Annotated in this window: 55 protein-coding genes, 3 tRNA genes and 1 pseudogene (2 of these 59 only partly in view); 12 read left to right on the plus strand and 47 right to left on the minus strand. The window is 70.3% G+C overall.

Annotated features, from left to right (window positions below):
* The 4 genes from KF840_22435 to KF840_22450 all read right to left on the minus strand — a co-directional run.
* A protein-coding gene (locus tag KF840_22435) for a bifunctional DNA primase/polymerase (GenBank protein ID MBX3027666.1) crosses the window boundary here: on the minus strand, nt 1–426 show its beginning. Its footprint begins 486 nt before the window's first position; only the first 426 of its 912 coding nucleotides appear in the window; its start codon is at nt 424–426; its stop codon lies off the left edge, out of view.
* Nucleotides 423–2,063: a DEAD/DEAH box helicase gene (locus tag KF840_22440; protein MBX3027667.1), complete on the minus strand. Its 1,641-nt coding sequence runs from the start codon at nt 2,061–2,063 to the stop codon at nt 423–425. The genes KF840_22435 and KF840_22440 overlap by 4 nt, the downstream gene beginning before the upstream one ends.
* A 245-nt stretch (nt 2,064–2,308) precedes the next feature.
* Nucleotides 2,309–3,136: a hypothetical protein gene (locus tag KF840_22445; protein MBX3027668.1), complete on the minus strand. Its 828-nt coding sequence runs from the start codon at nt 3,134–3,136 to the stop codon at nt 2,309–2,311.
* Between the two features lie 388 nt (nt 3,137–3,524).
* Nucleotides 3,525–3,938, minus strand: coding sequence for a hypothetical protein (locus KF840_22450; GenBank protein ID MBX3027669.1), 414 nt, complete (start codon nt 3,936–3,938; stop codon nt 3,525–3,527).
* A 294-nt stretch (nt 3,939–4,232) separates the two neighbouring features.
* Between KF840_22450 and KF840_22455 the strand changes: the two genes are divergently transcribed.
* Nucleotides 4,233–4,574, plus strand: coding sequence for a phage holin family protein (locus tag KF840_22455; protein MBX3027670.1), 342 nt, complete (start codon nt 4,233–4,235; stop codon nt 4,572–4,574).
* A 19-nt stretch (nt 4,575–4,593) separates the two neighbouring features.
* Here the strand turns inward: KF840_22455 and KF840_22460 are convergent, their stop codons facing one another.
* The 10 genes from KF840_22460 to KF840_22505 all read right to left on the minus strand — a co-directional run bounded on the left by KF840_22460 (nt 4,594) and on the right by KF840_22505 (nt 14,508).
* Complete coding sequence (locus tag KF840_22460; GenBank protein MBX3027671.1) at nt 4,594–5,439, minus strand: sigma-54-dependent Fis family transcriptional regulator; 846 nt, start codon at nt 5,437–5,439, stop codon at nt 4,594–4,596.
* Nucleotides 5,440–5,469: 30 nt separating this feature from the next.
* Nucleotides 5,470–6,327, minus strand: coding sequence for an ABC transporter substrate-binding protein (locus tag KF840_22465; GenBank protein MBX3027672.1), 858 nt, complete (start codon nt 6,325–6,327; stop codon nt 5,470–5,472).
* Between the two features lie 3 nt (nt 6,328–6,330).
* On the minus strand, nt 6,331–6,480 hold the full coding sequence (locus tag KF840_22470) for a hypothetical protein (protein ID MBX3027673.1): 150 nt from the start codon (nt 6,478–6,480) through the stop codon (nt 6,331–6,333).
* A gap of 74 nt (nt 6,481–6,554) precedes the next feature.
* Complete coding sequence (locus KF840_22475; GenBank protein MBX3027674.1) at nt 6,555–7,724, minus strand: NAD(P)/FAD-dependent oxidoreductase; 1,170 nt, start codon at nt 7,722–7,724, stop codon at nt 6,555–6,557.
* A gap of 22 nt (nt 7,725–7,746) precedes the next feature.
* Complete coding sequence (locus KF840_22480) at nt 7,747–8,151, minus strand: cobalamin B12-binding domain-containing protein (protein ID MBX3027675.1); 405 nt, start codon at nt 8,149–8,151, stop codon at nt 7,747–7,749.
* 2 nt (nt 8,152–8,153) lie between these two features.
* Nucleotides 8,154–9,782, minus strand: a complete 1,629-nt coding sequence (locus KF840_22485) for a methylmalonyl-CoA mutase family protein (GenBank protein MBX3027676.1) — start codon at nt 9,780–9,782, stop codon at nt 8,154–8,156.
* Between the two features lie 4 nt (nt 9,783–9,786).
* Nucleotides 9,787–10,026 carry a DUF2007 domain-containing protein gene (locus tag KF840_22490; protein MBX3027677.1) on the minus strand — a complete coding sequence of 80 codons (240 nt, stop codon included), beginning with the start codon at nt 10,024–10,026 and terminating at the stop codon, nt 9,787–9,789.
* 166 nt (nt 10,027–10,192) lie between these two features.
* Nucleotides 10,193–11,149, minus strand: coding sequence for a class II fructose-bisphosphatase (glpX, locus tag KF840_22495; GenBank protein MBX3027678.1), 957 nt, complete (start codon nt 11,147–11,149; stop codon nt 10,193–10,195).
* 192 nt (nt 11,150–11,341) lie between these two features.
* A complete protein-coding gene (locus KF840_22500; protein ID MBX3027679.1) occupies nt 11,342–12,658 on the minus strand; it encodes a homoserine dehydrogenase in 1,317 nt (438 codons plus the stop codon).
* A gap of 80 nt (nt 12,659–12,738) precedes the next feature.
* Nucleotides 12,739–14,508, minus strand: a complete 1,770-nt coding sequence (locus KF840_22505) for a SulP family inorganic anion transporter (GenBank protein ID MBX3027680.1) — start codon at nt 14,506–14,508, stop codon at nt 12,739–12,741.
* Between the two features lie 46 nt (nt 14,509–14,554).
* Between KF840_22505 and KF840_22510 the strand changes: the two genes are divergently transcribed.
* Nucleotides 14,555–15,433 (plus strand): alpha/beta hydrolase, encoded by an 879-nt coding sequence (locus KF840_22510; protein MBX3027681.1) that lies wholly within the window; start codon nt 14,555–14,557, stop codon nt 15,431–15,433.
* A 31-nt stretch (nt 15,434–15,464) separates the two neighbouring features.
* On the opposite strand, the gene recG is transcribed toward KF840_22510, so the two are convergent.
* Genes recG through pyrR form a run of 6 tightly spaced genes read right to left on the minus strand, consistent with a single transcriptional unit; the run spans nt 15,465 to nt 25,130 of the window.
* Nucleotides 15,465–17,942, minus strand: a complete 2,478-nt coding sequence (recG, locus tag KF840_22515; GenBank protein ID MBX3027682.1) for an ATP-dependent DNA helicase RecG — start codon at nt 17,940–17,942, stop codon at nt 15,465–15,467.
* 16 nt (nt 17,943–17,958) lie between these two features.
* A complete protein-coding gene (carB, locus tag KF840_22520) occupies nt 17,959–21,156 on the minus strand; it encodes a carbamoyl-phosphate synthase large subunit (GenBank protein MBX3027683.1) in 3,198 nt (1,065 codons plus the stop codon).
* A 4-nt stretch (nt 21,157–21,160) separates the two neighbouring features.
* Complete coding sequence (gene carA, locus KF840_22525; protein ID MBX3027684.1) at nt 21,161–22,279, minus strand: glutamine-hydrolyzing carbamoyl-phosphate synthase small subunit; 1,119 nt, start codon at nt 22,277–22,279, stop codon at nt 21,161–21,163.
* Nucleotides 22,276–23,595 carry a dihydroorotase gene (locus KF840_22530; GenBank protein ID MBX3027685.1) on the minus strand — a complete coding sequence of 440 codons (1,320 nt, stop codon included), beginning with the start codon at nt 23,593–23,595 and terminating at the stop codon, nt 22,276–22,278. The genes carA and KF840_22530 overlap by 4 nt, the downstream gene beginning before the upstream one ends.
* Nucleotides 23,596–24,579 (minus strand): aspartate carbamoyltransferase catalytic subunit, encoded by a 984-nt coding sequence (locus KF840_22535; protein MBX3027686.1) that lies wholly within the window; start codon nt 24,577–24,579, stop codon nt 23,596–23,598.
* 2 nt (nt 24,580–24,581) lie between these two features.
* A complete protein-coding gene (gene pyrR / locus KF840_22540) occupies nt 24,582–25,130 on the minus strand; it encodes a bifunctional pyr operon transcriptional regulator/uracil phosphoribosyltransferase PyrR (protein ID MBX3027687.1) in 549 nt (182 codons plus the stop codon).
* Between the two features lie 383 nt (nt 25,131–25,513).
* Between pyrR and KF840_22545 the strand changes: the two genes are divergently transcribed.
* Nucleotides 25,514–27,436, plus strand: a complete 1,923-nt coding sequence (locus KF840_22545; protein MBX3027688.1) for a HAMP domain-containing histidine kinase — start codon at nt 25,514–25,516, stop codon at nt 27,434–27,436.
* Nucleotides 27,437–27,468: 32 nt separating this feature from the next.
* On the opposite strand, the gene KF840_22550 is transcribed toward KF840_22545, so the two are convergent.
* From KF840_22550 to KF840_22575, 6 genes are all read right to left on the minus strand, one after another.
* Nucleotides 27,469–27,993 (minus strand): dual specificity protein phosphatase family protein, encoded by a 525-nt coding sequence (locus tag KF840_22550; protein MBX3027689.1) that lies wholly within the window; start codon nt 27,991–27,993, stop codon nt 27,469–27,471.
* Nucleotides 27,993–29,474, minus strand: coding sequence for a transglutaminase domain-containing protein (locus tag KF840_22555; GenBank protein ID MBX3027690.1), 1,482 nt, complete (start codon nt 29,472–29,474; stop codon nt 27,993–27,995). Before KF840_22555 ends, KF840_22550 begins: the two co-directional genes overlap by 1 nt.
* A gap of 259 nt (nt 29,475–29,733) precedes the next feature.
* On the minus strand, nt 29,734–29,982 hold the full coding sequence (locus KF840_22560; protein MBX3027691.1) for a hypothetical protein: 249 nt from the start codon (nt 29,980–29,982) through the stop codon (nt 29,734–29,736).
* A gap of 11 nt (nt 29,983–29,993) precedes the next feature.
* Nucleotides 29,994–30,635, minus strand: coding sequence for a tRNA (cytidine(34)-2'-O)-methyltransferase (locus KF840_22565; GenBank protein MBX3027692.1), 642 nt, complete (start codon nt 30,633–30,635; stop codon nt 29,994–29,996).
* A 311-nt stretch (nt 30,636–30,946) separates the two neighbouring features.
* Complete coding sequence (dtd, locus tag KF840_22570; protein MBX3027693.1) at nt 30,947–31,393, minus strand: D-tyrosyl-tRNA(Tyr) deacylase; 447 nt, start codon at nt 31,391–31,393, stop codon at nt 30,947–30,949.
* Between the two features lie 51 nt (nt 31,394–31,444).
* Nucleotides 31,445–31,639, minus strand: coding sequence for a hypothetical protein (locus tag KF840_22575; GenBank protein MBX3027694.1), 195 nt, complete (start codon nt 31,637–31,639; stop codon nt 31,445–31,447).
* A 262-nt stretch (nt 31,640–31,901) separates the two neighbouring features.
* Between KF840_22575 and KF840_22580 the strand changes: the two genes are divergently transcribed.
* From KF840_22580 to KF840_22595, 4 genes are all read left to right on the plus strand, one after another.
* Entirely contained in the window at nt 31,902–32,555 is a 654-nt protein-coding gene (locus KF840_22580) for a TetR/AcrR family transcriptional regulator (protein ID MBX3027695.1), read from the plus strand.
* Complete coding sequence (locus tag KF840_22585; protein ID MBX3027696.1) at nt 32,552–33,556, plus strand: 3-phosphoglycerate dehydrogenase; 1,005 nt, start codon at nt 32,552–32,554, stop codon at nt 33,554–33,556. The genes KF840_22580 and KF840_22585 overlap by 4 nt, the downstream gene beginning before the upstream one ends.
* Before the next feature lie 7 nt (nt 33,557–33,563).
* Nucleotides 33,564–35,060, plus strand: coding sequence for an FGGY-family carbohydrate kinase (locus KF840_22590; protein MBX3027697.1), 1,497 nt, complete (start codon nt 33,564–33,566; stop codon nt 35,058–35,060).
* Nucleotides 35,061–35,126: 66 nt separating this feature from the next.
* Nucleotides 35,127–35,726, plus strand: a complete 600-nt coding sequence (locus KF840_22595; GenBank protein MBX3027698.1) for a dienelactone hydrolase family protein — start codon at nt 35,127–35,129, stop codon at nt 35,724–35,726.
* Nucleotides 35,727–35,771: 45 nt separating this feature from the next.
* On the opposite strand, the gene KF840_22600 is transcribed toward KF840_22595, so the two are convergent.
* Together KF840_22600 and KF840_22605 are read right to left on the minus strand one after the other, a co-directional pair.
* Complete coding sequence (locus KF840_22600; protein ID MBX3027699.1) at nt 35,772–37,154, minus strand: hypothetical protein; 1,383 nt, start codon at nt 37,152–37,154, stop codon at nt 35,772–35,774.
* Nucleotides 37,155–38,251: 1,097 nt separating this feature from the next.
* Nucleotides 38,252–38,878, minus strand: a pseudogene (locus tag KF840_22605) (hypothetical protein).
* 8 nt (nt 38,879–38,886) lie between these two features.
* Between KF840_22605 and KF840_22610 the strand changes: the two are divergent.
* A tRNA-Asn gene (locus tag KF840_22610) sits at nt 38,887–38,959 on the plus strand.
* Between the two features lie 104 nt (nt 38,960–39,063).
* Here KF840_22610 and KF840_22615 read toward each other — a convergent pair.
* The 7 genes from KF840_22615 to KF840_22645 form a co-directional block, all read right to left on the minus strand.
* A tRNA-Cys gene (locus KF840_22615) sits at nt 39,064–39,136 on the minus strand.
* Between the two features lie 83 nt (nt 39,137–39,219).
* Complete coding sequence (locus KF840_22620; GenBank protein MBX3027700.1) at nt 39,220–39,453, minus strand: hypothetical protein; 234 nt, start codon at nt 39,451–39,453, stop codon at nt 39,220–39,222.
* Between the two features lie 190 nt (nt 39,454–39,643).
* Nucleotides 39,644–40,051, minus strand: coding sequence for a hypothetical protein (locus KF840_22625; protein ID MBX3027701.1), 408 nt, complete (start codon nt 40,049–40,051; stop codon nt 39,644–39,646).
* A gap of 152 nt (nt 40,052–40,203) precedes the next feature.
* Nucleotides 40,204–40,277 (minus strand) — tRNA-Met (locus KF840_22630).
* A gap of 47 nt (nt 40,278–40,324) precedes the next feature.
* Nucleotides 40,325–41,017, minus strand: coding sequence for a serine/threonine protein phosphatase (locus KF840_22635; GenBank protein ID MBX3027702.1), 693 nt, complete (start codon nt 41,015–41,017; stop codon nt 40,325–40,327).
* Nucleotides 41,014–41,973 carry a methylmalonyl Co-A mutase-associated GTPase MeaB gene (gene meaB, locus KF840_22640; protein MBX3027703.1) on the minus strand — a complete coding sequence of 320 codons (960 nt, stop codon included), beginning with the start codon at nt 41,971–41,973 and terminating at the stop codon, nt 41,014–41,016. The genes KF840_22635 and meaB overlap by 4 nt, the downstream gene beginning before the upstream one ends.
* 168 nt (nt 41,974–42,141) lie before the next feature.
* Nucleotides 42,142–43,383 (minus strand): ISNCY family transposase, encoded by a 1,242-nt coding sequence (locus KF840_22645; GenBank protein ID MBX3027704.1) that lies wholly within the window; start codon nt 43,381–43,383, stop codon nt 42,142–42,144.
* A 166-nt stretch (nt 43,384–43,549) separates the two neighbouring features.
* Here KF840_22645 and KF840_22650 point away from each other — a divergent pair, with 166 nt between their 5' ends.
* A complete protein-coding gene (locus KF840_22650; GenBank protein MBX3027705.1) occupies nt 43,550–43,930 on the plus strand; it encodes a hypothetical protein in 381 nt (126 codons plus the stop codon).
* Nucleotides 43,931–43,937: 7 nt separating this feature from the next.
* On the opposite strand, the gene KF840_22655 is transcribed toward KF840_22650, so the two are convergent.
* From KF840_22655 to KF840_22670, 4 genes are read right to left on the minus strand one after another with little or no spacing between them, the layout of a single operon-like run.
* Nucleotides 43,938–44,228, minus strand: a complete 291-nt coding sequence (locus KF840_22655) for a hypothetical protein (protein ID MBX3027706.1) — start codon at nt 44,226–44,228, stop codon at nt 43,938–43,940.
* A 5-nt stretch (nt 44,229–44,233) separates the two neighbouring features.
* Nucleotides 44,234–45,820: a molybdopterin-dependent oxidoreductase gene (locus KF840_22660; protein MBX3027707.1), complete on the minus strand. Its 1,587-nt coding sequence runs from the start codon at nt 45,818–45,820 to the stop codon at nt 44,234–44,236.
* Nucleotides 45,821–45,829: 9 nt separating this feature from the next.
* Entirely contained in the window at nt 45,830–47,134 is a 1,305-nt protein-coding gene (nuoF, locus tag KF840_22665) for an NADH-quinone oxidoreductase subunit NuoF (protein ID MBX3027708.1), read from the minus strand.
* A gap of 35 nt (nt 47,135–47,169) precedes the next feature.
* Nucleotides 47,170–47,694, minus strand: a complete 525-nt coding sequence (locus KF840_22670; protein MBX3027709.1) for an NADH-quinone oxidoreductase subunit B — start codon at nt 47,692–47,694, stop codon at nt 47,170–47,172.
* A gap of 82 nt (nt 47,695–47,776) precedes the next feature.
* Here KF840_22670 and KF840_22675 point away from each other — a divergent pair, with 82 nt between their 5' ends.
* On the plus strand, nt 47,777–48,100 hold the full coding sequence (locus KF840_22675; protein ID MBX3027710.1) for a cupin domain-containing protein: 324 nt from the start codon (nt 47,777–47,779) through the stop codon (nt 48,098–48,100).
* Nucleotides 48,101–48,220: 120 nt separating this feature from the next.
* On the plus strand, nt 48,221–48,787 hold the full coding sequence (efp, locus tag KF840_22680) for an elongation factor P (GenBank protein MBX3027711.1): 567 nt from the start codon (nt 48,221–48,223) through the stop codon (nt 48,785–48,787).
* Between the two features lie 6 nt (nt 48,788–48,793).
* Here efp and KF840_22685 read toward each other — a convergent pair whose 3' ends face one another.
* The 3 genes from KF840_22685 to KF840_22695 form a co-directional block, all read right to left on the minus strand.
* Nucleotides 48,794–49,189, minus strand: a complete 396-nt coding sequence (locus tag KF840_22685; protein MBX3027712.1) for a prepilin-type N-terminal cleavage/methylation domain-containing protein — start codon at nt 49,187–49,189, stop codon at nt 48,794–48,796.
* Nucleotides 49,190–49,361: 172 nt separating this feature from the next.
* Nucleotides 49,362–49,952, minus strand: a complete 591-nt coding sequence (gene pgsA / locus KF840_22690) for a CDP-diacylglycerol--glycerol-3-phosphate 3-phosphatidyltransferase (GenBank protein ID MBX3027713.1) — start codon at nt 49,950–49,952, stop codon at nt 49,362–49,364.
* A 39-nt stretch (nt 49,953–49,991) separates the two neighbouring features.
* Nucleotides 49,992–50,699, minus strand: coding sequence for a lytic transglycosylase domain-containing protein (locus tag KF840_22695; GenBank protein MBX3027714.1), 708 nt, complete (start codon nt 50,697–50,699; stop codon nt 49,992–49,994).
* Here KF840_22695 and nadB point away from each other — a divergent pair.
* Entirely contained in the window at nt 50,698–52,350 is a 1,653-nt protein-coding gene (nadB, locus tag KF840_22700) for an L-aspartate oxidase (GenBank protein ID MBX3027715.1), read from the plus strand. The genes KF840_22695 and nadB overlap by 2 nt on opposite strands.
* A 59-nt stretch (nt 52,351–52,409) precedes the next feature.
* On the opposite strand, the gene KF840_22705 is transcribed toward nadB, so the two are convergent.
* From KF840_22705 to KF840_22725, 5 genes are all read right to left on the minus strand, one after another.
* Nucleotides 52,410–53,660 carry a serine hydroxymethyltransferase gene (locus KF840_22705; GenBank protein ID MBX3027716.1) on the minus strand — a complete coding sequence of 417 codons (1,251 nt, stop codon included), beginning with the start codon at nt 53,658–53,660 and terminating at the stop codon, nt 52,410–52,412.
* Nucleotides 53,661–53,663: 3 nt separating this feature from the next.
* Entirely contained in the window at nt 53,664–53,906 is a 243-nt protein-coding gene (gene acpP / locus KF840_22710; protein ID MBX3027717.1) for an acyl carrier protein, read from the minus strand.
* A 19-nt stretch (nt 53,907–53,925) separates the two neighbouring features.
* On the minus strand, nt 53,926–54,675 hold the full coding sequence (fabG, locus tag KF840_22715) for a 3-oxoacyl-[acyl-carrier-protein] reductase (protein MBX3027718.1): 750 nt from the start codon (nt 54,673–54,675) through the stop codon (nt 53,926–53,928).
* Between the two features lie 19 nt (nt 54,676–54,694).
* Nucleotides 54,695–54,874, minus strand: a complete 180-nt coding sequence (gene rpmF / locus KF840_22720; protein ID MBX3027719.1) for a 50S ribosomal protein L32 — start codon at nt 54,872–54,874, stop codon at nt 54,695–54,697.
* 68 nt (nt 54,875–54,942) lie between these two features.
* Nucleotides 54,943–55,327: the 3' portion of a DUF177 domain-containing protein gene (locus KF840_22725; GenBank protein MBX3027720.1), read on the minus strand. The gene runs 149 nt beyond the window's last position; 385 of the gene's 534 nt are visible here — the last part of the coding sequence; the start codon falls outside the window, past its right edge; its stop codon occupies nt 54,943–54,945.

Below are 55,327 nucleotides of genomic sequence, written 5' to 3' on the forward strand. Positions count from 1 at the left end.
GCCGGGCGCCTGGAAGTATCGGTGCTCGCCGTGGTGCGGGGTCGTGACCGTTGGCGCATCCGGTAGCGGGCCGTAGCGCTGTTCCAGGTCGTGGAGTGTGTCGCAGCCGTCGACGCCGTGTTTGCGGTCGGCGTCGAGGATCAGCAGGCGATCGGTGGTGAGGAGCGCGCAGTCGGCATCGGGAAACCGCTGCCACCAGCGGTCTAGTTGGTCGAGGTCATCGCTCGCCCGCTGGTGGCCAACACCAGTCGGCCCGATGCAGGTCCAGCGTGTGCCCGGCCGCATCGGCACCACGCGCGTGTGCCAGTGCGCGATGTACCACTGTGCGGCGCGCAGGCCGCGCGGCGTCTGTTGTGGCGGCGTCATGAGCGGCGGTGTACGTGGCGCCGCGCCCACATACGGCGTATCCGTCCCCGGCGTCATCATCCGGCCACCGTTCGTGCTGCTGTCGACTGCCAGCCGCGGCCGGCGACGATGCGGCGCACCTGTCGGCGGGTGAGCGCATCGGCCGCGGCGCCCTTGCTCATGCCCGGCACGTAGCCCGCACGTAGCGCCGCGCGTTGCCCATCGCTGGCAGGTTGGCTGCGCCAGCGCGCATCCGCCCGGGCGATGCGCCAGCGTGCCGGGTCGGCGCGCAGCAGCTCCTCCGCGACGCCCTGTGCCAGCTCGAGCGACGGCACGGCGCGATGCACGGTTTCGACGGTCCGCGTCTCTCGTGATTGCCACAGCACGTCGACCGTCCCGTCCGCCTCGGTCGACAGGATCACCACGCCATCGCCCATCGACACGGCGTAACTGCCATCGACCGTCAGCCAGGCGATGCGACTGTCGCGCGGCGCGAAGAGCGCCACCTCGCGCGCGGTCAGTGCCGCGGCCCGTCCCTGCTCCGCTGCCTCCCGTGCTGCGGCCTGGGCCGCGTCTGCGGCGAGCACGCCATCGGCCAGCGCCGCCGCCGGCGTCTCGAACAGTACGGCGGCCGTCATCAGGTCATGGGTGCCTGTCGCGCCGACGCAATCGAGTACCAGGCAGTCCGCCTTTGCCGGGTGCTTCCGCGCGCCGCGCCCGAGCATCTGCTGATAGAGCACGGGGCTGCGCGTCGGACGGGCGATGCAGACGCAATCCACGCGCGGAAGGTCGACGCCTTCCGTGGCGACGCCGACGTTGACCAGCACGGGCAGCTCGCCGGCGCGCACCGCCGCGAACAGTGCGGCCCGCTCGTCGGTAGGGGTGGCGCCCGTAACCAGCGCGGCGTGCAGTCCGCGCCCCCGGCACGCATCGACGGTTGCCTCGGCCACCGCGATCGTCGGCGCGAACACCAGCGAGACGCGGCCCGATGCGTGCTCGGCCAGTGCGGTGGCGATGTGTACCGGCGCGTCGGCGCCGCTCAGCGCCTCGCCGAGCGCCCCTTGCGCGTAGTCGCCATCGACGCGCGGTAGGCTGGCGAGGTCGACCGCCAGCGCAATCTGCAGCCCGCGGAAGTCGCACAGGTAGCCCTGGCGGATCAGCTCGATCAGCGAGGTCTGATACACGATCTCCTGATACGTCGGCGCCAGGCCGCGCCCGTCGGCGCGTGTCAGCGTGGCGGACACGCCGAGGAGCTGCGGCGCGTCGGCCCCATCGTCGAGCGCCCCGACGCCGGCGAGCACCGTCTGGTAGCTCTGCGCGGCGCTGTGGTGCGCTTCGTCCACCACGACGAGCGAAAAACGGCCGGCGGCGCCGATCTGCTCGAGCCGGCGCGGCTGCCGCAGCGTCGGGACGCTGCCGACGATCACGGCGGCGTCAGGCGTGTTGTGGTCGGCGCGGACGATGCCGATGGCGCGGGCATCGCCGAGCACATAGCCGATCGTCGCGGCGGCCTGGTCGATCAGCTCCTCGCGGTGCGCGAGCACCAGCGCCCGGTCGCCGCGTCGGACATGCTCGGCGACCAAATGACCAAACGTGACCGTCTTGCCGCCGCCGGTCGGGATTTGGATTGCCGCACGGCGGATACCGCGGAGCGCCGCGGCGCCGATCGCCGCGAGCGCATCCCGTTGGTAGGGGCGCAGCGCGATTCCCGCGCTCATGTGGCGTCGTTCCGTCGCTGATGTCGCGGCGGCTCGAGGAGCTGATGCGCCTCGACAAAGAACTGTTCGAGGTCCTTCCGTAGGGCGCGCTCCGCCCGCTCGCGGGCGACGGAGCGCGACCAGGCGCGCAGGAGCGCGCGGAGGGCCGGGTTGCGGGACCGACGGAGCGCCGATGGCAGTGCGGGTGTCGTCATGCGCCGCATGGTAGGCGGCGCAGATGACTGATACGGCGTATTCGTCGCGCGCTACTTCTGCGCGACCTTCAGGGCCTTCCGCACGGACGCAAATTGCAGGATCACGCGCCGCGCACCGCCGCGCGCGGCCTCCGTGTATTCCACGGTGATGGTCCGCGCCTCGCGGTCCACGTCGACTTCGGTAGCGAGCGGTAGGAGGTTGCCGTCCATCAGGGCCAACGCATCCTCGACGGTGTCCGGGTCGCCGAGCACCTTTAGGAACCCCTTCCATGTCTGCGGTTGGGTCGCCGCCCACACGCGACGAAAGAGCACTGTGTGTGGCTGCTTGGGTTTCCCTTTGCCCGCACGGCCGGCGGCGCTATTTTGAGTCCGTATTTTCGTGCGGTCTGCCACCACTTTCCGCCGCGCCTCCGCGTCGCCGACGATGTAGAGCGCTTGCTCGCCGAGCCACCGGTCGATGATTGCGCGCTCCGATTGGTCGTCGGCCGTCATGGTGAGCAGCCCGTGCATCATGTCGCCGGACCAGTCGGGGTGCCCGCCCGTGGCGTGCAGGCGTTTCCAGGCCGCTCTATACGTGCGGTCGAGTTCCTTCTGTCGCTCGCGCACGTCGGTATCGCTCTCGCCGGGACGCCGGGCGCGCTCAATGGCCGCCTCAGCCGCGATTACCGCGCAGAGTGCTACCGCCGTAACCCGCCGTCGCTGCGCCGTCGCTCTATACGTCTCGGCGTCTCGCTGGCGCGGTGTGCCGTCGCGGTTCCAGGTCGACTCCGCCATCAGGCGCCGTCGCACCTCGTCGAGGATGACGGCGCGGAACGGATCCTGTCGCGATTCCTTCGCCGGCGGCGTTGCCCCCGGCTTCCGCGTCGTGCGTGTCGCCATCATCCACCACCCGTTCGTGGGACCCGATCTACTGTTGCACCGCCGCCGGCGGGGCGCTCGGGTCTGCGCCGTTCGGTGGCCGACCTAGCCGGCGGCGGTATGGCTATGGCTACGCTACCAACTCGATTCCCGGCGAAGAAAGAGGCGCACGGCGTGTTTCCATCGTGTTTCCATCACGGTGCGTCCACACCGCACGGTGCGTCAGCCGGTCCGCGAAAACGCTGAGGCTTCCGACGTATCGGACGCACGGCGCGGCGAGCCTCATGACTTGACCGCATTCCTAATCCTGGGGCCGTGCGTTCGAATCGCGCCGGGGGCATTCACCTTCCAGTTGCGCACCAATCGCTGGTGCCCGATCCGCGGCCCCGGGGCGTTCCGCGGCAGTGGCTCAGACGGCGAGGGCGGCGGCGGCGCGCTCGTAGTCTTCGGGTTTGACGTAGATGACGTAGCCGAAGGTGCCGCGGCCGTCGGCGACGCCGCTGCAGGCGTAGACGTTGACGTTCGCCTCGAAGATCCGGGCGTGGATCCTGGCGAGCGCGCCGAGCTCGTCGTCGCCCTGTACCAGCAGCGCCGGGTGCGGGCCGTCCAGGACCAGTCCAGCTTTGCGCGCCGCATCCTCCATGCGCAGCGGATCATCCGGGAAGAGCGTGAGCTGGGCCCGTAACGGCCCCACCGGCATGGCGGTGAAGGCGACCAGATTGAGCCCGAGATCGGCGAGCTGCGACAGCAGCTTGTACGCTTCGCCCGGCCGATCCTGCACCGTCGTGGTGAAGTACTCGACTCGCCGGATGTTGAAGGCCATGACCACCTCCCTCCTCGGCGCCTCGCCTCCGCCGCCTGCGCCTGTCGGGTCGGTAGCAGCGCCTCGCGGTCGCGAGAAGCCCCGTGGCCCGCTGCCCCCCGCGCGATGGAGACCGCAGTGGTCGCTGCCGCCGCCGCGAGAGACGGGACGGAATTCCCGGGTCTACTCCCGCCCGCCCCCGCCCCATCGACATAGCGGAAATCAGCGTGTTAGAGGGCGCTGCGCCAAGCGTGAGCGCGGCGACCGGGACGGCCGATCAGTCGAACCGCGAGTCCGATTCAGGGAGGAGTCGGGATGCTCTATCTGCTGCTCAACTGGGTGCTGAGCGCGTTGTGCCTGCTGATCGTTACCAAGGTCGTGCCGGGATTCGAGATCGCGAGCTTCGGCACGGCGCTGGTGGCGGCGCTGGTGATCGGCTTGTTCAACGCCACCATCGGGCTGGTGTTGAAGATCGTCACTCTCCCGCTCACCATCGTCACGCTCGGGCTGTTCCTGTTCATCGTCAATGCCTTCGTGCTCTGGCTGGCGGCGCAGGTGGTGAAGGGCTTCGCCATCACCAGTTTCGGATCGGCGCTGCTGGCAGCGATCGTCCTGGCGCTCGTGCACCTGCTGCTGCGCCGCCTCGCGTTCGCCTGACGGGCAGCGCGCCCGCCAGTCAGAGACTCTGGCGGAAGTGCAGCGCGTCGGCGCGCGGGAGGGAATCGGCGCGCCGGCGGGTTCCGGGGCTCTCGCGCGTGTCGCCGCGGATACCGGGAGGCAGGTCGCTGGCGCGGATCACGCTCCCGCTGCAGAGCACGACGACGCGCTCGACGACGCTTTCCAACTCGCGCACGTTGCCGGGCCAGTCGTACTGCCACAGCTCGACGAGCGCCTCGGTTTCGATCGCCGGGGCCCGCACGTCGTTGCGCGCCGCGTAGATGCGCAGGAAGTGCTGCACGAGCACGGGGATGTCCGCCCGCCGTTGACGCAGCGCCGGCAGCACCACCTCCACGGGCTGCAGCAGGTCGAGCAGGTCAGCGCACAGGCGGCGGTCGCGTCGGTGCTGCGCGAGCTCGCGGTCCAGACAGGCGAGTATCTGCGGCCGCTCGCGGCGATCGATCGCCGCGAGCTCGGCATGGAGACGTCGCTGGAGCTCGCGGTCGAGCTGGGGCAGATCGTCGAGCAGGAGGCTGCCGCCACTGGCCCGTCGCCAGCCGCCCTCGCGTTCGAACAATGCCTGCTCCAGCCGCTGCGGCGAATTCTCGGCGCAGTCGATACGCACGAAGCGCTCGGCCGGTCGCGCCGCGGCGGCGTGCAGATAGCGTGCGAACAGTTCCTTGCCGCTGCCACGCTCGCCGACGATCGCCACCGCGTCGCCGCTCTCGGCCAGCCGAGCGGCGGCGCGGCTGAGCGCCCGGACGATCGGATGGCTTCCTAGGATTCGCGTCGACTGCATGGGCACCGTCAGGGGAGCAAGCGATGTGCCCGCTCCAATTCGGGCCCGGGCGCCGTCCGGCGGCAAGGGGGCTCGTGTCGCTTGCTCGCAGTCCGATCAGCCTCTTGCAGGGACGCAAGCGAGATCGTCGGGCAGTGGCGTGTCGTCGCCCTGCAGTAGTCGGAAAAACAACGCCAGGGCCGGGGCGGTCCTGGCACCGTACCAGGACAGTGCTTTGCCATCGATCAAGTGGACCGCCCCGGCCCGCCAGGCGGTGGTGTCGCGCAGGGCGGCGAGATCGGGAAGATGCCTGGTCGCAAAGGGGTATGGTTCGTCGGGCAGCAGGATGACCTGCGGATCGGCGGCGGCGATCGCCGCCAAGTCGACCGTGGGATAGCGAGCCGGCAGGCGGGCGCAGACGTTGTCGCCCCCCGCCCTCGCCAGGACGTCGTGGCAATAGGTGTCGGCGTTGAACGACATCCACGGCGTGCGCCAGATCGGACAGAAGACCCGGGGCCGGCGCCTGAGGAGCGGCCGGAGCACCGCGGCGGCGCGCCTGATCCGCTCGTCCAGGGCCGCGGCCGCGGCGTCCGCGGCGATGGCGGCGCCGAGGCGGAGGATCCCCTCCCCTGCTGCCTCGACGCTGGTGGGGAAGCTCACGAACACCGGCAGGCCGTGGTCGACCAGGCGCGCGAAATGGGCGCGGTCGTTCTCCTCGCTGTTCATCACCACCAGATCCGGCTGCAGCGCCAGCAGGGCCTCGCAGTCGGCGGTCTTGGTGCCGCCCAGCCGCGCCAGGCGCGCGACGACGTCCGGCGGCTCGGTGCAGAAGCGGGTTGCCCCGACCAACCGCGCGCCGGCGCCGAGGTCGCACAACAGCTCGGTGACGCTCGGAACCAGGCTGACGATCCGGCGCGGCGGAGCCGGGAGCGTCAGCTCGCGGCCCAGATCATCGGCGACGCTGCGCCAGGCCATCGGTCAGCCGGATTCACCTGCCGCGCCACCAGCGTGACCGACCGGGGTTGGAAAGCGGAACGGCACCGGTTCGGGCGACCGCGCGACGCGCACCAGACCGGCGATGGCCGCGGCGGCGATGGCGCCGGCGAGCAGGAGGCCGACCGCGATCACCCTGCCGCCGAGTCGCCGCCGGCGGGGCGAAGGGGCGCGGCGCGCTTGGCGTCGTCGCGCGGGGCGGCGCGCCATCAGGCGCCCACGCGGTTGGTGAGGAGCGCGCCCACGGCCTGCCAGCCGCTGCGACGGTCCCATCCGTCGACGCCGTTGTACCAGCGCAGTCCGAGGGCGCGTACGCGCCGACTGCGCTCGGCGACGGCGAAGGCGAGGCGCCAGGTCGGGCCATAGAAGAGCCGCGTCGCCAGATGCAGGCGGCGCAGCTTGGCGGCGAGCCACGACGTCTCGAACGCGCGCTGGTACGCGGCGGCCGAGGCATCGCGCCGCCGCACCGCGCCGATGATCGCGGCGGCGGCCAGGTCGCCGTACTCCATGGCCAGGGAGATGCCCTCGCCCATCAGTGGATCCACGCCGGCGGCGTCGCCGACCAGCCAGGCACCGTCGCTGGCGATGCGCGCCCCGGGCTCGTACCAGTGGATCGGGAAGGCGACGCGGCGCGGCGCGCCGGCGCCGAGCTCACGCAGGTACTCGGTGAACGCCGCGTCGAGCGCCGCGCCAGTCGGGGTGACCGCGTAGGCGCCGATGTTGGCGTGCGGCACGCCGTCGATCAGGCAGGGAAACGCCCAGAGATAGCCGCGTACGCCGCGGCGCAGGAGGCGGAAATCGAAGTCGTAGCGGGCGCGCGTCGCGCCGTCCCAGCGGGTGTCTTCGACCGGGACGTCCGCCATCAGCGCCCGCGCGATGCGGGTGCGGGCGTCGTCCACCAGGCGCCGGCGCACCACGCTGCCGGCGCCGTCGGCGCCGATCACCAATGGCGTGTGCCAGGTGCGGTCCCCGGTGACGACGCGGATCCCGCCGCCGTCGCGTTCCAGCGCCTGGACCGGGGTGTCCTCGTGGATCTCGATGCCCCGGGCGCGCACCGCGTCGGCGAGTGCCGCGTCGAGCTCGTTGCGGCGGATCACGTAGCAGAGGTTCTGGTCGTCGTGCTCGACCGCGCGGGTCGGCGTCGCCACGTGGGCGCGGTGGACGGTGACGTGGGGTACGCCGAACGGCACGTCATGATCCGCCATCCACTGGCGCCCGGCCGGGATGAGGCCGCCGGCGCACACCTTCGGCCGCGGGTGACGCGCCTTCTCCAGGACGAGGACGTCGCGCGCCAGGGACGGGTCGCGGCGGTGCAGCGCGATCGCGGTGGCGGTGCCCGCCGGCCCGGAGCCGACGATGATGACGGGACGGCGCTCCATGGCGCGGCGGTGCTCGCGAACGTCAGGGGCGCGGCTGCAGCGCCGTGCGCGCCCAGGCGACGATGTGTTCGGTGCTGGCCCCGGGGGTGAAGATCTCGCGGATCCCCTGCGCCTTGAGCTCGGCGATGTCCTCCGGGGGGATGATGCCGCCGCCGAACAGCGGCACGTCGCCGCCGCCGCGCTCGCGCAACAGCGCCTGGACGGCCGGAAACAGGGTCATGTGGGCGCCGGAGAGGATGCTCAGCCCGATCGCGTCCACGTCCTCCTGCAGCGCCGCCTCGACGATCATCTCCGGCGTCTGGTGCAGGCCGGTGTAGATGACCTCGAAGCCGGCGTCGCGCAGCGCGCGGGCGATGATCTTGGCGCCGCGGTCGTGGCCGTCGAGCCCCGGCTTGGCGATCAGGATGCGCAGCCGTTGGTCCTGCACGCTCAGATCCAGGCCGGGTCGCGGTAGACGCCGAAGACGTCGCGGAAGACGTCGGAGATCTCGCCGACGGTGACCTCGGCCTTCACGGCGTCGATGATCGGCGGCATCAGGTTCGCGCCGCTGCGCGCCGCCGCGCGCACGGCGGCGATGCGCGCCGCCACGGTGTGGGCGTCACGCGCCGCCTTGCGAGCCCGCACGCGCTCGCGCTGCGCCTCCTCGACGGCGTTGGGCACCCGCAGAATCTCCAGCGCGTGGGTGTCGTCGCTCTGGTACTTGTTGACGCCGACCACCACCTTCTCGCCGGTGTCGAGCTGGCGCTGGTAGTGGTACGAGGCGTCGGCGATCTCCTGCTGCGGGAAGCCGAGCTCGATGGCGCGGACGATGCCGCCCATGGCGTCGATGCGCTCGATGTAGGCGAAGGCCTCGCGCTCGAGGCGATCGGTGAGCGCCTCGATGGCATAGCTGCCGCCCAGCGGGTCCGCGGTGTTGATGACTCCGGTCTCCTCGGCGATGATCTGCTGCGTCCGCAGCGCGGTCAGCACCGCCGCCTCCGACGGCAGCGCCAGCGTCTCGTCCATCGAGTTGGTGTGCAGCGAGTTGGTGCCGCCGAGCACCGCCGCCAGCGCCTGGATGGCGACGCGGACGACGTTGTTGATCGGCTGCTGGGCGGTGAGCGAGCAGCCCGCCGTCTGGGCGTGCGTGCGCAGCAGCCAGGAGCGCGGCTGCCGGGCGCCGAAGCGCTCGCGCATGATCCGCGCCCACATGCGGCGCGCGGCGCGGTACTTGGCGATCTCCTCCAGGAAGTCGTTGTGGACGTTGAAGAAGAACGAGAGCCGGGGGGCGAAACGGTCGACGTCGAGTCCGCGCTCCACCGCCGCCTGCACGTAGCCGATGCCGTCGGCGAGCGTGAATGCGAGCTCCTGCACCGCCGTCGAGCCGGCCTCGCGGATGTGGTAGCCGCTGATCGACACCGGGTGCCATTTCGGCGCGTGGTCGGCGCAGAACGCGATCATGTCGACGATGACGCGCACCGAGGGCTCGGGCGGGCTGATCCACTCCTTCTGGGCGATGAACTCCTTGAGCATGTCGTTCTGGATCGTGCCGCCGAGGGCCGAGAGGGGAACGCCGCGCCGCTCGGCCATCGCGAAGTACATCGCCAGGATGACGCTGGCGGAGCAGTTGACGGTCATCGAGGTGGTGACCTCGGCGAGCGGAATGCCGTCGAACAGCGCCTCCATGTCGGTGAGGCTGCTCACCGACACGCCCTCGCGTCCGACCTCGCCGAGCGCGCGCGGGTGGTCGGCGTCGTAGCCCATGAGGGTCGGCATATCGAAGGCGGTCGAGAGCCCGGTCTGCCCCTGGTCGAGCAGGAAGCGGAAGCGCGCGTTGGTGTCCTCCGGCGTGCCGAAGCCGGCGAACTGGCGCATCGTCCACAGTTTGCCGCGGTACATGCTCGGGTAGGCGCCGCGGGTGAAGGGGTACTCGCCCGGGGCGCCGAGGCGTTGGTCGTAGCGCCAGCCGTTCAGGTGATCGGGGGTGTAGAGCGGCTCGATCTCCATGTCGGAGACGGTGCTGTAGCGCGGCGCCGCCGGCTCGCGCGTCGGCAGCGGGTGCGAGGTGGGCTGGTTCATGATCCTACTCCGTGCGGACGAGGCGCAGGCGCGGCCCCTCGGCCTCGCGCTCGCGGCCGCGGATGAGGCCCTGCGCGATGTGCAGCCAGTCGGCGCGCACCAACAGGCGCACCTCGCCGATGCCGAGCGGCTTGACGGTCAGCCGCCCGCCCTCGATCAGGCAGGGCACTCCGAACTGTTCCAGATAGCCCTTCACGAGGTGAGCCTGGAACTCGTTGGACGTGCTGTAACATGGCTCCCACATCAGGCAGGACTTGACCGCAGAGGCGCAGAGGGACGGAGCGTGCCTGCCAGCGGCCACCGTCCGATCTCTCGTGGAAGATCCGAATGCATCTCTCGACCGAGCTCTCGCTTGGTATGCGTCTGAGCGCCGCGATCTCGACGTCTCTGCGCCTTCGCGGTGAAGTCCATCAGTTGTAGTCCGGCTTGAGGTCGAAGCGGTGGACCGAGCGCAGGAAGCGCACGGTATGGGTGCGCGAGCGCATGACCACCGAGTTGGTCGCGCCACCGCCGCGGAAAAAGCGGACGCCGTCGAGATAGTCGCCGTTGGTGACGCCGGTGCCAGCGAACATGACGCTGCCGGAGGCCATCTCCTCGATGTCGTAGATCTTGGCCAGGTCGCGGATGCCCATCTCCCGCGCCCGCTCGGCGTCGTCACCGTTGCGTGGGACGAGGCGCGCCTGCATATCGCCGGCGGCGCAGCGCAGCGCCGCCGCGGTGAGGATGCCCTGGCGGGCGCCGCCGGTCCCGATCAACATGTCGATGCCCGACTCCGGGTTGGTCGTCGCCATGGCCGCGGCGACGTCGCCGTCCCGCAGCAGGCGTACGCGGGCGCCGGCGCGGCGCACCTCCTCGATCAGCTTCTCGTGCCGCGGCCGGTCGAGGATGGCGACGGTCAGGTCGGCGACGTAGACGCCGCGCGCCTCCGCGATGGTGCGCAGGTTGTCGGTCGGGCTCCGTTCGAGCTTGATCAGCCCGCGCGCCTCGGGACCGACGGCGATCTTCTCCATGTGCATGTCCGGACAGCGGAGGAATCCGTTGCGCTCGGCGATGGCGACGATGGAGAGCGCGTTGTAGCCGCCGGTGGCGCAGATCGCGGCGCCCTCCAGCGGGTCGAGCGCGACGTCGAGCTCGGGTCCGGTGCCGTTGCCGACCCGGGCGCCGACCGGCAGCACCCCGCCCTCGGCGTCCTCGGCATCGCCGATGACGATGACGCCGTTGATGGCGATCGAGCGAAAGGTGCGCAGCATCGCCTCCGCGCCGGCGCGGTCGGTGGCGTCGATGTCGCCGCGTCCCATGAGGCGCGCCGACGCCAGCGCCGCCGCTTCGGTCACACGCACCGCTTCAAGAGCCAGATTCCGATCCATGACAGGCCGTTCCACTCCCAGCTCCGGCAGGCGTTGAGGCGCCGGAACATTCGCATCGGCACTATACCGAGGTCGGTGTGGTTTTCCTACAATCGTCGCGGACTTGGCGCGCTTCGACCGGTGAACGCGATGATCGCCGAGCGGGGACGCGTCTTCGGCTGCCCGGGGGCGGAGGCTCCCCCGCCGGCCTGATCAGCTCAGACTCTCCTCGATCCGAATGACCGTCGTCCGGGCGCGCACGACGCTGAGCCGATCGATGGCCTTCACGGCCCTGCGCAGGGTCTGCTCGCCAACGTCGTGGGTGCGGATGACCACCGGCACCACCCGGCCGTGCTCGCGTTCGCGCTGGATGACGCTGGCGATGGACACCTCGTGCTGGCCCAGGATGCCGGCGATGCGACCGAGAACGCCCGGGCGGTCGACGACCATGAAGCGCAGGTAGTATTCGCCGTGCAGGCCGTCGAGCGCCAGGGCGCGGGCCCGCGCCTGCTGCCGCACCGGGTAGCCGAGCGGCGCCACCCGGCCACGGCACCCGTGGAGGCGGTCGCGCGCGACGGCCATGAGGTCGGCGACCACCGCCGTCGCGGTCGGCATCATCCCCGCGCCGGCGCCGACGTACATGCTCGGGCCGAGCGCCTCGCCGTGCACGACGATGGCGTTGAGCGCGCCGTTGATCTCGGCCAGCGGGTGTCGGCGGCTGACCATCGTCGGCTGCACCGAAGCCTCGATGCGCTCTCCTGCCCGCTTGGCGACGGCGAGCGATTTGATCGCGTAGCCGAACTCGCGCGCGAAGGCGATGTCCGCCTGGCTGACGTGGCGAATGCCCTCGACGCGCACCGCGTCGAAGGGCACCCGGACGCCGAACGCGAGTTGGATGAGCAGGGTCAGCTTGTGCGCCGCGTCGATGCCGTCGACGTCGAACGACGGATCCGCTTCCGCCAGGCCGTCGGCCTGCGCGCTCCGCAGCACGTCGGCGAACTCGCCGCCGGCGTCGCTCATTCGGCTCAGGATGTAGTTCGAGGTGCCGTTGACGATGCCGTAGACCGCCTGGTTGCGGTCGCCGCACAGCCCTTCCTTCAGCACGCGGATGATCGGGATGCCGCCACCGACGCTGGCTTCGAAGGCGACCTGGACGCCCTGCCGTTCGGCGGCGCGGAAGATCTCGTCGCCGTGATGCGCGAGGAGCGCCTTGTTGGCGGTGACGACGTCCTTGCCGGCGGCGATCGCTTCCATCACGAAGCGGCGCGCCAGGCCCGTGCCGCCCATCAGCTCGATGACGATGTCGATCGCCGGATCGTCGAGGATGCGCCGCGCGTCGCCCACCAGGACGCCGCGTCCCAGCTTGACGCCGCGGTCGCGCCGCGTGTCGACGTCGGCGATTCGTACCAGGTCGAGGCCCACCCCGACGCGGTCGCGGATGGAGCCGCGCTGGCGCTGCAGCAGCTTGACCACGCCGGTGCCGATGGTGCCGAAGCCGATCAGTCCGATGCGAATGGCGTTGTTCCCCACGCGGGCTCTCCTCGTCCGGAACGGCGTGGTGTAATCGAAGGGCTCCGGGTGTGCAATCGGCGATTCGCCGCGTCACGCCTTCAGCGGCACGCGCTGGGCGCCGTTCCGGCGCTCGCGGGCGCGGCACCGATGTAGGCCAGGGCCTCGCGCAGCGTCTCGATCATGTGGTCGACGCCGATCGCATCCGTGAGCCGGTGTCGGGCGAGGTCGTGCGCGAGCGACGGCGGCACGTGCACCAGCAGCACGGTGACGCCGGCCTGGCGCAGGTCGGACAGCACGGTGCCGAACACGCGCGCCGCGGAATAGTCGATGGCGGTGATGGCGCCGGCATCGATGACCAGCCAGCGCACGGGGGCGGGTGCGCTGGCGATCAGGCGGCGCAGCGTCGTCGCGAAGTGGTCGGCGTTGGCGTAGAAGAGGTCGGCGCCGAAGCGGAAGATGATCACGCCCGGCAGGCTCGCCGCCCCGGGACGGGCCGGCGTCGCACGCCACTGGCCGCTCTCGTCGGCGACCAGCACCGCCGTGTGCGGCAGATAGCTGTGCCGGACGTGGCGCATCAGCGACAGCGCCATGGCGAGCAGGATTCCCATTTCGACGCCAGCGCCGACGACCACCAGGGCGGTGGTGACGGCGAGGCGGAACTCGCCGACGGATTCGCGTCGGATCGCGGCCAGGCTGCGCAGGTCGATCAGACCGACGGCAATGGTGAAGACGATGGCGCCGAGGACGCAGCGCGGCAGGTAGGAGAGGATCTCGGCGAGGAACAGGAGGACCAGGGCGACCACGGCGGCAGTGCTCACGTGGGCGAGCTGACTGCGTCCGCCCGCCGCCTCGACCATCGCGGTCTGCGTCGGGCTGCCGTTGACCACGAAGGTGCCGGTCGCCGCGGCCGCCAGGTTGGCCGCCGCCAGTCCGACCAGGTCGTCGTTCTCGTCCACGCTCTGGCGGTGGCGCACGGCATAGATGCGGGCCGTTGCCGCGCTCTGGGCGACGATGACGAGGAAACAGGAGGCGGCCACCGGCACCAGGGCGCGGATGTCGCGCCAGTCCAGGGGCGGCAGCGTCAGGTGCGGCAGGCCGCCGGCGATCGGCCCGATCACGTGCAGGCCGCGGCCGGCGAGGTCGAATGCGGCGCTGGCGGCGATCGCGCCGCCGACCGCGATCAGCGCGCCCGGGAGGCGAGGCGAGACGGCGCGGCAGACGAGCACCACGGCCACCACGCCGGTCGACAGGGCGAGCGCGGCGCCGTTGATCTCGGCGAGGCCGTGACGCAGCGCCGCCACCTGCTGCAGCGCGCCGCCCGGCGGGTTGTCGAGACCGAGCATCTCGCCCAGCACCGCGATGCCGACCTGGACGCCAACCCCGGCGAGAAAGCCGACGAGCACCGTCTGGGACAGGAAGTCGGCGAGAAAGCCGAAGCGGAAGAGGCGCGCCAGCAACAGGTAGGCAGCGGTCAGCAGCGCCACCAGGCCCGCCAGGGCGACGTAGCGATTGCTGCCGGGCGCGGCGAGCGGCGCCAGGCCGCTGGCCAGGATGGCCGCGGTGGCGGAGTCGGCGGCCACCACGAGAAAACGCGACGAGCCGAGCGCGGCGAACGCCAGGAGCGGCAGCAGGAGCGTGTAGAGCCCGGTGACCACCGGCATGCCGGCGATGGTCGAATAGCCGAGCGCCTGCGGGACGTTCATCGCCGCCAGGCTCAGGCCGGCCAGCACGTCGCCGCCGGCGTCGGCGGCGCTCGCCGGGCGCATGCCCGCGAGGAGCGTCCACCGCCGGGCGCTGGCGAGCGGGGTGTCGACGGGCTGCCGCGCCCGGTTCGGCGGGCGCTCGGGGTCCTTCGTCGCACCGCGCATCGACGGGCGGTTAGCACGCGTCCAGGAGCTGTGCCATTGGACGTCAATGCCCCACTGGCGCCGCGCCGTCCTTCTCGGAGTCACGGCGCTGGTCGCCGTCGGCGCGGCGGCGTACTGGTCGGCCGGCGAGTGGGCGGCCGCCGACCACCGCCGCGTCGGCCAGCCGCCGCCCGACCTGCCGGCGCAGGCGGTCGACTTCCGCGCCGCGGATGGCGACACGCTGCGCGGCTGGTTCGTGCCCGGCGAGCCCGGCGGCGGCGCGGTGCTGCTGATGCACGGGTCGCACGAGACGCGGCGCGCCATGATCGGGCGGGCGCGCTTCCTCCACCGCCACGGCTACACGGTGCTGCTCTTCGACTTCCACGCCTACGGGGAGAGCAGTGGCACCCGCACCACCTTCGGCTACGGCGAGGCCGCCGACGCGGCGGCGGCGGTGGCGTTACTGCGAACCCTGGCGCCAGGGGAGCGCGTCGCCGCCATCGGGTTCTCACTCGGTGGCGCCGCCGCGCTGCTCGGCGAACAGCCGCTCGCGGTCGATGCCCTGATCGTCGAAGCCGTCTACGCGGACATCCGCGACGCGGTCGCCAACCGGCTCCGCCTGCGCTTCGGCCCGCTCGGGCCGTGGCTGGCGCCGTTGCTGACGGCGCAGGTCGGCTGGCGCTTCGGCCTGCGCCTGGACCAACTCCGACCGGTCGAGGGCATGAAGCGGGTCCGCGTGCCGGTGCTGATCATCGCCGGCGCCGCGGACGGGCGGGCCCCGCCTGCCGATGCGCAGCGCCTGTTCGCCGCCGCCCACGAGCCGAAGCGGCTGTGGATCGTGCCCGGCGCGGCGCACGTGAACTTCCAGCACTTCGCTCCGGGGGAATACGAGGCGCACGTCCTCGCGTTCCTCGACCGGTATCTGCGCGGCAGCGCCGCGCCCTGAGCGCGATGTCCGGGGGGTGTCGCCCGCCAGGTCAGCCGATCTCGGCCAGACCCAGGCGGCCCTTCCAGCGGTGCTCGAGCACCTGGCGCAGTGGCGCGGACTCCGATGAGCGGAGATGCGGGTCGACGGTGAGCCACTGCTCGGCGGCCTCGCGCGCCTCGGCCAGCGTCCGGGTGTCGCGGATCAGGCTGGCGACCCGGAAGTCCGGCAGCCCGTGCTGGCGGGTGCCGAGGAAATCGCCGGGGCCGCGCAGCTCGAGATCGACCTCCGCGATGCGGAAGCCGTCGGTCGTCGACGCCATCGCCTGCAGGCGGCGATAGGTGTCCGACGCGCGGTCGGCGACGTAGGGCGCGACCAGCAGGCAGACGGCGTCCTCGCTGCCGCGCCCGACACGACCGCGCAACTGGTGCAACTGCGAAAGGCCGAAGCGCTCGGCGTGCTCGATCACCATCACGGTGGCGTTGGGGACGTCGACCCCGACCTCGACGACGGTGGTGGTCACCAGCACCTGGATCTCGCCAGCGCGGAAGCGGCGCATGACGGCGTCCTTCTCGTCCGCCTTCATCCGGCCGTGCAGGAGACTGACCCGGATGCCGCTTCCCTTGAATACCGTCTCGCGCAGCGCCTCGCACATGGTCGTGGCGTCGCGCAGGTCCTCCTTCTCCGACGCCTCCACCAAGGGATAGACGATGTACGCCTGGCGGCCGCGGGTCAGGTGTTCGCGAACCCGGTCGTAGAGCTGCCGGCGGGCCGCTTCGTTGACGATGTGGGTGCGCACCGGTCTGCGGCCGGGCGGCAGCTCATCGAGCAGCGACACGTCGAGGTCGCTGTAGATGGTCATCGCCAGCGTGCGTGGGATCGGGGTCGCGGTCATCAACAGGATGTGCGGCAGCGGGCCGTCAGGATCGCCGCGCAACTGGGCCAGCGCGGCGCGCTGCAGGACTCCGAAGCGGTGTTGCTCGTCGATCACGCCGAGCGCCAGCCGCGGCATGCGCACGCCAGCCTGGATCAGTGCATGGGTGCCGACGGCGAGTTGCACCTCGCCGCCCTCGAGGGCGGCGCGCAGCGCCCCGCGCTTGCCGCGCGCCGCCTCGCCGGTCAGCAGGGCGATGCGGACGCCGAGCGGCTCGGCCAGCGTCGACAGCGTGCGGTGGTGCTGTTCCGCCAGCAGCTCGGTCGGCGCCATGAACGCCGCCTGGTAGCCGGACTCGATCGCGGCGAGCGCGGCGTAGAGGGCGACCACCGTCTTGCCGCTGCCGACGTCGCCCTGCACCAGGCGGTGCATGGGATGGCCGCGGGCGAGATCGCGCTCGATGTCGGCGATCACCCGCCGCTGCGCCCCGGTGAGCGCGAAGGGCAGCGCCGCGCCGAGCCGTTGGCTGAGCGGGCCGCCCGTGCGGAGCGGCAGTCCAGCTTCGCGGGCGATCTGACGTCGCTTCAGCCCGAGGCCGAGCTGGAGGAAGAAGAGCTCGTCGAACACCAGGGCGCGGTGCGCCTCGGTGGCGAAGCGGTTGAGGCGGTCGACGTCCGCCTCGGGCGACGGCGCGTGCAGGGCGCGCAGGGCGAGACCGGGGTCGGCGATGCCGGCGCGCGCCACGATCGCCGCCGGGATGACGCGCGGCACGCTGTCGGCGTGCTCGGCCGCGGCGCGCTGGACGATGCGCCGCATGGTGGCGAGCGGCAGGGTCGTCGGCTTCTCGTAGACCGGGACGATGCCGGCGTTCGCCTCGCTGTCGGGCGACAGCTCGACGTCGGGATGGACGATCCGCTTGCCCCCCGCGGGCGTGCGCTCGACGCGGCCGTAGACGCGGCAGCGCTGCCCGGTGCGGTAGCGGGCGCGATAGGACGTGACGTGGTTGTACCAGACGAGACCGAGCAGCCCGCTGTCGTCGCGCAGCGTGCCCTCGAGGATGCGGCGACGGGCGCGCCCGACGGTCCGTTCCTCGAGCTGCACCAACTCGCCGACGATGCCCGCTTCCTCGCCGATCCGCACGCTGGCGATGTCGCGCAGGCGGCGCCGATCCTCGTAGCGGAACGGCAGGTGGTAGAGGAGGTCCTCGACCGTCTCGAGGCCGAACTTGCCCAACTTCGGCGCCCGACTGGGGCCGACCTCCTTCGCGTACTGCACCCCCAGGCGGAGCCGCTCGAGCGCCGCGGTCACGTCGTCCGTCTGCTGCCGGTACCGCGGCTCGATGTCGCGGCCGCCCTGCCCCGCCACCATGGCCGCGAGGTCGCGGCACTCGGCGGCGAGCCGGGCCCGTTCGGCAGCGGCGGATGCCGCTTCCAGGCGTTCCAGCCGTTGGCACAGGGTGTCGAGCGCGGCGCGCCGGTCGCCGTCGACGGCGCGCCGGAGTTGCCGCCCGCGCGCGGCGAGCTGGCGGCCGGGGATCTGGGTGCGGGCAGCGGCGGCGGCGCCAGCCGACGCCAGGTAGTCGAGCGGGCGGCGCACGGCGACGAGGAACTCGCCCAGCGCGTCGCCGCTCGACGGCGCTCCGGCAGGCTCGGGCACCTCGCGCTCCGCCGCGTCAGCCGCGGCCGTGGTACTCCTGCAGGGAGCGGACGGACAGGGCCTGCCGTCGCAGGTACTCGATGCCTTCGGCGGCGGCGGCGGCCCCGGCGATGGTGGTGAAGTACGGTACCTTCCACTCGAGCGCGGCGCGGCGCAGGGGGAACGAGTCGCGCTGCGCACCGCTCCCCTTGGGGGTGTTGATCACCAGGTGGATGCGGCCGTTGCGGATCTCGTCCACCGCGTGTGGGCTGCCGTCCTGCACCTTGTTGATGCCTTCGATGGCGATCCCCTGCCCGCTCAGGTAGGCGGCGGTGCCACGGGTGCCGATCAGACGGAAGCCGGCGCTGGCGAGGTGTCGAGCGACCGGGACGAGGCTCGCCTTGTCACCGTCCTCGACGCTCAGGAAGGCGGTGCCGGCGAGCGGCAGGAGGTTCCCGGCGGCGAGCTGCGCCTTGGCGAAAGCGACGCCGAAGGAGGTGTCGATGCCCATCACCTCGCCGGTCGATTTCATCTCCGGACCGAGCAGCGTGTCGACGCCCGGGAACTTCGCGAAGGGAAATACCGCTTCCTTCACCGCGATGTGGGTCGGCACGATTTCGCTGGTGAACCCGAGGTCCGTCAGCTTCTCGCCGACCATGACCCGCGCCGCCAACTTGGCGAGCGGACGGCCGATGACCTTGCTGACGAAGGGCACGGTTCGCGAGGCGCGTGGGTTGACCTCGAGGATGAAGACCGCGTCGCCCTGGATCGCGAATTGGATGTTCATCAGGCCGACGACCCCGAGCTCGCGCGCCAGGGCGACGGTCTGCCGGCGCACCTCGGCGAGCACCCCGTCGGTCATCGAGTGCGTCGGCAGCGAGCAGGCGCTGTCGCCGGAGTGCACGCCGGCGCGTTCGATGTGCTCCATGATGCCGGCGACGACGATGGTCTCGCCATCGCTGATGGCGTCGACGTCCAGCTCGATCGCGTCCTCGAGGAACTGGTCGACCAGCACCGGGCGGCCGGGTCCGATCTCCACCGCGCGGTCCATGTAGCGGCGCAGGGCATCGTCGTCGAAGACGATTTCCATCGCTCGGCCGCCGAGCACGTAGGAGGGGCGGACGAGCACCGGGTAGCCGATGCGGCGGGCCGCGTCGATGGCGCCATCGACGGTGAGCGCGGTGCCGTTGCGCGGCTGGCGCAGGCCGAGCTGGGTGAGGAGCGCGGCGAAGCGCTCGCGATCCTCGGCGCGGTCGATGGCGTCGGGCGAGGTGCCGATGATCGGCACCCCGGCCTGCTCCAGCGGCACGGCGAGCTTGAGCGGCGTCTGGCCGCCGAACTGCACGATGACCCCGTCCGGCTTTTCCTTGGCCACGATGCCGAGCACGTCCTCGCGGGTGAGCGGCTCGAAGTAGAGCTTGTCCGACGTGTCGTAGTCGGTGCTCACGGTTTCCGGGTTGCAATTGACCATGATGGTCTCGAACCCGGCTTCCTTGAGCGCGAAGGCGGCATGGACGCAGCAGTAGTCGAACTCGATGCCCTGGCCGATGCGGTTCGGGCCGCCGCCGAGGATCATGATCTTCCGACGCGCGGTGACGCCGCTCTCATCCTCGTGGTCGTAGGTCGAGTAGAGGTACGGCGTGTGGGCGACGAACTCGGCGCCGCAGGTGTCCACGGTCTTGTAGGCCGGCGTGATGCCATCGGCGCGTCGCGCCTGCCGGATCTCCTCCTCGCTGCGGTCGAGGAGATGCGCCAGGCGCACGTCGGAGAAGCCCATCTCCTTGGCGCGGCGGAGCGCGTCGGGCGCCAGGCTGACGCGCGTCTCCTCGGCGACGATCTGGGCGATGTTCTCCAGGAACCAGGGATCGATCTTCGACAGCGCGAAGAGGCGCTCGGTCGTGTAGCCCTGGCGGTAGGCGTCGGCGACGTACCAGATGCGGCGGGCGTTGGGGACGCGCAGCTTCTCGTCGAGCGCCGCGCCGCTCAGGCGGGGGCCGCGGCCCTTGTCGTCGAAGCCGTAGGAATCGACCTCGAGCGAGCGCAGCGCCTTCTGCAGCGACTCCTTGAAGGTGCGGCCGATCGCCATCGCCTCGCCCACCGATTTCATCTGCGTCGTCAGGACGTCGGGCGTCTGGCTGAACTTCTCGAACGTGAAGCGCGGGATCTTGGTGACCACGTAGTCGATCGTCGGCTCGAAGCTGGCCGGCGTCTCGCGGGTGATGTCGTTGCGGATCTCGTCGAGCGTGTAGCCGACCGCCAGCTTGGCCGCGATCTTGGCGATCGGGAAGCCGGTGGCCTTGCTGGCCAGCGCCGAGCTGCGCGACACGCGCGGGTTCATCTCGATCACCGCCAGACGGCCGTTCTCGGGGTGGACGGCGAACTGGATGTTGGAGCCGCCGGTGTCGACGCCGATCTCGCGGATGATCGCCAGCGAGGCGTCGCGCAGGATCTGGTACTCCTTGTCGGTGAGCGTCTGCGCCGGGGCGACCGTGATGCTGTCGCCGGTGTGGACGCCCATCGGGTCGAGGTTCTCGATCGAGCAGATGATGACCACGTTGTCGTTGCGGTCGCGCATCACCTCGAGCTCGAATTCCTTCCAGCCCGCGATCGACTCCTCGACCAGGATCTCGCTGATCGGCGAGGCGGCGAGGCCGGCGGCGGCGTAGCGCTCGTACTCGTCCTCGGTGACGGCGATGTTGCCGCCCGTGCCGCCGAGGGTGCGCGAGGGGCGGATGATCAGCGGCAGGCCGATGCGATCCTTGAGCGCCCGCGCCTCCTCCATGGTGTGCGCGATGCCGCTCGGCGGCACCGCGAGCCCGATCTTCTCCATCGCCGCCTTGAAGAGGTCGCGATCCTCGGCCTTCTTGATCGGGCCGATCTTGGCGCCGATCAGCTCGACGTCGAATTGCTCCAGCACGCCGGATTCGGCGAGCTCGATCGCCAGGTTGAGCGCCGTCTGGCCGCCGATGGTGGGCAGCAGCGCATCGGGGCGCTCGCGCTCGATGATCTTGGCCAGGATCGGCGCGCTCAGCGGCTCGACGTAGGTGCGGTCGGCGAACTCGGGATCGGTCATGATCGTCGCCGGGTTCGAGTTCACCAGGACGACCCGATAGCCCTCTTCCTTGAGCGCCTTGCAGGCCTGCGTGCCGGAGTAGTCGAACTCACAGGCCTGGCCGATGACGATCGGCCCGGAGCCGATCAACATGATGGTCGAGATATCGGTGCGTTTGGGCATCGGCTCAGCGGGCGGTGTCCATCAGGTCGACGAAGCGACGGAACAGGTAGTTGGCGTCGTGTGGGCCCGGCGACGACTCCGGGTGGTACTGGACGGAGAACAGAGGCAACTCGGTATGGGTGAGGCCCTCGACGGTCCGGTCGTTGAGGTTGACGTGCGTCAGCGTGGCCCTGCCGCCGAGCGAGTCGACGTCGACCGCGAAGCCGTGGTTCTGGCTCGTGATCTCGACCTTGCCGGTGGTGAGGTCCATCACCGGCTGGTTGCCGCCGTGATGCCCGAATTTGAGCTTGTAGGTCGTGCCGCCGAGCGCCAGGCCGAGGATCTGGTGGCCGAGGCAGATGCCGAAGATCGGCACCTTGCCGACCAGATCGCGCACCGCCTCGGCGGCGTAGGGCACGGCGGCGGGATCGCCGGGACCGTTCGAGAGGAAGACGCCGTCCGGCTCCATCGCCAGAACGTCGGCCGCCGGCGTTGACGCCGGAACGACCCGGACCCGACACCCGGCCTGGATCAGGTTGCGGAGGATGTTGCGCTTGATGCCGAAGTCGTAGGCGACGACGAAGTGGCGTCCGGGGCGCTGGGCGTTCTCGTAGCCGCGCTCGAGCGTCCACGACCCCTCCTGCCAGTCGTACGGCGCCGCGCAGGTGACGCGCGTCACCAGGTCCTGGCCCTCCATGCTCGGCGCCTGACGCGCCCTGCGCACCAGGCGCTCGGGGTCGAGGTCGACGCTGGAGAGGACGCCGTTGAGGCTGCCCTTGTCGCGCAGCAGCCGCACCAGGGCGCGGGTGTCGATGCCCTGGATGCCGGGGATGCCGTGCCCCGCCAGATAGTCGCCCAGGGACTGGGTCGCGCGCCAGTTGCTCGGCGTCTGCCAGTACTCCTTGACGATGAAGCCCTCGACCCAGGGCCGCGACGATTCGACATCCTCGGGGTTGATGCCGACGTTGCCGATCTCCGGATACGTCATCGCCACCAATTGGCCGCAGTACGACGGATCGGTGAGCACCTCCTGGTAGCCGGTCATGGAGGTGTTGAAGACCACCTCGCCGACCGCCTCGGCGCGGGCGCCGAAGGCCGTGCCCTTGAAGATGGTCCCGTCCGACAGTGCGAGGATGGCCGTCATCGCGCCGCGCTCCGCTTCCTCGCCGCCGCCAGGGGCGGGATCGCCTGCCATTTCACCTCGCCGCCGACGAGGGTGGCGCGCGCCTGGCCGGTGAGCGCCCAGTTGGCGAAGGGCGTGTTGCGCGACTTCGAGTGGAAGCGGTCCGGATCGACCTCCCAGGCGACGGCGGGATCGATCACCGTGACGTCGCCGATCTCGCCGACCGCCAGGTTGCCCCCGGGCACGCCGAGGATGCGCGCCGGGGTGACGCTCATCGCCCGCACCAGGGTCTCGATGTCGACCCCGTGCTCGCGGACCAGCGCCAGGCTCAGCGCCAGCGACGTCTCGAGGCCGACGATGCCGTGCGCGGCGCACTCGAACTCGACGTCCTTCTCGTCGCGATGGTGCGGCGCGTGATCGCTGGCGATGGCGTCGACGGTGCCGTCGCGCAGCGCCGCGATCACCGCCTCGACGTCCTGGCGCTGGCGCAATGGCGGATTCATCTTGGCGTTGGTGTCGTACTCGCCCACCGCGTCCTCGGTCAGCGTGAAGTGGTGCGGCGTCGCCTCCACCGTCACCGCGAGGCCGCGCGCCTTGGCGCGCCGCACCAGGTCGATGGTGCCGGCGGTGCTGGCGTGGGCGATGTGGAGGCGGCCGCCGGTGCGTTCGAGGAGCGCGATGTCGCGCGCCACCATCGCCTCCTCGGCCGCGGCGGGCATCCCCTTCAGGCCGAGGCGGAACGCCGTCGGCCCCTCGTTCATGCATCCCTCGCCGGCCAGCGCCCGATCCTCCTCGTGCGCGATGACCGCCAGGCCGAACATCGCGCTGTACTCGAGGGCGCGGCGCATCAGCGCGCTGTCCATGATCGGTTTGCCGTCGTCGGAGACGGCGACGATCCCCGCCTCGCGCATCTCGCCGATCTCCGCCAGGCGCTCGCCCTGCAGGCCCACCGACACGGCGCCGATCGGGTAGACGCGCGCCAGCCGCGCCGCGGCCGCCTTCTCGACGATGTACTTCGTGACGGCGCCGGTGTCGTTCACCGGGTTGGTGTTGGCCATGCACGCGACGGCGGTGAAGCCGCCGGCCACGGCGGCCTGGGCGCCCGTCAGCACCGTCTCCTTGTACTCGTACCCCGGCTCGCGCAGGTGCACGTGCATGTCGATGAGCCCGGGGGTGACCCAGCAACCGCTGGCATCGATCTGCACGTCGGCGTTCCCGGCGCCGCCAGGCTCGGCGACGGCCGCGATGCGCCCCTCCTCGAGGCGCACGTCGAAGGCGCCATGGCGACCGGTGGCCGGGTCGACGACCGTGCCGCCGCTGATCAGAACGCTTCCCATCTATCCGACTTTCCGCCGCCGTTCGGGCGGCGCCTCCTCGTTCGCCGCTTCCGGCTGGGCCGCGCCGCGGGCCCGACTGGCGAGCAGGAAGAGGACCGCCATGCGCACGGCGACGCCGTTGGTGACCTGGTCCATGATGAGCGAGGCGGCGCCGTCGGCGACGTCACTGGCGATCTCAATGCCGCGGTTGATCGGCCCCGGGTGCAGCACCACCACCTCCGGCTTCGCCTCGGCGAGGGCGGCCCGCGTGAGGCAGAAGTAGCGCGCGTACTCGTCGAGGCTCGGCAGATAGTTTCGCCCCTGCCGCTCGCGCTGCAGCCGCAGCATCATCACGACGTCGGCGCCGCGCACGCCGCTGCCGAGCTGGTGGTGCACCTCGCCCAGGGCCGCCGCTTCGCGCGGCAGCAGGGTCGGCGGGCCGACCAGGCGGACGGTGTTGCCGAGGGCGCGCAGGGCGTGGACGTTGGAGCGCGTGACGCGGCTGTGCAGGATGTCGCCGACGATCGCCACCGTCAGTCCCTCCAGGCGGCCGACATGGTCGCGAATGGTCAGCAGGTCGAGCAGGGCCTGGGTCGGGTGCTCGTGGGCGCCGTCGCCGGCGTTGATCACCGGGCACTCGATGCGATTGGCGAGGTAGCGGGCGGCGCCCGCCGCCGGGTGGCGAATGATCAGCGCGTCCGGTCGCATGGCGGCGATGTTGCGCGCCGTGTCGAGCAGCGTCTCGCCCTTGCTCGCGCTGCTGGTCGCGGACGAGATATTGACGTAGTCGGCGCTCAGGCGCTTGGCGGCGATCTCGAACGAGGTGCGGGTGCGGGTGCTGGCCTCGTAGAAGAGGCCGACGACGGTCTTGCCGCGCAGGGTCGGCACCTTCTTGATGTCGCGCTCCGAGATCTCCTTGAAGGAGGCGGCGGTGTCGACGAGGTGGAGGAGCTCCTCGCGCGTCGCGCCCTCGAGGCCCAACAGGTGGCGGTGGGTGAACGTCATCTTCAACCCTCCTGGCTGCGGACGAGCACGACCTCGTCGCGCCCATCGCGTTCCCTGAGCCGTACCTCGACCGATTCGTTGGTTGCCGTGGGCAGATTCTTGCCGACGTAGTCGGCGCGGATGGGCAGCTCGCGGTGGCCGCGGTCGATGAGGACCGCCAGTTGCACGCAGCGCGGCCGCCCCAGGTCCATCAACGCGTCGAGGGCGGCGCGCACCGTGCGACCGGTGTAGAGGACGTCGTCGACCAGCACCACCTGGCGGTCGTCGATGTCGAAGGGGATGTCGGTGCCCTTCACCGCCGGCTGCTGGGCGGCGCGGCTGAGATCGTCGCGGTAGAGCGTGATGTCGATGACGCCGCGCGGCACCTCGACCCCTTCGATCGCCGCCGCCTTGGCGGCGAGACGCTCGGCGATCTCCACCCCGAGCGAGCGGACGCCGATGAACACCAGGTCCTCGACGCCCTTGTTGCGCTCGAGAATCTCGTGCGTCACGCGGGCGAGCGCACGCTCCACTCCCTGCGCGTCGAGCACCATCCGCTCCGTCGCGGCCATGGTGAAAAAAAAGCCCCCTCGCCACCGAGGGGGCTTCAGGCCGCGCTTTCGCTGTTGTCGAACGTATGACGAGGAGACATTGGAACCCTTTCTGGCCTCACCGGACCAAGTTAAAGGCTGCCTCTTGCTAGCCGGGCAGGTGCGCCGAGTCAATATTGCGCCGCGCCTCGTCTCGCGCCTGACATGGAATGTCACCGCGCATGGCGCGGGACACGGCGTCAACAATGCGGCGGCCGGCGAGCCGAATTGACGCTCGGGCGCGCGTCGAAGGTGAGCCTCCGCATGCGACCCCGCTCGCCGGCGAGCGCCGCCGCCGCGTCCGACGCGCGTCCCCGACTGTTCCGCTTCATGGCACACTCCTCGCACCGGGCACGCGCGTGGGCATGGCCAACCGCGGACGGATCACCCGGCTCAGCGCGCGCGCCGCGGCGCCGGCCACCGCCCACGAGCCGGCCCCGCCGGCGCCGCTCGAAGCCGTGTCGCCGCCCGCTCCTGCGTCCCCGGCCCCCGCCCCGTCGCGCCTGGCGCTCGGGCCGCTTCCCCTGGCCCTCATCGCGCTGGCCCTGGTGGCCCTGGCGTCGCAGGTGCAGCTCTCGTTCAACCTCAGCGGCGGCCTCCCCGTTCTGCTCGCCGCCGCGGCGCTGCTCGTGGCCGCGGCGGTGATCATCGCCCCGGCGCTGAAGCCGTTGGCGATCCGGGCGCTCACCCCGGAGCTGGCGGCGCTGCCGCTCGCCGGTGTCGCCTACGCCGCCAGTCTGCGGCCGCTGCCCGAACCGGTGGCGCCCCTGGTGGCGGCCGCGGCGGTGATGGCCGCCGCGCTGGTGGTCCCGCGGCGGCCGATGATGCCGCCGTTGGCGGCGCTGGCCCTCGCCGGCGGCGCCCTGCTGGCGCACGCCGATGCTGGCTGGGGCGCCCTCGCCGCCCCCGCCCTGCTCTTCCAGATCGGCGCCGCCGCCGGCGCCGCCACGCTGATGACCGTGACGGCGCGGCGCATCCGCCAGGCGGAGGAGCGCACCGAAGCGGAGGCGCTGCGCTGGCGAGAGTCGAGCGTCCGGCTGGAAGCGGAGAACTGCGCCATCAAGGAGACCACGGAGGTGGCGACCTCGGTCCTCGAGGTCGCCAACGGCATCACCACCGCTCTCGATCCGGGATCGATCGCCGACCAGATCGTGCGCGGCTCCGCCAACCAGCTCCGCGCCGTCGGCACGGTGCTGCTGCTCTGGGACGACGCCAGCGAGACCTTCCGGGTCGGCGCGATTCACGGACCTCACGCCCTCGGCGCCACCGACCTGCGTCAGGTCGAGGTGCGGCCGGACACCGTGCCGACCCTCGGCCAGGGCGACTCCGGCGTCGTTGTCCAGTTGGCGCCGAACAGCGTCCGCGAAGCGATGCTGCGCGGGCTCCTGCAGCGCTGGAAGGCGACCAGCCTGGTCGGCGTGCGACTGCAGCGCGGCGAGCATCTGCGCGGTCTCCTCTTCGCGGCGCGCGGCGATCGCCAGCCGCCCTTCACCTCGCGCGACTGCCGCATTCTCGCCGGCATCGGCGTCCACGCCGCGGCCGCGCTCGACTACGCCAACCTGATCGCCGATCTGCAGTCCGCCAACCAGCTCAAGGAAGAGTTCATGGCGACGATGTCGCACGAGCTGCGCACGCCGCTGAACGTGATCATCGGCTACACCGACCTGCAACTCGAGGGCGCCTTCGGCGATCTGCCCGCGGATCACATCGAGACGCTGAACACGGTGCGCCATCAGGCGTTGCAGTTGCTGGAGCTCATCCAGGCGACGCTCGACATGAGCCGCCTCGAACGGGGGCTGATGACCGTCGACCTGCGCGACGTCACGGTCGGCCAGCTCATCGAGCAGCTCCAGGTGCAGATCCCGCCAGCATGGCGCAAGCCCTCGGTCGAGCTCAACTGGCGGGTCGAGCCCGGGCTGTCGCCCCTGCGCACCGATCCGGCCAAGCTCGGCATCCTGCTGCGCAACCTGGTGCACAACGCGCTCAAGTTCACGCACCACGGCATGGTGACGGTGTCGGTGTCGGCCCACCCCGACCGGCGCAAGGTGACGTTCGTGGTGCAGGACTCCGGCGTCGGCATCAAGGCCGAGCACCTGTCGGAGATCTTCGACATGTTCCGGCAGGCGCCGGACGGCGAGAGCGCCCCGGGCGGCGTCGGCCTCGGCCTCTACATCGTCAAACGCCTGGCGACCGTGCTCGGGGCCGAGATCGAGGTCGGCAGTGCCCCCGGGCGCGGCGCCACCTTCCGCATCCACATCCCGATCGACGGCCCGCTGGCTCGCGCCTGATCCCGCGCGTCCGGCCGGCGCGCAGCGCCGTTTCAGGCGGCGTAGTGGGTGCGCAGGGCGCGCATGTAGGGGACGCAGGCGCGGCGTGATTTCACGGCGGCGCAGGCGTCATCGAGGCTCAGTCCGTGGTGGCGATGCAGGTAGGCGACGGCGACGGTTGGCGCCCGGTTCAGGCCGGCATTGCAATGCAGGTAGACGCGCTCGCCCTTGCCCAGACGGCCGTGCAGATCGGCCAGGATCCGATCGAGCATGCGGCACAGCGCGGCGGCATCGCCATCGGCGATCGGGTAACGGGAGAAGGCGATCGCGACGCGCTCGTAGGCACGGTGCAGGGCGCTCAGCGGGACGCCCTTGCGCTCCAGGTCGAGGTCGTCCTGCAGTGAGATCACCGCGCTGACGCCGCAGGTGTGGCGCAGCCAGGTTGCGTCCTCCGGCGTCGGATACTCGCCAACCGCCAGGGCGGGGAGCACGAAGGCGTGCCCCGGGTGTCCGGCGGGTCGCGCCGCCGGGCCGGCGAGTTGGAGATGCAGGGGCGGCAGGTCGGTGTGATCGGTCATCAGCCTGCGTCCCCGTCGGGCAGGACGCGGATCGAGAGCTTGCCGATCAGCGGTACCAGCGCCGCGTGGGTCTCGGGGCCGCCTTCGATCAGCTTCAGGTGCGTCACGTCGGCCGGCATCTGGTCGAAGATGGCGTCGACGCTCACCCAGCCCTCGCCCAGCCACACCTCGTTCCAGGCGTGATAGAGGAACGCGTCGTTCTGGTAAACGAGTCCGGCGACGACCCGCGCCGGCAGACCGACGGCGCGCGCCAGCGCCGCGTAGAGCACCGCGTGCTCGTTGCAGTCGCCGGCTCGCGTCTGCAGCACCTGCAGCGCATTGGGCAGGGTGGCCGCCGGGCGCTGTTCGAGCGAGTCGTGGACCCAGCGGCGCAGCCGCTCGGCGGCGCTGCGGGGGTCCGTCTCTCCATCGACCGCGGCGGCGGCGGCGGCGCGAACCTGCGGCTGATCGCTCTGCAGGAACATGGTCGGCTGCAGGTCGCCGCGCCACTGCTCGCCGGCGTACGGCAGACGGTAGGTCGCGGCGGGCAGGGCTTCGCGCTGGATGACCCATTCCCCGGCATTGCCGTGTTGGCGTCCGTCGCTCGGGATGGCGACGCCGGCGGTGCCGGTCAGGCGCAGGCGCAGACGATCGCGGCCGCGTGGATCGCTGATGGCGGCGACGGGCACTGCCACGGCGCCCATGAGGTCGAGCGGCGTCTCGCCCCAGCCCTTGGCGACGGCGTCGGCGGGTGACTCGCGTCGCGCCTCGAGACCCATGGGGCCGCGTTCGCGCACGGTACGCCCGTGGTCGTCGAGCCAGACGTCGGATTCCATGCCGCGGAACGACTCGCGCACCTTCCAGGTCGGCACCGCGACGCCGTCCTCCGTCAGCGTCTCACGGCCAACGATCCGCATCGTCATCGGCTGCTGCTGCATGGCGGCCGCGTCGAAGACCTGCACCGTCAGCGTGCGCCCTGCGCGCAGCCCGCCCTGGGTCAGCCGGACGCGTGCCGCGGCCGCCAGATACAGGGGTTGGTCCAGCGGCAGGCGCTGGCTCGAGGTCTGCCCGCCGGTGGTCACGTCCAGCACCAGACCGTGGTTATCGACGCGGCCGCGGGCGGCGAAGGTCCCGAGGTCGCTGGTCAGTGCGACGTCGAAGCGCCGCAGCGACAGGTCGTCCGCCGCGCTGCCGCTGATCGTGGCCTGCACCGTCTGCTCGCGATCGAGCACGGTCAGGCGCAGCACGGAGGTCTCCTCGATGCGCAGGCCGCCGGACTCGGGGACGGCGCGATAGTGCGCGAACCCGATCTTGCTCCCCTTCATGTAGATGCCGGTCCACTCGTCTTCCGCCGCGTCGCCGGCCAGCGAGCCGACCGCCGCGGACACGGGGTTCATACCCTGGTCCGCGCGATGCGGCAGACTGGACGCCGCGAGGGCGATCAGGAGGGCGGCCCAGACGCCGACGATGGCGTAGCGCGTCGCGCGGACCAGGGACGTCATGGCGGAGATGGTGCCAGATGGCGCTGCGGCTCGCCACGGGCGATCTGGCGCACCGGCGCCTGAACGGCCGCGGGCGGGTCGTGATCCGACAGGACGCGATCAACGCGAGGACGCGACGAGACGGAGTGGCGCCGGACCTCCACGGCTCGTTCTCGTTTCGCCAACGCCAGCGACCGTGCGCCTCGGCCCTACCGTCGAACGCCCCCCCTGCCCCTGGATTCCCCGTCTCCGCGCGCACGGATCGGGGCTGGCCCCGGGGCTACGAGCGCGAGCCGCAGCGGCCGCCGCCGCAGTCGGGCCGACCGCAGCCCGCTTCCTCGTAGAGGGCGTAACCGCTGTCGGCCAGGTCGAGGCCGCGCGTCGGGCGGATGCGGCCGCTGATCGTCGTGCCGCAGTGCACGCACTCCCGCGTCTCGCCGTTGCCGCCCACCGCGGTGAGGACCTCGCGCTGGCAGGGCTCGCACCAGCCGAGCGGAAAGTCGAGATCGTCGAACTGCAGCTCGTCCATTGGTCGGGATCCTAGCCCGACCGTCCCATCCGGGGAAGCGCCGTCATGCGCTGGCGGAGCCCCTCATAGACCGCGATGGACACGGCGTTGGACAGGTTCAGGCTGCGCACGTGCGGGGTGAGGATGGGAATGGCGTACAGCCGCTCGGCGTGGAGGGCGCGCAACGCCGCGTCCAGACCGCGGGTTTCGCCCCCGAAGACGAGATGCACGACGGGGTCGGTCAACGGCGCATCGAGATAGCTCCGGGTGGCGCGGGCCGAGAAGCAGACGAGGGTTCGCGGCTGCTCGGCGTCGAGAAAGTGCTGCCAGGAGTCGTGGACGTGCAGGTCGACGAACGGCCAGTAGTCGAGGCCGGCCCGCTTCAGGTAGCGATCCTCGAGCGAGAACCCGAGTGGACGGACGAGATGGAGCGGGATCGCCGTCGCCGCGCACAGACGGGCGATGCTGCCGGTGTTGGGCGGGATCTCGGGCTGCACGAGCACCACGCGCAGCCCGGCGGCGGGCTCAGCGGCGGCCAATGGGGAAGCGCCCCGCCGCCGTGCGGAAGACGAAGCCGCCGTCGTCGACGGCGATGCGGTCGGCGAGCTGGTAGTACGCCGGGCGGAGAAAGCGCGCCGCCTCGCGTCCGTCCTTGACCCGGCAGTACAGGACATCGTCGGCGCCGACCGCCAACGTGCGCGGGTCGAGCGCCTCGCGGCTGCCGTCGTTGAGGTCGATCCACGCCGTGCCGTCGTCGCCGATGGTGGCGCTGATGACGACGTACGGCGTGTCGTCGACCGCGATCGCCGCCCGCTCCTCGGCGACGCGCAACTCGTAGCCGCCGTCGGCCGCGCGCCGCACGCTCTGCGAGAACAGGCGGGCGATGCGCTGATTCTCGATCGGCTGGCCATCGGCGTACCAGCGGCCGTCGCGGCCGAAGCGGATGCTGGCGTTGTGGATGGCGTAGAAGCCGGCGCGCGGCATGTCAGGTCTCGCGCGAATCGAGCAGGATGGTCACCGGACCGTCGTTGATCAGAGCGACCCGCATGTGGGCGCCGAACCGACCGGTGGCGACGGCGACGCCGCGGGCGGCGACCGCCGCCACGACGCGCGCGTAGAGGGGCTCGGCCTGCGGCCCGGTGGCAGCGGAGGTAAATGATGGCCGGCGCCCCCTGCGGGTGTCGGCGTGGAGGGTGAACTGCGAGACCAGCAGGACGCTCCCGCCGACGTCGAGCACCGACGCATCGAGCTTCCCGGCGGCGTTCTCGAAGATGCGCAGCCCGACCATGCGGTCGGCGATCCAGTCGGCGTCGGCGGTGGTGTCGTGCGTGCTCACCCCGACGAGCGCTACCAGTCCGCGGTCGATGCGACCGACGGTCTCGCCGTCGACGAGAACCGACCCGGCGCTGACGCGCTGGAGTACGGCGCGCATCGCGTCAGTCAGCGCGCGCGGCGCGCCCCGCCGGCCATACGGGCACGGCGCTCACCACTCCTCTTCGTCGTCGTCCTCTTCGTCGTCGTCTTCGTCTTCGTCCAATTCCTCGTCTTCCTCGCCCTCCTCGTCCCACTCCTCGTCTTCCCACTCGTCCTCGTCGCCGTCCTCCTCCTCGTCGGACTCCTCGTCCTCGGTCCATTCCTCGTCCTCGTCACGGCGCGGATTCAGAATCCACTGATGCATCTTCTCCTCCTCGCGGGGCGCCGCGGATCGGCGCTTCGCCGCCGCCGGCCGCGTCAGCCGACTGGTTCACATTGCCGCTCCGCGGCGATGCGGGCGTCTCTAACCGCGTGCTCGGAAGTTGTCAATTTTCCACGCGCTGCAGTCGGCGGGCGCGGCCTGCGGCCGCGCCTCTCCGCGTCGCCGGCTCGCTTGACACTGCGGAGCCGCATCTCATAAGCGGGCTCGGTCAGATGATTGAAGCGCCACGGCGAGGGGGGGACACGTGCCGCGTGCTGCGTTGAAGAAGGTGCGCGAGGCGCCGGAGTCGACCAAGGCGCGCATCCTCCGTGCCGCGGAGGCGGTGTTCGCGGCGCGCGGTTTCGACGGCGCGTCGACGCGCGAGATCGCGGCCGCCGCAGGCGTGAACATCTCCAGTCTCCACTACCACTGGGAGTCGAAGGAGACGCTCTACTTCGCGGTCTTCGCGCACGTCTACGACCGCATCCTCGAGCTGGTGCGCTCCTCGATCCCCGACGCCTCGATGGAACGGCCGGCGAGCCGTGAGGTGGTGGACGACGTCATGGGGCGTCTCTACGACTTCTTCGCCGACAATCCGACCATCCCCCGCCTGATGGTGCGCCGTCTGCTCGAGACGGGCACCGACACGAGCGACATCGAGCGCGAGATCCTGTTGCCCGCGTGGCGAGGTTTCGCGACCTGGACGTACGACCTGAGCAAGGTGGTGAGCGCCGAGGACGCGCCGATCATGATGTTGACCGTCCATTCCGTGCTGCTGCTGTTCATGTTGGACAGCCAGCAGTTCGCGGCGCTGCTCGGCGGCAGTGTCCGCAGCCCGGACATGCGAGCGCGTCTCCGGCCGCACATCATCGACCTGGTGCATGTGCTCATCCGCGCCGAGAAGAGGAAGCGAGCGTGAAAGCCCTGATCACCGCGTCGTTCACGCCCGAAGGGGTGGAGCGCCTCCGCCGTCACATGGACGTCGTGCACGAGGATTGGCGCGCCCGGCATTCGATCTACTTCGACGGCGAGGAATTCGCGCGCCGCATCCGCGCCGTCGGGGCGGACATCCTGATCGTCGAGGCCGACCTCGTGCACGACGAGGTGCTGACCGCCGTTCCGCTCCGCCTGATCGGCTGCTGCCGTGGGGACCCGATCAACATCGGCGTCGAGCGCGCCACGGCGCTGGGGATTCCAGTGCTCTTCGCGCCGGGTCGCAACGCCGATGCGGTCGCCGACCTGACGCTGGGCTTCATGCTCGCCCTGGCACGCCACATCTACACCGTGAACGCGTTGCTCAAGTCGGGACAGATGACCTTCTCCGCGACACGCGATTATCTCGACATCTACAACACCTACGGCGGCTTCGAGCTCGGCGGGGTAACGGTCGGCGTGGTCGGATTCGGCGCCATCGGACGCCGCGTCGTGCGGCGGCTGCGCGCCTTCGGCAGCCGGGTCCTCGTCTTCGACCCATTCGTCGCCCCCGAGGCGGTGCGCGACGCCGGGGCCGAGCCGGCCGCCCTCGATGACCTCGTCCGCAGCGTCGACATCCTGACCCTGCACTGTCCCGACACGCCCGAGAACTACGGCCTGATCAGCGCCGAGCGGATTCGCGGCATGAAACGGGGGGCGTACGTGCTGAATCTGGCGCGGGCGGCGATCGTCGACGACGAGGCGCTCTACGCGGCGCTGCGCGACGGCGATCTCGCGGGTGCGGCCTTGGACGTCTTCGCCGACGAGCCGGTGCGGCCGGAGAACCGCTACGTGCGGCTGCCGAACGTGCTGGTCGCGCCGCACCTCGGCGGCGCGACGCGTGACGTCGTGCGACATCAGACCGAGATGATCGTCGACGGTATCGAGGCCTGGCTGGGCGGCGAACCGCCCCGCCACATCGTCAATCCCGCGGTTCTCGGGCGCTGAGCGGCCAATGGCGGCGATCGCCGTCTTCGACGCCGGCACTGGCGGGGCGAAGTGCACCGTATTCGATCTCACCGGCAGGCTGCGCGGCTACCACAGCGAGGCGTGGAGCTACAGCGTGCGCGCCCATCGCGATGTGCCGCTGGTGAAGGAATACGCGTTCGACCCGGATGCCTTCTGGGGTGCCCTGGCGCGCTGCATGCGGATGGCGCTGGCGCAGTCGGGCGTCGATCCGGCGGAGGTGATCGGCGCCGTGACCACCAGTCAGCGCGAGGGGTGCGTGTTCCTCGCCGCCGATGGGCGCGAGATCTACGCCGGCCCGAATCTGGACAGCCGGGGATTCATGGAGGGTCTGGAGATCCTCGGTAGCCTCGGAGCGGAGCGCCTCTACGCGATCACCGGCCACTCGGCGCCGTTCATCTTCCCCCTGGCGCGCTATCTCTGGTACCGCAAGCAGGGCGGCGAGCCGGTGGCGCGCATCCTGATGATCAACGACTGGATGAGCTTCCGGCTCTGCGGCGCGCTGGCGGCGGAACCGTCGAACGCCAGCGAGTCGATGCTGTTCGATTTCCGCGCCCGGCAGTGGTCGGAGGAGATCCTGGAGCGCTTCGCGATTCCGCCTGGCATCCTGCCGGCGATCGTCCCCTGCGGCGCGGCGATCGGCACCGTGAGCGCGGCGGCTGCGGCGGCGACGGGCCTGCGTGAGGGCACGCCGGTGTTCGCCGGCGGCGCCGACACGCAGTGTGCGCTGTTGGGGGCCGGCGCGGTGGAGGTTGGCGACACGGCGGCCATCCTCGGCACGACGACGCCGGTACAAGCGGTCGTCGGCGCACCCCTCCTCGATCCGACGGCCAATCTCTGGGCCGGGTGTCACGTCGTACCCGAGCGCTGGGTCATCGAGTCCAACGGCGGCAGCACCGGTGATGCCTATCTCTGGTTGCTCGATCTGCTGGTCGGCGGCGATGGTGATCGCTTCGCGCGCGCCGAGGCGCTGGCGGCGGCGGCGGCCGACGGCGCCGCGTATGCCTTCATCGGCCCGCGGGTGTTCGACCTCACGCGCATTCGCCCCGACATGCCGGGTGGCATCCTGTTTCCGTTCCCCACGCTGCAGTTGCGGCCGAGCGCCGGCGAGCTGTTGCGCGCCTTCCTGTCGAGCATCGCCTTCGCGGTGCGCGCGAATGCAGCGCAGATCGCCGCCGTGACTGGGCGACCGGCGGCGGAGATCATCGTCGGTGGGGGGATGTCCCGCAGCCCGTTGCTCGTGCGCCTCGTCGCCGACAGTTGTGGGGTGCCGGTGCGACGGGCGCTGGAGCCGCAGAGCACGGGACTGGGATGCGCGATGCTGGTCGCGGTTGGCGCCGGGGCGCATGCCGATCCGGCGAGCGCCGGACGCGCCATGTGCCGTCACGAGGTGATCGCACCCGACGCGGAGCGGCGTGAGGCGCTCGAGTCTGGCTTCCGCAAATGGCGCGAGCTCTACGACAACCTCGAAACCCACTCGATCTGAGAGGCCGCTGCCATGGAGTTGATTCACGCCGCCTACGAACCCGCGGGCCCCGGTCCGCATCCGACGTTGATCGCGCTGCACGGCTGGGGCGCCAATGCCCTCGACCTGCTCGGCCTGGCACCCCATCTCGGCGACGGGCAGATCCTCGTGCTCTGCCCCCAAGGCCCGCTCGAGGTGCCGATCGCTCCCGGGATGAACGGCTATGGGTGGTTCCCCATCACCATGGGGGCGCCACCCGACCCCGGAACATTCGCGCGCTCCGTCGACGCGCTCGACGGCTTCATCGGCGCCGCGCAGCGGCGGTATCCGATTGCCGGCGACCGGCTGGCGCTGCTCGGCTTCAGTCAGGGGGGTGTGATGGCGTACGCGCTGGCGCTCCGGCACGGTCGGGCACTGGCCGCGGTGGCGGCGCTGTCCACCTGGTTCGCGCCCGGCCTCGGCGGGGCGGCGTCGCTGGAGGGCCTGCCCGTGCTCGTCCAGCACGGCACGCGCGACGAGCTGATCGACGTATCGCGCGGCCGGGAGTCGGTCGAGGCGCTGAGGGCCGCCGGCGCCGACGTGCGCTACCGCGAGTACGAGATGGGTCACGAGATCACGGCCGACAGCCTGCGGGAGCTGGCGGCCTTCCTCGGCGAACAGTTGTTGCCGCGGATCGTGTTGCCCTGAGCCGGGGAGCGACCGCCGCGCCGGCGGTCGCTCCCCGGCTCGCGGTCACTGCTTGGCCGCGAGCAACGTGGTGACCAGGGTGTCGCCGACCATGGCGCCATCCAGGGTTGGGAAGGCGGTGGCGAGCGCGCTGCGCAGCGGCGCGTTGGGGTTGGTGATGATCGCGTCGCAATCGACGCCGGAGCCGCTCACCTTGGTGACGCACTGGGTGGTGCCGCCGCAGGTCGCGCCGTCCTTGATCGCGTCGCCGGCGGTGTTGTTGACGTCGTAGATCGCCACTTCCGCCGAACCCGAGGTGGTCGGCGCGATGTTCGCCGTGCCCTTCTCCAGATCGTCGTCGGTGCACGGCAGGCAGTCGGGTCCGTAGTCCGCGTAGAGACACTTGCCGTTGCGCATCGGCTTGCTCGTCGTGCACGCGGCGCCGTCCTGCAGCAGGCCGATCGAGGAGCTGTTGACGAGGAGCACGGCGCCGCGCGCCGCCTGACCGCCGGAGAAGGTCACGATGCGCGGGCTGTTGCACGCGGCGGGAGTCACCGCCGGCGGGAAGTGCGTGTTGTTCTCGGTCGAGCACAGGGCACCACTACCCTCGCGGCAGGCCGAAGAGTGGATGTAGCGGCCGGCGGTGCTGGTGTCGTCGCATTCCGGATCGTCGGGAAGCCCCGAGGCGGAACCGCCGTTGCCAGGGCTTCCGGGCGTGGTGTTGTGATCCTGTTCGACCTTGAAGTTGATGTCGGTGAGTCCCTCGCTGCCGCAGCCGATCACGCCAACGCCGGAGATGCCGGGGCCGAAATCGTCGACCGGCACGCCGCGCACGCAGGCGCAGGCGATGCCGAACACGGGCACTGGATTGAACTGCACGTCGGCGCCCTTGATGACCACCGGAATCTCACCGGCCTTGAAGATCTGGGCGCCGTCCTTGCCGATCACCGGCACGTCGCGATAGGCGCCGACGGTCAACACCTGGGTGCCGCTCAGTTGCAGTGGGATGGCCAGGGTTCGGACCTGCGCTGTTGCCTTGGCGCGGGCGGGATCCAGCTCGGTCACGCGGCGGGTTTCCAGCGTGCAGTTGGCGGCGCAGCCGTCGCCGCCCTGGTTGTTGCCGTCATCGCACGTCTCGCCAGCGACGTTCATCTGGCCGTCGCCGCACACCTCGTTGCCGCCGATCGGGCTGCAGCCGGCGAGCGCGGCGTTCACCGCCGCGATCAGCTCGTTGATGGCGACGGAGCCGTCGCCGTTGACGTCGCAGGGCGCGCAGGAGGGCACCGTCGCGCTGCCGAGGGCGATGTTGACGCAGAGCACGAGCTCGTTGATGGCGACGTCGCCGCCGCCATCGCAGTCGCCGGCGCAGCGCTCCTCGGCACCCGCGCCGCTGACTCCGCCCATCATGAGAAGCGCCGCCGTCAGGGCGGCGAGTCGGGGATGACGCATCGGGATCCTCCAGAGCCAAGAAAGAAGGGGTGATGCGTTGTCGCATCACCCCTTCCGCTCATGTTGCGATCACCTGAGGCGGTCTCGTCTTACTGGTTCGAGAACACCGTGCAGGTCACGTTGTCGCCGATCTGCGCCGCGTCGATCGACGTGAAGCAGACGCCGAGCGAGCCGCCCGACAGAGTTCCGGGAGGGCAGCCGGACTCGGGGCACGGCGTCAGCTTGCTGCAGTCGAAGGCCGAGCCCGTCACCGACGTCGCGCACGGCGCGCCGAAGCAGCTCTGGTCCTTGTCGATCACTGCGTTGCCGTTGTTGGCGTCGAACAGCGCCGCTTCGGCGCTTCCGCTCGTGGTCGGGTTGGTCTCGGTGTTGCCCTTCTGCAGGTCGTCGTCGGTGCAGGGCAGGCAGTCCGGCCCGTAGTCCTCGTAGACGCACTTGCCGTTGCGCATCGGCTTGTTGGTGGCACAGGCGCCGGCATCCGACAGCAGGCCGATCGCCGTGCTGTTGACGATGTACGCCGAGCCCTTGGGGGCAGTGCCGCCGCTGAAGGTGAGGATCCGCGGGCCATTGCAGGCGGCCGGAACCACTCCAGGGGGGACGTGCGTGCTGTTGTTGGTCGAGCACCGCTCGCCGACGCCCTCGCGGCACGCCTCTGACGTTCCGCCCGCGGGCAACGGGGCCGTGTCGTCGCACTCCGGATCATCGGGCGTTCCCATGCGGAAGTTGCCCTTGCTGCCCGGCGCGGTGTTGTGGTCCTGGACCATCCGATAGCTGATGTCCGTCAGGCCCTGGTCGCCGCAGCCGACCGATCCGCTGGCTGAAATGCCGGGGCCGAAGGCGTCGACCGGGATGCCGCGCACGCAGGCGCAGACGAGACCGGTCACCTTGACTGGATCGAACTTCAGCTCCGAGGCCTTGATCACCGCCGGGATCTCGCCCGCCGGGATGACGCCGCCGCCCACCTGGGTGGTGGCCGTGGCGCGCGCGTGCCCGGTGCGGAAGGTCTGCTGGCCGGTGAGGTTCAGGGTGATCGGAAGCGCTTCGGTCTGCACGGTCGCCACGGTCTTCTCGGGATCGAACACACCGACGCGCGCGTCCTCGGTGGTGCAGTTGGCTGCGCAGCCATCACCGCCGAAGATGTTGCCGTCGTCGCACTCCTCGCCCTCTTCCTTGGTGCCGTTGCCGCAGATCGCGCCCGACGTGCCACCGCACCCTTCGAGAGCCTTGTTGACCGACGCGATCAACTCGTTGATCGCCACCTCCCCGTTGCCATTCACATCGCAGGACGGGCAGGCGGAGACCTGCGAGCTGCCGAGCGCGATGTTGACGCAGGTGATCAACTCGTTGATGGCGACCGAGTTGTCGCCGTTACAATCTCCTGGGCAGGTCTGAGCCGTACCCGCGCTGCTCCAGAACAGCGCGGCACACCCGACCGCCATCCACATGAATCGCTTCATGAACGCTCCCTTCGTTTTGCGCCCGAGGTAGTTGCCGTAATCGACCGGATTACGTTCATTGAAATACGTTTGAAAATTTTGTGTCAAGGGTTTCACGCTGCGGCGCTCCAGCGAAGCGGATCGACATCGAATTCGCGGACCGTCCGCGCCCCGGCCCCGGCCATGGGCGTTCGGATGTGGGTGGAGCCGTCTGCCTCGACTTGCTCGCGCATTCGGCGTGTGGTACCCGACTGCGATTGCTGGCGGCTCGGAGCCAGCAATCCCCATACACCTGATCCCCGGTAGCTCAGTCGGTAGAGCGATCGGCTGTTAACCGATTGGTCGCTGGTTCGAGTCCGGCCCGGGGAGCCTGCGGAGGGGGCGGGTTGCTACGGCAACCCGCCCCCTCGACGCTACTGAGATGGCTCCCTCAGCGCGCATCACGCCGCGCGGCGCGAGAGGGGAGGAAGGAGAGGCGGCGAGCGGATTCGAACCGCTGCATGGAGGTTTTGCAGACCTCTCCCTTAACCACTTGGGTACGCCGCCGTACCGGAGGCAGCTAACACGGGCGCTCCAGCGCCGCAACCGCGGCGCGGCCGTCGCGGACGCGATTCGCGCCCTCGGTTCGATCACCGCTTGCCTTTGGCGCGCTTGCGAACCGATCCTTTGGTCTTGGCGTCGTCATACCGCTCGAGCCCTTCGTTGAGCAGCGCGACCACCACCTCGCCCTTGCCGGCGTTGAGCAGATCGACAACGTCGTCGATGCGCTGGATCAGATCGACGGGCACCCGTACGGACAGCAGCTTCATCGGAACGAGCTCGCTGCGTTCCTTGAGATCCTCGAGCTTCAGGTCACGCTTCATCAGTCTCCCCTCGCTGAGCCGCTCGGCAGCCAGTTGCCGAGCTAGACAATCTGCTGTCTATCGGCGGTGCTGCGGCAAAGCAAGGCTGCTGACACGCTGCTAGTCGCACGCGCCGCAAGCGGCATTGACAACGCCTGCGAGCATTGGGGAGGATCTCCCCGCCGTGGACGCGCGCAGCGCCGCGGCGGTGTCAGGCGACGTGACGCAGCGCGCCCTGTTGCGCCGCGTGCGCTGCGATCGCCGCCCAGCCATCCCGGTACGGGGCATAGCGTCCCTTGTACTGGCGGCGGCCGCCGTGCAGCGAGAAGGTCTTGCCGCTGACGGCCTCCCAGGGGATGACGAAGACCTCGTCTCTGCCGGCGTCCTCCAGACGGGCACCGAAGCATACGAAGAAGTCCGTGTAGCGATCCCGTAGCTGGCCGTGGTGATGAAAATTGAAGTGCCACGTTTGATACCGGTATTGGTACCGGCGGCCCGCGACGGTGACGCAGTGGCGGCGCATGCCGGGAAACGCGACCCGCAAGGTGACGCGGGTGGTCCCGTTGACCAGGAGGTCGTACCCGGCGGCGCTCGGGAATGGACGCACGGAGAGTCCCATGCGTCGGAGGCGCGCGGCGACCCGCCGCTTGGGCAGGTCGTGTTTGGCAAGTCTGTTCACGCTCGCTTTGACGCCGCGGAACTCCAGCTTATTCGATGCGCTCTCTGATCTGATGCCACGGCGTGGCGCCGATGCGGCGAGGAAGGAGGAGATGGCGGCGGAGTGACTCGAACACTCGACACCGGGATTATGAGACCCGTGCTCTAGCCACCTGAGCTACGCCGCCCGCGAGGTTGGTTAGTGGACGGGTGCCGCCCGGTCAAGACGACCCATTCACTCCAGCGCGTCGGCGACGACGTGGCGCTGGCCGCGACCGATCTGCCAGACGGTGCGCGCGTCGATTTCGAGGCAACTGAGGCGGTTGCCATAGACGAGTCCGGTGTCGAGGCCGACCTTGTACGGCAGGTCGACGAACACGTCGCGGTGGGGCGTGTGCCCGAAGAGCACCGTGTAGGGGAACGGATGCGCCTGGGCGATGAAATCCTCGCGGATCCAGAGGAGATCCTCCTCCGACTGCGAGGCGAGCGGCCGGTTCGGGCGGACGCCAGCGTGGACGCAGAGGAAATTGTCGAAGTACGCGTGCGTCCGGAGTCCGGCCAAAAAGGCACGGTGCTCGGCCGGCAGGTGTCGCGCGACGGCCGCGCCCGACAGTCCGTGGCAGCCGTAGCTGGCGAGCGTCGCGTCGCCCCCATTCCACAAAAAGGCGTCGCCGTGACGGCCGGGCTCTCCCATGAAGGCGAGGAACATGTCCTCGTGATTGCCCTTGAGAAAGATGCACTCCGGCCCCTCGCGGCGCAGGCGGAGCAGGCGGTCGACGACGCCGCGCGGGTCGGGGCCGCGATCCACGTAGTCGCCGAGGAAGCAGATCGCGTCTCCGGCGCCGGGAGCCAGGTGGTCGAGGAGGCGCTCGAGCTCGTCGCGACAGCCGTGTACGTCGCCGACGACGAAGCGTCTCCCGACGCTCATGACGCCTTGCCCGCCCTGTCTGGTTCCGCGAGCAGAGCGTCGGCGAATGCCGGATCGGCAAGGATCTGCCGCATGGCGGCGTAGGGGTCCAGTGCGCCCTGCTCGACTGCACGGACGACCGTGGCGCAGGTGGCGCCGGCGAGGGCGCGGCTGGCGCGACGATCGAGCTCGTCGCGCAGGGTGTGCATGAGCTCACTGCGGCGGCCGGCCGCCATCCTTCGGGCTCCCTCGCCGCTGGCGTCCAGATAGGCGCGGTGCGCCGCCACCTGCGTCACGAGCTCGGGGATGCCCTTGCCCTCGACGGCGACGGTCAACAGCACCGGCACGTTCCAGCCGGACGGTGGCCGCAGGGTCAGCGTCAGTTCCAGCTCCGACTTCATGCGCGCCGCGCCCTCGCGATCGGCCTTGTTGACGACGAAGATGTCGGCGATCTCCAACAGTCCTGCCTTCATCGCCTGTACGGTGTCGCCGGCCTCGGGCACCAGCACCACGATCACCGTCTCCGCGAGGCGCATGACGTCGAATTCGTTCTGCCCGACGCCCACGGTCTCGACGATGATGGCATCCTGACCGAACGCGGCCATCAGCCGGGTCACCTCGCGCGCCGCCCGCGCCAGGCCGCCGACATTGCCGCGCGCGCTGAGGCTGCGGATGAACACGCCGGCGTCGAGGAAGTGGCCCTGCATGCGGATCCGATCGCCGAGCACGGCGCCGCCGGAGAACGGACTCGATGGGTCGACGGCGACCACGCCCACGCGCTGTCCCGCCTGCCGGAACGCACCGATCAGGCGGTCGACCAGCGTCGACTTGCCAGCTCCCGGCGGTCCGGTGATGCCGAGCACCCGCGCCTGCTCGCCCCGGCCGTGCAGGCGGGCCATGATCTCGGCCGCTTCCGGGTCGCGGTTCTCGACCAGGGTCAGCAGCTTCGCCAAGCCGACTCGGTCGCCGGCGAGCATGCGCTCGAGAAGCGCGGCCGTCCGCTCGGTCATCAGGCGTGTCCTACCCTGCCCATTGGCGACGCACAACGCCGCCGTTCCCGCTGCGGGTTTCTGCTGCGTGTCGCTGACACTTTGAAAAGTCCGGGTCATTAGCTTTGAAGAATGTCCGCTGTTCGTGGATGCCATTCAGGCCCGCGGAAGGGACGCGGGGCGGCCTGGGGCGGTGGGGGTGCGCCGGGGTGGGCGGTGCGGGCCGGAACCGAGCCGGGCACCGCGGCGGGGGGTGGCGGCGCGCGGCGGCGGGGTGGCGAGCGCGGTGCCGTCGGGTTCGTAGCGCGCGAGGAGCCGGCCTTGGTAACTCACCCCGAAGCGCCCATCGGGAAACTCGTGCACCAGCACCGGGCAGCGGACGTAGTGCGCTCGGTCGCCGGTGCGCGGGAGTTGGAGGGCGAGGCGCCGGAACGACACGGTGCTGTCGTTTTGCACCGTGCGCGCATGCTGTACGGACAGCAGCAACTCGAGATCGACTCCGACCACCGGAATGAAGGCACTGCCGGTCTGCGCCGGGGCGACGGTGAAGCGGGCGTTGAAGTCGGGGACGAACACCTCGGCCAGATAGCGATTGGCCGCCGCATAGCTGGTGATGCCGGCGTGGCGGAGCTCGGCCGGCAAGCGGCCCTGCACCGTCCCGAAGGCGCGCTCACTGCGGCCGCGCGCTTGCGGGGAGTAGGCGAGAATCTGCCGAATGCCGAGCACCTTCAGGGCCCGGCTCACCTCGCCCTGATGCTCCGTGGTGGCGCCGCCCCCGGCCGTGGGCGTATGGCAGAAGTGGCTGCCGCGGTCGGTGTAGAGCTCGGCGAAGCGGCCATAGGTGCGCAGGATGTGCGCCACGGCCGCGAAGGTGGATGCGGTCCCCTCTTCGGGCACGAACGCGGCGTAGAGCATCCGGCTGTCGGCATCGTCGAGCGCCACCACCAGATCCTGCGGCGGCAGCCCGGGCAGCCAGTCGTGCCGCGACGCATCCAAGTGCACCATCTGCCCGCGCAGCGCCCGCCGCTCACGGCGCCGCCGATACCTCCCCCGCGCCCCCCCTGTCGGGGCCAACCCGGCGGCCTGCAACGTCAGCTTCGTCCACGTGTACGACACCGCCACGCCGTGCCTCGCGCTCAGCTGCTCCCAGAAGTGCTGGACGCTGTAGTCCGGGTATTCCTCGCGCTTGAGCCGACAGATCTCCTCCAGCGTGGCCACTGCAATGCGCTGCCGCCGCGGCGTGCGCCCGCGCTGGTCGAGCACCGCATCGAATCCCCGGCGCTCCACCTCGCGCTTGAGCCGCCGCATCTGGCGCGCGCTCATGCCGCAGATATCGGCTGCTTGCACCCACGTGAGCTCCCGCGCGATCGCTCGCAGGATCACTTCGCGTCTGGTCATCGCCTTCACCTCTCTCGCCACCGCTCGCTCCAGGGACACCATCCCCGAGCCGGTAGCCGGTTAAGGCGGACATTCTTGAGTGCTTATACCCCCGGACATCTTGAGTGCTGCCTACACGGGTTTCTGCTGCGTTGCGCCAACCGCCGTCGCTTGCTAGCCGCCGACCATGCAGTGGTTCTGGCGCTATCCGATGCTGCCGGTCGGGCTCGTGCTCATCGTTCTCGGGGTCGGCAACTGGAGCGTCAGCCAGCCGAAAGTCGCCGAGTACACCCGCCGGGCGAGCGCTCCGGATCCGATCGATACCCGCTCCTCGTTCGCGGATTTCGCCCGCCTCACGGCGCGCACCAACAGCGGCGTGCTCGAGGGGCTGCACCGCGGCACCGGCGACTATGGTGACGCCGAAGCCAAGCGAGACCTCTACACCGTCCTCGACAGCGGTGGCCGCTTCATCGCGATGCTCGGGCTGCTCCTCGCCGGTATCGGCCTCATCCAGCACTGGCGTCACCGCGGGCCCGCGCGCGCCGACGGCACCAGCGGCTGGATCTGACCTCTCGCTACGCGGCGGATTCGCCCGGGTCGCGTCGCGGCTGGACCTGGTCGGAGCGTACGTTGAGGACGGTGACGCGCAGGCCGCGCGACGTCCAGCCGACGTCGAATCCAACCCGCATGCCTTCGCGCAGTTCCTCGAAGCGGCGGACCGTGCCGCTGATGATCACATGCGCCGCGGCGAACGGGATCTCGCGGCCCGAATCCGATCGCACCATGCCCAGGCCTGCACTGGGGAACAATCGGCGTATCGTCCCCACGTAGAAGGGTTCGCGGTGCGGCTCGGGCGCTTCGGCCATGCGGCTCACCGCGACGGGGCGCCCTCGAGCGCCAGACCGGCGTCGCCGAGGCGCGCATAGGAGAGGTGCCTGAACGACGCGTGCGATGCCGCGAGCTCGGTGAAGACCGCGCTGGCGTCGGCCGGCACCGCCGGTCCGCCGAGGTCCCGCCGCAGCTCGCTCAACACCTGCCAGCCCGGGCGCGCCTGGCCGGGCGGTGGAATCGCTTCGCGGACCCGCTGCACCCGGCGGCTTCGGTTGATGAAGGTACCGTCGGTCTCGGCGAAGCTGCCGATTGGCAGCAGCACGTCGGCGATCTCGGCAGTGCGGGAGAAGTGCGTATCGAGCGCGACGACGAACTCGACCGAGTCTGCGAGCGCGTCGAGCAGCGACTCGCCGCAGGGCCCGAGGAGGTCGCTGCGCAGCAGCGCCAGGACGCGGATGGCGCCCGACCGGGCCGCGGCGATGACCGCGTCCAGGCCGGCGTCCGACGCGAGGAGGCGCAGGCCGGCGCTGTTCGGATTCTTGTCGGCGTCGATGAGGAAATCGTCGTGCAGGGCATCGGCCGGCGACCACGAGAGCGCCGCAACACGTGCCTGCAGGTGCCCGCGGAAGAGGCGATCGGCGAGGAAGACCTCTTCATTCGTCGCCTGCGCCGAGATCACGGCGGCCACGGCGTTCGGACCGTGTGCCGCGATTGCGGCGCGTATCCGCTCGACAACCTCGACACGGGCATCATCCCACCCGCGCACGGCCCAGCGGTCGCCCTCGCGGCTCACCGGCTGCAGCAGCCGGCCCTCGCCCTGGTAACGCTGGTAGCTGAGGCGACCCTCGTCGCACATCCAGTACTGGTTGACGTCGGGGTTGTGGCGGGGCCGGAACCGGTACATCTCGCCGCGCCGGTGGTGGATGTCGATGTTGCACCCGGTAGCGCAGGTGGCGCACACGCTCGGTGTGCGCTCCAGGTACCAGACGCGGGCCCGGAAGCGGAAGTCCTTGTTGGTGAGGGCGCCGACGGGGCAGATGTCGGCGACGTTGCCCGAGTAGTGGTTGTCCAGGCGCCTGCCCGGGAAGAGATCGATGGCGCAGTGGTTGCCGCGCTCGAAGACCCCGAGCTCGCTGGTCTTCGTGACCTCGTCGAGGAAGCGGACGCAGCGCGTGCAGAGAATGCAGCGCTCCTGGTCGAGCATGATCAGCGGTCCGATATCGAGCGCCTTCTCCTTGTGGACCTTGTCCTCGAGCGCGAACCGGCTCTCCTGCCGGTCGTAGTCCATGTAGTAGTCCTGCAGCTTGCACTCGCCCGCCTGGTCGCAGATCGGACAGTCGATCGGGTGGTTGATCAGCAGGAATTCGAGGACCGCGGCGCGCACTTCCTTCACCCGATCGCTCTGCGTGCGGATCACCATGCCCTCGGTGGCGCGCGTGTTACACGCGATCTGCAGCTTGGGCATCTTCTCGATCTCGACCAGGCACATGCGGCAGTTGCCGGCGACCGTGAGACCGGGGTGATAGCAATAGTGCGGAATCTCGATGCCGAGGCGCTCGGCCGCCTCGATCAGGTTGACACCGTCCTCGACGGTGATGCGCTGGCCGTCGATCTCGAGCGTGGGCATGGCGGGTCCTCAGGCCTGCGCCGCGGCTGCGGCCGGATGCAGGCGATCCCCGCGCGCGGGACAACCGCCGGTCTCGACGTGCCGCTCGAATTCCGGTCGGAACTTGCTGAGGAAGCTCTGCACCGGCATGGCCGCCGCATCGGCGAGGACGCAGACGGTGTTGCCGATCATGTTGTCGGCGACCCGGCGCAGCAGGTCCACGTCCTGCGGCCGCGCGCCGCCGTGCTCGAGCCGCATCAGCAGATCCTCCAGCCACCCCGTCCCTTCGCGACAGGGCGTGCACTGGCCGCACGACTCGTGACGGTAGAAGCGGGCAATGACCTGCAGTGCCCGGACCATGCAGGTGTCCTCGTCCATGACGATGATTCCGCACGAGCCGAGCAGCGAGCCTGCCTTGGCCACCGATTCGAAATCCATCGCGACGTCGATCTCGCCAGCCGTGAACACCGGCACCGACGAGCCGCCCGGGATGACCGCCTTCAGCGCCTTGCCGTCGCGGATGCCGCCGGCGTGCGTGTAGACGATCTCGCGCAGCGACGTGCCCATCGGCAGCTCGTAGACGCCCGGCTTGTTCACGTGTCCGCTGACGCAATAGAGCTTCGGCCCCGGGCTCTTCTCCGGGCCGATGCCCTTGAACCAGTCGGCCCCGCGGCTGACGATCGCCGGCACGCAGGCGAGCGTCTCGACGTTGTTGACGATGGTGGGCGACGCGAAGAGCCCGTGAGTGGCGGGGAACGGCGGCTTGATGCGCGGGTAGGCGCGCTTGCCTTCGAGGGACTCGATGAGCCCGGTCTCCTCGCCGCAGATGTAGGCGCCGGCGCCCCGGTGCACGTAGATGTCGAGATCGTAGTCGGTGCCGTAGATGCGGCGTCCGAGATGGCCCTTCGCGTACGCTTCCGCGAGCGCCTCCTCCAGCACCTTGGCGCCGAAGGCGAACTCGCCGCGGATGTAGATGTACGCGGTGTGGCTCTGGATGGCGTACGCGGAGAGCAGCGTGCCCTCGATCAGCAGGTGCGGGTTGCGCTCGATGATCTGCCGATCCTTGAACGTCCCGGGCTCGCTCTCGTCGGCGTTGACGCACAGGTAGCGCGGCTTGGGATTGTCCTTGGGCAGGAAGCCCCACTTCACGCCGGTCGGGAAGCCGGCGCCGCCACGACCGCGCAGGCCCGATGCCTTCACCAGTTCGACCAGCGCCGCCGGCTCCATTCCGCCGAGCGCCTGGCGCGCCGCCTGGTAGCCGCCGTCGCGTTCGTACACCTCGAGGCGCCGCAGATCGGGGACGTCCTCGTGCCGCAGCAGGATCTTCTCGCTCATCGGGACTGGAAGCGGTGTTGACGACCGGCAACCGCTCAGGCGGGCTCGGTCACCTCGCCGGCGAGTCGCTGTTTCGAGTGCTGAATCTTGCGTTGCAATGCCATCAGCCCGTCGAGGACCGCCTCCGGACGCGGCGGGCAGCCCGGCACGTAGACATCGACCGGGATGATGCGGTCGATCCCCGGCACGGTGGTGTAGTTGTCGTAGAAGCCGCCGGTCGAAGCGCAGGCGCCGAACGACAGCACCCACTTCGGCTCGGCCATCTGCTCGTAGACGCGCCGCAGGATCGGCGCCTGGCGGCAGGTGACGGTGCCGATCACCATCAGCAGGTCGGCCTGCCGCGGCGTGAAGCGCGGCAGCAGGGCGCCGAAGCGATCGATGTCGTAGGGCGACATCGTCAGGGACATGAACTCCATCGCGCAGCACGCCGTGGCGAAAGGGTACGGAAACAGGGAGAACTTCCGCGCCCACCCGACCGCCTTGTCGACGGTGGTGAGGATCACGCTGTCGTCGAGCAGCGCGTGCTCGTTCTTGCCGGGACTGATCTCCCGCAATTGCATGGCCGACGTGTATCGAGTGCTCCCTGGGGAGTCAACGCGGTGTCCATTGCGTTTGCCGACCTGCCCCACTATGGCCACCGCCATGTCCCGGTTCGCCGATGTGTCTGATCACAGCCGCTTCGCGCCCGAGAAGATGACCAAGAACAACCTCTTCACCACCGAGCGATTGTTCTGCGACGTCTACTGCTTCGAGCCCGGTCAGGAGCAGACCGCCCACACCCATGCGGGGTCGGACAAGGTCTACTACGTGCTCTCCGGCACGGCGTGGATCCGCATCGGCGACGAGGAGCGCGAGGCTCCGGCCGGAACCGCGGCGCTGGCGCCATCCGAGGTGCCGCACGCGGTTCGCAACCCCGGACCAGAGCGCCTGCAGGTGCTGGTGCTGATGGCGCCGAAGCCGCGCTGATCGCCAGCCGCCGCGACGGCTCGCCGCGCCCATCCTCGCTCCCGGGTCGCGTTGCGACCGCAAAACGCCGGTGCTACGGTCGCGGATCGTCTCGCGATTCGAAGGAGGCACCACTCGGCCATGGCTGTGATCCCCGCCACCCAACTGCGCGCCGGCATGCTCATCACGTACAATGGTGAGCTGCATCGGGTGACCAACGTCGTGCACGTCACGCCCGGCAACTGGCGCGGCATGGTGCAGACCAAGCTGCGCAACCTGCGCAGCGGCACCCAGACCGAGAACCGCTTCCGTTCGGAGGACAAGGTCGACCGGGTCACCCTCGAACAGCACGACATGGAGTTCCTCTACCAGTCGGACGACCAGTACCACTTCATGAACACCGAGAACTACGAGCAGTTGGCGCTCGATGCCGAGACGCTGGGCGATGCGACCCAGTACCTGATCCCGAATTTCCGCCTGATGGTGGAGTTCTACGACGGGCGGCCGGTCGCCGTGGCGCTGCCGAAGACGGTGGATCTGAAGGTCGTCGATACGGCGCCTGGAATGAAGGGCGCGACGGTGACGAATCAGCTCAAACCGGCGACCACCGAGACCGGTCTGGTGGTCAACGTGCCGCCCTTCATCGACGTCGACGACGTCATCCGCGTCGATACGGAGAACGGACAGTACCTGTCGCGCGCGAAGTGATCCGCGTCAGTCCGACACGAACGTGTGGCTGATGCTGTCATAGCGGTAGATGCGGCCGGTTCCCCGGCTCGATACCGCGGTACCCGTGAACGACATGGCGTCACCGACCATGTCCACGGTCACGGTCCCTGACACCGACGTCGCCGGTGTCGTGACCGTCGTCGGCCCCACGGCATTGAAGGTCACATACTGCTGGAAGGTGGCGTAGTGGGCCTCTTCCGCTTTGACGGCGTTGGCGAGGTCATGGATCGCCGCCGCGTCATAGGCCTGCTGCCGGTAGCGGCTCATCCCCTGAACCGCGATCGCGGCCAGGATGCCGATGATCGCGACCACGACCAGAAGCTCGATGAGGGTGAACCCAGCCTGCCCTGCGGGATTCTCGCGCTGCTCCTCGGCGTTCATGGCAGCAATTGTTGCAAGGAGCGTACCCGTTAGCAGGCATCGGCTATTGCACGTGCGCTGCCGAACACGGGTGCGGCAGGTGCCGGGATGACGAAAAACGTCACCGCTGCGTCCCGTCCGCGTGCCGGTGGGTGCCGCGCCGCGCCGTTCCGCCGTGCGATCTGACGTGCGGTCACGCCGGCTGCATCGCCCGCCGCAGGACGCGCACGTGATAGTCGATGCCGGACCACAGGCTCAACACCAGCGACGGCCAGAGGAAGTACATTCCCCCGGCGAAGAAATCGATGCCGAAGAACGTGTAGTGCAGCAACAGCCCGTGGAGGGCGAGCATCTGGAAGATGGTCTTGTACTTCCCCAGCTCCTCGGCGGCGAGGACGATGCCCTCGCCGGTCGCCATCGCGCGCAGCCCCGTTACCGCGAGCTCGCGCCCGACGATCAGCACCACCACCCAGGCCGGCACCCGCGGCGTGCGCGGCATAGCGGTCAGCATGACCAGTGCGGCCATGACGATGAGCTTGTCGGCCAGTGGATCGAGCAGCTTCCCCAGCCGGCTGGTGATGCCGTAGCGGCGGGCGAGATAGCCGTCGAAGAAGTCACTCCAGCAGGCGAGGAAGAAGGTCAGCGCCGCGAGCATCGCGCCGGTGCGATTCGGACGCAACAGCAGGAGGACCATCACCGGCACCAGCAGGATGCGAAGGATGCTGATGAGGTTCGGGACGTGGCGGAGCGGGATCAGACCCTCCGCCTCGCGGGGAGCGCTCATGGCCGGCGATCTCCACTCGCCGAGGCCAGCGCGCGTGGCTCACGGCGCGCGATACTGCTCGCGATACGCCAGTACGCGTTGCAGGTACTCGATCGTCTCCGGATACGGGGGCACCCCGCCATGGCGGCTCACCGCGCCGTCGCCGGCATTGTAGGCGGCAAGCGCGAGGCGCACATTGCCATTGTACTGGTCGAGCAGCAAACGCAGGTGGCGCACGCCGCCTTCGATGTTCTCGCGCGGATCGAACACCCGCCACACATTGTGGCGCCGCGCCGTGGCGGGCATGAGCTGCATGAGTCCGAGCGCCCCTTTCGGCGAGCGCGCGTACGAGACGAAGTTGGACTCGGTGCGGATGACCGCCTTCACCAGGGCCGGATCGACGCGGTGGCGGACCGCGACCTCGGAAATGATCGGCTCGAGCGCCTCGCGCCGCGCCTTGCTGCTCGCCGAGTCCTGGCGGCCGCGGTAGAACCGCATCGTCGGGAACCCCGCCGTGCTGGGTGCGTAGCGGGTGTACCCGGGATTGGCGGGGGCGTTGCTGAAGAACAACCGGCCGCGGGCATCGCGGTACATGTAGATTTCGGCGGAGGCCGTGGACGGCAGCCATGACAGCCACCCACACAACACCGCCAACAGACCCACCGTCCACCGCATCGCGAGGCGGAGAATAGGTGCCGCCTCCGGCCCGTTCAAGCGGAATTTTGCCTCCCTTGCCTGCCTATCGGGGCGGTGAGATATGCGCGCCATGGACGCTGATTTCCTGGTCATCGGCAGCGGTCTCGCCGGCCTCACCTTCGCCCTGCAGGCGGCGCGCTCCGGCGATGTGCTGGTGCTCAGCAAGGACGTGCTCCCGGAGAGCGCGACGCGCTATGCGCAGGGCGGCATCGCCTCGGTGTGGAGCGCCGACGACTCCTTCGAGGCGCACGTCGAGGACACGCTGATCGCCGGCGCCGGACTCTGCCATCGCGAGCTCGTCCAGTTGGTGGTGCGCGAGGGACCGGCGCGGATCCGCGACCTCATCGCCCTCGGCACCCACTTCTCGCGCCGCGACCATCAGGACGATCCCGAGTACGACCTGGGCCAGGAGGGTGGGCACAGTCACCGCCGCATCCTGCACGCCTCGGATGTCACGGGCCGCGAGATCATGCGCGCCCTGGTCGCCGCCGTGCGCGCGACGCCGAACATCCGCGTCCTCGAGCGCCACCTGGCGATCGACCTTCTCACCGACGCGGCACAGGACCCGACCGCGCAGCGCGTCTCCTGCTGGGGCGCCTATGCGCTGTCGCGCGACACCGGCGCCGTGCTGACCCTGACGGCGCGGGCGACGCTGCTCGCCACCGGCGGCGCCGGCAAGGTGTATCTCTATACGTCGAATCCGGACATCGCGACCGGCGACGGCATCGCCATGGCGTACCGTGCCGGCGTGCCGATCGGGAACATGGAGTTCATCCAGTTCCACCCGACGTGCCTCTACCATCCGGCGGCCAAGTCCTTCCTGATCAGCGAGGCGCTGCGTGGCGAGGGCGCGATCCTGCGCCGGCCCGACGGCACTCCCTTCATGAGCACGTACGACCCGCGCGCCGAGCTCGCGCCGCGCGACATCGTCGCCCGCGCCATCGACAGTGAGATGAAGGTGCGCGGCTACGACTGCGTCTTCCTCGACATCTCGCACCAGCCGCGCGACTTCCTCCTCTCCCGCTTCCCCACCATCCACGCGCGCTGCCTCCAGTACGGCATCGACCTCACCCGCGAGCCGATCCCGGTCGTGCCCGCCGCGCACTACTGTTGCGGCGGCACCGTCACCACCGCCGACGGCGCCACCAGCGTCCGCCGCCTGTACGCCGCCGGGGAGGTGGCAATGACCGGCCTGCACGGCGCCAACCGCCTGGCGTCGAACTCGCTGCTCGAGGCGCTGGTCCTCGGCCACCGCTCCGCCGAGCACGCGGTGGCCCTGGTGGCCGCCGAGTCGCGCCAGCCGCCATCGTTCCCCGACTGGAACCCGGCCGGCGCCACCGATAGCGACGAGTCCGTGGTCGTCACCCAGAACTGGGACGAGATCCGCCGCTTCATGTGGAACTACGTCGGCATCGTCCGTTCCAACCGCCGCCTCGCCCGCGCCCTGCAGCGCATCGAGGCGTTGCGCGAGGAGATCGACCGCTACTACTGGGACTTCATCGTCACCGGCGACCTGATCGAGCTGCGCAACCTCGCCGTCGTCGCCGAGCTGATCATCCTCTCCGCGATCCGTCGCAAGGAGAGCCGCGGCCTCCACTACACGATCGACTACCCGGCGACGCTGCCCGAGGCGCGCGACACCATCATCTGGCCGGCGGAACGGTTCGCGCCCGATGCGGAGTTCCTCGCGTCCCTGCACCGGCGTCGGACGTCGGGCACCTGACCGGGATCGGCCGCCAGCATCGCTGACCTCTCGGCGGCGACCGCCGCCGCGCTCGGGCCCTACGCGGCCGCCATCGATTCGATCGGGAACTGCTTGCAGAGCGCGATGACGTCGTCGCGCACCGACGCCAACCCGGTGCTGTCCCCCACCCGCTCGAGCGCCCGGCCGATCAGCTCGGCGATGGCCGTCATCTCGGGCTCGCGCATGCCGCGGGTGGTCACCGCCGGCGTGCCGATGCGAACCCCGCTGGTGACGAACGGCGAGCGCGTTTCGAACGGCACGGTGTTGCGGTTGACCGTGATGTTCGCCGCCTCCAGCGTCTCCTGCGCCAGCTTGCCGGTGATCTCGGTGTTCCGTAGGTCGAGCAGCATCAGGTGATTGTCGGTGCCGCCCGACACCAGCCGGAAGCCGCGCTCGGTCAGGGCGTCGGCGAGAGCGCGCGCGTTGCGCACGATCTGCTCCTGATAGACGCGGAACTCCGGCCGCGCCGCTTCGCGCAGCGCCACCGCTTTGGCGGCGATGACGTGCATCAGCGGCCCGCCCTGGTTGCCGGGGAACACCGAGGAGTTGAGGCTCTTCGCGTATGCCTCGCGACACAGCACCATGCCGCCGCGTGGACCGCGCAGCGTCTTGTGGGTCGTGGTGGTGACGAACTCGGCGAGCGGCACGGGCGACGGATGGATGCCGGCGGCGACCAGGCCGGCGAAGTGCGCGATGTCGACCATCACCATGGCTCCCACCTCGTCGGCGGCGGCGCGGAACGGGGCGAAGTCGATGCTGCGCGGATAGGCGCTGTAGCCGACGACGATCAGCTTCGGCCGGTGCTGGCGGGCCAGCTCGCGCATCGCGTCGATGTCGAGCCGCTCGTCCTCGCGGCGCACGCCGTAGGGTACGACCTTGAAGAACTTGCCGGAGAAGTTGACGGGGCTGCCGTGCGTCAGATGGCCGCCGTGGGTCAGGTCCATCGCCAGGATCGTGTCGCCGGGCTGGAGCTGCGAGAAGTACACGGCCATGTTGGCCTGCGAGCCCGAGTGCGGCTGCACGTTGGCGTGCTCGGCGCCGAAGAGCGCCATGGCGCGGTCGATCGCCAACTGCTCCGCCACGTCGACGTGCTCGCAGCCGCCGTAGTAGCGACGGCCCGGATAGCCCTCGGCGTACTTGTTGGTGAGGATCGAGCCCTGCGCCTCGAGCACCGCCCGGCTGACCACGTTCTCGGAGGCGATCAGCTCCAGATTGTGCTGCTGCCGCTCCGCCTCGGCGCGGATGACGCGCCAGATCTCGGGATCGGCCTGCTCGAGCGCGGACGCCATGGGTTACGACTGTTTGTGGCTCTCGATGTAGTTGACGACGTCCTGGACGGTGCGGATCTTCTCCGCCTCCTCGTCCGAGATCTCCATGTCGTACTCTTCCTCGAGCGCCATCACGAGCTCGACGATGTCCAGCGAGTCGGCGCCCAGGTCCTCGATGAAGGAGGCCTCAGGCGTGACGTCGCCGTCGCCGACGCCCAGTTGCTCACAGATGATCTCGCGCACCTTTTGTTCGACCGGAGAGGCCATCCCCACCTCCTAATCCTGACTAGATGTACAAGCCGCCGTTGATGCCGATCACCTGACCGGTGATGTAGCCCGCTTCCCGTCGGGCCAGAAAGCCAACCAACTCCGCCACCTCGTCCACCGTTCCCAGTCGGCCAACCGGAATGAGCTGCAGATACTCCGATCGCCGGTCCTCGGGCAAGTAGGCGGTCATCTCGGTTTCGATGAGACCGGGCGCCACCGCGTTCACCGTCACCGAGCGGGACGCGAGCTCGCGCGCCATGGACTTGGTGAAACCGATGATCCCAGCCTTGGCTGCGGCGTAGGCGGCCTGGCCCGCGTTGCCCATCACCCCCACCACCGAGGTGATGTTGATGATGCGCCCGTAGTGCGCCCGCAGCATCGTGCGCGCCGCGGCGCGCGTGCAACTGAAGGTGCCGCGCAGGTTGACGGCGATCACCTGATCCCATTCCTCGGGCTTCAGCCGCAGCAGGAGGTTGTCGATCGCCATGCCGGCGTTGTTGACCAGGATGTCGAGCCGGCCGGCGGTCCTGACGATGCCGGCGATGGCGGCCGCGGTGGCCTCGACGTCGGCGACGTCGAACTGCACCGCCTCCGCCTGTCCACCGGCGGCGGCGATCGCCGCGACGCACGACTGCGCGGCATCGCCATCGCGGACGTAACTGACATAGGTCCGCGCGCCTCGGCCCGCCAGATGACGAGCGATCCCGCGACCGATGCCGCGCGACGCCCCGGTGACCAGGGCGACCTGGTCGGCCAGCGGACCGCTCATCGCCTGGGCGCGGTCCGGCTCAGTCCTGGATCTCGACCACCTGCCGGCCGCGGTACATGCCGCAGTGCGGACAGGCGCGATGGCGGAGCGCCGCCTCCCCGCACTCGGGGCACGGCACCGTGCTGGGCGCCACCAGGGCATCGTGCGCGCGGCGCTTGTTCTTCTTCGACACGGAGGTACGTCGCTTGGGAACGGGCATCGGGGTCTCCTTGCGGCCGCCGTCTGGCGCGGCGGGCCGATCGTGATCGATGAACGGGTGTGGCCTCGTCAGGAATCGCGGCGCAGGCTCCGCAGCACCGCCAGGCGCGGGTCACCGTCGTCGGCGGCGCAGCCGCAGGCGCCGGCGTTGAGGTCGGCGCCACAGCGGGCGCAGAGGCCGCGGCAGTCCTCGCGGCACAGTGGCAGCGTCGGCAGCGACAGCAGCAGCCGTTCGCGCAGCGGCGGCGAGAGGTCGACCTCCTCGCCCTCGTACCACATCATGTGCTCGTCGCCGCCGCCGTCGAGCGCCTCGTCGGCCCACCGTCCGCGGCGCGGCACCATGATGAAATCGAAGTCCGGGTCGTGGTCGAATTCGAACTCGCGCAGGCAGCGCGCGCACACGCCGGCCACCCGGCTGCGCATGTGGCCCTGGAAGAACAGCTCCTGGCCGGTG

The sequence above is a fragment of the bacterium genome, assembly GCA_019637795.1.
GTDB lineage: Bacteria > Desulfobacterota > Binatia > HRBIN30 > CADEER01 > JAHBUY01.

What these genes read in the sequence shown, in the direction of transcription:
- meaB (MBX3027703.1), bottom strand. Translation starts at nt 41,973, where the DNA reads ATGCTCGCCGGCGACCGAGTCGGCTTGGCGAAGCTGCTGACCCTGGTC.
- KF840_22685 (MBX3027712.1), bottom strand. Translation starts at nt 49,189, where the DNA reads ATGAACGCCGAGGAGCAGCGCGAGAATCCCGCAGGGCAGGCTGGGTTC.
- KF840_22440 (MBX3027667.1), bottom strand. Translation starts at nt 2,063, where the DNA reads ATGAGCGCGGGAATCGCGCTGCGCCCCTACCAACGGGATGCGCTCGCG.
- KF840_22475 (MBX3027674.1), bottom strand. Translation starts at nt 7,724, where the DNA reads ATGGAGCGCCGTCCCGTCATCATCGTCGGCTCCGGGCCGGCGGGCACC.
- KF840_22555 (MBX3027690.1), bottom strand. Translation starts at nt 29,474, where the DNA reads ATGACGTCCCTGGTCCGCGCGACGCGCTACGCCATCGTCGGCGTCTGG.
- KF840_22575 (MBX3027694.1), bottom strand. Translation starts at nt 31,639, where the DNA reads ATGCATCAGTGGATTCTGAATCCGCGCCGTGACGAGGACGAGGAATGG.
- KF840_22490 (MBX3027677.1), bottom strand. Translation starts at nt 10,026, where the DNA reads ATGTGGGAGCCATGTTACAGCACGTCCAACGAGTTCCAGGCTCACCTC.
- KF840_22550 (MBX3027689.1), bottom strand. Translation starts at nt 27,993, where the DNA reads ATGACCGATCACACCGACCTGCCGCCCCTGCATCTCCAACTCGCCGGC.
- KF840_22450 (MBX3027669.1), bottom strand. Translation starts at nt 3,938, where the DNA reads ATGGCCTTCAACATCCGGCGAGTCGAGTACTTCACCACGACGGTGCAG.
- carA (MBX3027684.1), bottom strand. Translation starts at nt 22,279, where the DNA reads ATGACGGCCATCCTCGCACTGTCGGACGGGACCATCTTCAAGGGCACG.
- KF840_22635 (MBX3027702.1), bottom strand. Translation starts at nt 41,017, where the DNA reads ATGAGCGTCGGGAGACGCTTCGTCGTCGGCGACGTACACGGCTGTCGC.
- KF840_22530 (MBX3027685.1), bottom strand. Translation starts at nt 23,595, where the DNA reads ATGGGAAGCGTTCTGATCAGCGGCGGCACGGTCGTCGACCCGGCCACC.
- KF840_22695 (MBX3027714.1), bottom strand. Translation starts at nt 50,699, where the DNA reads ATGGCGCGCATATCTCACCGCCCCGATAGGCAGGCAAGGGAGGCAAAA.
- KF840_22590 (MBX3027697.1), top strand. Translation starts at nt 33,564, where the DNA reads ATGGCGGCGATCGCCGTCTTCGACGCCGGCACTGGCGGGGCGAAGTGC.
- nuoF (MBX3027708.1), bottom strand. Translation starts at nt 47,134, where the DNA reads ATGAGCGAGAAGATCCTGCTGCGGCACGAGGACGTCCCCGATCTGCGG.
- glpX (MBX3027678.1), bottom strand. Translation starts at nt 11,149, where the DNA reads ATGGATCGGAATCTGGCTCTTGAAGCGGTGCGTGTGACCGAAGCGGCG.
- KF840_22660 (MBX3027707.1), bottom strand. Translation starts at nt 45,820, where the DNA reads ATGCCCACGCTCGAGATCGACGGCCAGCGCATCACCGTCGAGGACGGT.
- KF840_22600 (MBX3027699.1), bottom strand. Translation starts at nt 37,154, where the DNA reads ATGCGTCATCCCCGACTCGCCGCCCTGACGGCGGCGCTTCTCATGATG.
- KF840_22485 (MBX3027676.1), bottom strand. Translation starts at nt 9,782, where the DNA reads ATGAACCAGCCCACCTCGCACCCGCTGCCGACGCGCGAGCCGGCGGCG.
- pgsA (MBX3027713.1), bottom strand. Translation starts at nt 49,952, where the DNA reads ATGAGCGCTCCCCGCGAGGCGGAGGGTCTGATCCCGCTCCGCCACGTC.
- KF840_22705 (MBX3027716.1), bottom strand. Translation starts at nt 53,660, where the DNA reads ATGGCGTCCGCGCTCGAGCAGGCCGATCCCGAGATCTGGCGCGTCATC.
- KF840_22670 (MBX3027709.1), bottom strand. Translation starts at nt 47,694, where the DNA reads ATGCAATTGCGGGAGATCAGTCCCGGCAAGAACGAGCACGCGCTGCTC.
- KF840_22545 (MBX3027688.1), top strand. Translation starts at nt 25,514, where the DNA reads ATGGCCAACCGCGGACGGATCACCCGGCTCAGCGCGCGCGCCGCGGCG.
- KF840_22560 (MBX3027691.1), bottom strand. Translation starts at nt 29,982, where the DNA reads ATGGACGAGCTGCAGTTCGACGATCTCGACTTTCCGCTCGGCTGGTGC.
- KF840_22510 (MBX3027681.1), top strand. Translation starts at nt 14,555, where the DNA reads ATGCCCCACTGGCGCCGCGCCGTCCTTCTCGGAGTCACGGCGCTGGTC.
- KF840_22645 (MBX3027704.1), bottom strand. Translation starts at nt 43,383, where the DNA reads ATGACCAGACGCGAAGTGATCCTGCGAGCGATCGCGCGGGAGCTCACG.
- KF840_22565 (MBX3027692.1), bottom strand. Translation starts at nt 30,635, where the DNA reads ATGTCCTGTACTGCCGGGTCAAGGACGGACGCGAGGCGGCGCGCTTTC.
- KF840_22655 (MBX3027706.1), bottom strand. Translation starts at nt 44,228, where the DNA reads ATGGCCGAAGCGCCCGAGCCGCACCGCGAACCCTTCTACGTGGGGACG.
- dtd (MBX3027693.1), bottom strand. Translation starts at nt 31,393, where the DNA reads ATGCGCGCCGTACTCCAGCGCGTCAGCGCCGGGTCGGTTCTCGTCGAC.
- rpmF (MBX3027719.1), bottom strand. Translation starts at nt 54,874, where the DNA reads ATGCCCGTTCCCAAGCGACGTACCTCCGTGTCGAAGAAGAACAAGCGC.
- efp (MBX3027711.1), top strand. Translation starts at nt 48,221, where the DNA reads ATGGCTGTGATCCCCGCCACCCAACTGCGCGCCGGCATGCTCATCACG.
- KF840_22625 (MBX3027701.1), bottom strand. Translation starts at nt 40,051, where the DNA reads ATGGGACTCTCCGTGCGTCCATTCCCGAGCGCCGCCGGGTACGACCTC.
- KF840_22455 (MBX3027670.1), top strand. Translation starts at nt 4,233, where the DNA reads ATGCTCTATCTGCTGCTCAACTGGGTGCTGAGCGCGTTGTGCCTGCTG.
- KF840_22445 (MBX3027668.1), bottom strand. Translation starts at nt 3,136, where the DNA reads ATGGCGACACGCACGACGCGGAAGCCGGGGGCAACGCCGCCGGCGAAG.
- KF840_22535 (MBX3027686.1), bottom strand. Translation starts at nt 24,579, where the DNA reads ATGACGTTCACCCACCGCCACCTGTTGGGCCTCGAGGGCGCGACGCGC.
- fabG (MBX3027718.1), bottom strand. Translation starts at nt 54,675, where the DNA reads ATGAGCGGTCCGCTGGCCGACCAGGTCGCCCTGGTCACCGGGGCGTCG.
- KF840_22650 (MBX3027705.1), top strand. Translation starts at nt 43,550, where the DNA reads ATGCAGTGGTTCTGGCGCTATCCGATGCTGCCGGTCGGGCTCGTGCTC.
- KF840_22505 (MBX3027680.1), bottom strand. Translation starts at nt 14,508, where the DNA reads ATGCGCGGTGCGACGAAGGACCCCGAGCGCCCGCCGAACCGGGCGCGG.
- carB (MBX3027683.1), bottom strand. Translation starts at nt 21,156, where the DNA reads ATGCCCAAACGCACCGATATCTCGACCATCATGTTGATCGGCTCCGGG.
- KF840_22620 (MBX3027700.1), bottom strand. Translation starts at nt 39,453, where the DNA reads ATGAAGCGTGACCTGAAGCTCGAGGATCTCAAGGAACGCAGCGAGCTC.
- pyrR (MBX3027687.1), bottom strand. Translation starts at nt 25,130, where the DNA reads ATGGCCGCGACGGAGCGGATGGTGCTCGACGCGCAGGGAGTGGAGCGT.
- KF840_22675 (MBX3027710.1), top strand. Translation starts at nt 47,777, where the DNA reads ATGTCCCGGTTCGCCGATGTGTCTGATCACAGCCGCTTCGCGCCCGAG.
- nadB (MBX3027715.1), top strand. Translation starts at nt 50,698, where the DNA reads ATGGACGCTGATTTCCTGGTCATCGGCAGCGGTCTCGCCGGCCTCACC.
- KF840_22465 (MBX3027672.1), bottom strand. Translation starts at nt 6,327, where the DNA reads ATGGCCTGGCGCAGCGTCGCCGATGATCTGGGCCGCGAGCTGACGCTC.
- acpP (MBX3027717.1), bottom strand. Translation starts at nt 53,906, where the DNA reads ATGGCCTCTCCGGTCGAACAAAAGGTGCGCGAGATCATCTGTGAGCAA.